Source organism: Streptomyces sp. NBC_01454 (genome assembly GCF_036227565.1).
In the GTDB taxonomy this organism is placed as follows: domain Bacteria; phylum Actinomycetota; class Actinomycetes; order Streptomycetales; family Streptomycetaceae; genus Streptomyces.
The window spans coordinates 1419215-1476338 of record NZ_CP109460.1 but is presented as its reverse complement, the minus strand read 5'-3'; the positions used below and the strand labels follow the sequence as shown (position 1 = coordinate 1476338).

Here is a 57124-nt window from a genome sequence, read left to right as displayed (position 1 = left end):
TGCCCTACGGCCACGGCATCGTGGCTCTCGCGCCCCGCCCCGACCACATCGACTGCCGGCTGTCCCTCACCGACCTGCGGGATCTGGCCGGCGCCATCGCCCGCTGCCGCCGGATGCTCGACCTCGACGCGGACCCGGAGGCCGTCGACGGGCTGCTGCACGAGGACCCGCGACTGGCTCCGCTCGTCGACAAGGCGCCCGGCCGCCGGGTCCCGCGCACCGTCGACGCCGACGAGTTCGCTCTCCGCGCCGTCCTGGGCCAGCAGGTCTCCACCGCGGCGGCCCGCACCCATGCCGGACGGCTGGTCCGTGCGCACGGCGAGCGCGTCGACGACCCGGGCGGCGGTCTCAGCCACCTCTTCCCGTTGCCCGCCGCGCTCGCCGCACTGGACCCGGAGTCACTGGCGATGCCCCGCACCCGCCGGGCCACCCTCACCGGCGTCATCGCCGCCCTCGGCTCCGGCACGCTGCAACTGGGCGTCGGCAGCGACCGTGACGCGGCCCGCGCACAGCTCGCGGCGCTCCCGGGCATCGGCCCCTGGACCGTCGAATGCATCGCCATGCGTGCGCTCGGCGACCCCGACGCCTTCACCCCCACCGACCTCGGACTGCGCCGCGCGGCCGCCGGCCTCGGCCTGCCGGCCACCCCCGCCGCCCTCGTCCGGCACGCCGCGCTCTGGCGTCCCTGGCGCGCCTACGCCGTCCAGTACCTCTGGGCGACCGACGACCACCCCATCAACCGCCTCCCGACGAACTGAGTCCCCCGCCATGACCGTGCACACCGCCGAACCCGGCGCCCCGCTCACCCACACCGTCCTGGACGACACCCCGGTGGGGCCGCTCACCCTGGTCGCCGCCGGGACCGCCCTCACCGGCCTCTACATGACCGAGCAGCGCCACCGCCCGCCTCAGGAGAGCTTCGGCGCCCCGGCGGACCCCGGCGCACCGCCGTTCGCCGTGGCCATCGCGCAGCTCCGGGCCTATTTCCGTGGCGAGTTGACCACCTTCGACCTGCCGCTCGCGCTGCGCGGCACCCCCTTCCAGCGCCGCGTCTGGGCGGCGCTGTGCGGCATCCCGTACGGTGAGACCCGCTCGTACGGGCAGCTCGCCGAGGCGCTCGGTGTCCCCACCGCGGCCCGCGCGGTCGGCCTGGCCAACGGGCGCAACCCGGTCGGCATCATCGTCCCCTGCCATCGCGTCGTCGGCGCCGACGGCAGCCTCACCGGCTACGGCGGCGGCCTGGACCGCAAGCGCCGCCTGCTCGCCTTCGAGCGGACGGACGAGGCCCTCTTCCCGGCCACGCTCTAGGGGCCGCCCGAACGGCTACCCGCCCGAGTGGCTACCCGTCCGATCCGGCGGCCGGCTGCTCGGCGGGCCCCTCCGCCCCCACGACCTCCCGCACCTCGTCCACCAGTCGCTCCGCCTCCCGCAGGGAGTGCGCCAACTCCTCCTGTGTGCCGCCGAGTCGGGCGAGCAGGCCGGTGGCGCGAGGGCCGAAACCGGGCGGCGTCCGCGGGAGCGCCGCGGCCGCCGCGAGGGCGCCCTTCTCGCTGAGACACCAGACGCCGTGGTGGGCGTGCAGGGCCTGGACGAGGCCGCCGACGGCGCGGGAGAGGCACAGCGAGGCGTGCAGCACGTCCCGGGCCGGGTACGACTTGGCCGCCATCGCCGCCGAGAACCCCGCGTCCCAGACCGCGGCGCCGGTCAGCGCCGTGCGCAGGGCGTCCGGGTACTGCCGGGTCTCCTGTCGCAGACGGGCCAGTTCCCCGTCGGTGTCGGCGAGCACCCGGCCCAGCGCCGCCTCGCCCGGATAGGCGGGGGACCAGAAGCCGAGCGGATGACCGGCCTGGACGCCGATCTCGAAGCGGCCCGCGCGGCACTCCTCCCACACCCGCCACACCCGGTCGGTGTCCCGCAGGATCCAGTCCACGTGGCTGCCGTCGGGCAGCACCAGCCAGGCCCCGCCGTTGACCCACGCACCCCAGGCACCGGGCGGATACACCTCGACGGGGCCGCCGGTCAGCTCCGCGGCCAGCGTCGCCAGCGCGGTCAGATCCGGCTCGCCGCGGTAGTAGACCCCCAGATCCCAGTCGGAGTCCGGCCGCTGGGTCCCGCGGGCCCGGCTTCCCCCGAGCATCACCCCGACGACCCCTGGCACCTGCGCGAGCCTGGCGGCGATCTCTTCCATGGCGGCACGGTACGGGCGCCACGGGCCCGACTTCACCTCAATTCTTCGGTCCGCCGGCCACGGCCGGCGGCACCCCGTCCTCCAGCTCCGCCGGGCCGCGGCCGTCCGCGAGGGCCTTCAGGGCGGCGCCGATGCGCAGTGCCAGCTCCCGGTTCACCAGCGTCTGGGCCTCGTCCCAGTGCACCAGGCGCCAGGACAGCAGCTCCTCGTGCTGCAGCCGGATCGCCGCGAACCGGCCGGCGTCCAGCACCCCGCCGTCGTAGAGGTACGACACCAGCGGCGGCCGGCCCGTGCCGCGTACCCAGTCGACGGCGAGCAGCGGGCCCGGCTCGATGTCCAGACCGATCTCCTCGGCGGTCTCGCGGCGGGCGGCCTGGCGGGGCGATTCGCCCCGGTCCGACTCGACGGTGCCGCCCGGCAGGATCCAGGTGTCGCGGTAGTTGGGCTCCACCAGCAGGAGGCGGCCCTCCGCGTCACGGAAGATGACGCCCGCGCCCGCGAGGACACGGGGCAGGCCGGCGATGTAGGAGGCGTAGTCCATGGTCGTCACGGCGTGAGCCTACGGCCTGACCGGCGGTACCTCGAGACCGCGGGCCGGGCGCCCGCGCGGCACCGCGACCGGCGTGCCCTGTTCGCCGGGCGGCCCGGCGGATAAGGTCACAGCGGCGCGACTGCCAGCTCGAAAGCAAGGGGAAACACGGTGGCGGACGCAGCAAGGACAGCATCGGCATATGTGCTGATCGCCGCGGACAAGTTCAAGGGCTCGCTCACGGCCGTCGAGGTCGCCGAGCACGTCACGGCCGGTCTCCGGCGCGTGATCCCCGACCTGGACGTGGTCGCCGTCCCGGTCGCGGACGGTGGCGACGGCACGGTGGCGGCCGCCCTCGCGGCCGGCTTCACCCGTCACGAGGCCCGGGTCACCGGCCCGACCGGCAGCCCGGTGACGGCCACCTTCGCGCTGCGCGACGACGGCACGGCCGTGGTGGAGATGGCGGAGGCCTCCGGGCTCCAGCACCTCCCCGCCGGCGTCTTCGCGCCCCTGACGGCGAGCACGTACGGCACCGGCGAGCTGCTGCGCGCCGCACTCGACGCGGGCGCGACCTCGCTCGTCTTCGGCGTCGGCGGCAGCGCCACGACCGATGGCGGCGCGGGGATGCTCACGGCGCTGGGCGCCCGCCTCCTGGACGCGGACGGCGAGCCGGTCGCCCCCGGCGGCGGCCCGCTGCGCGAGCTGGCCACCGCCGATCTGTCCGGCCTGGACCCCCGGCTGGCCGCGACCCGGATCGTGCTGGCCAGCGACGTCGACAACCCGCTCACCGGCCCGAAGGGCGCCCCGGCGGTCTACGGCCCGCAGAAGGGGGCGAGCGAGGCGGACGTGGCCACCCTGGACGCCGCTCTGGCGCACTACGCCGAGGTGCTGGCGCGGGCGGCCGGCCCGCGAGCCGCGGAAGCGGCCCTGGCACCGGGCGCGGGCGCCGCGGGCGGGATCGGCTACGGCGCGCTGGTCGGTCTGGACGCCGAGTTCCGGCCGGGCATCGACGTGATGCTCGACGTCCTGGGCTTCGCCCCGGCGCTGGCCGGAGCCGGTTTCGTGATCACGGGTGAGGGCTCGCTCGACGCCCAGACGCTGCACGGCAAGGCGCCGGCCGGGGTCGCCGCGGCGGCCCGCGCGGCCGGTCTGGACGTGGCCGCGGTCTGCGGCCGGCTCCAGCTGCCGCCCGAGGCCCTGCGGGCGGCCGGCATCCGGCGTGCCTACGCGCTGACGGATCTGGAGCCCGATCCGGCCCGCTGCATGGCCCAGGCGGGGCCGCTGCTGGAGCGGGCGGCCGAGCGCCTGGCGCGCGACTTCCTGGTCTGAGACAGCCGCCGCACCACGACGGGAGCCCCGGGCGAATCATTCGCCCGGGGCTCCCGTGTGTCCTTCGGTGCTCCGTTACGGGAGCTGTGCGGCGCGCGACTCGGCGCGCGATTCGCGGCGGTTGTCGCGGAAGGTGTTCACCCTCCGGGCCGTCGCGAACAGCGGGATCATCGCGCCCATGACCACCTGCAGGGCGCAGCCGGTCTGCAGCAGCAGCTGACCGCCGGGGGCGTCCAGCGCCCAGGCCGCGAGCATGCCCATGCTGAGCACGATCCAGCTGAGCATCGCCACCGCGAGCCGCCCCCGCGGCTTCGGGTACTCGACCCGGCTCACCATCAGCCAGGCCACCCCGATGATCGCCAGCAGCGTCGGCACGAACGGCAGCTCCAGCAGCACGATGGCGACGACGGTCAGGGCGCCGAACGGGCTCGGCATGCCCTGGAAGATGCCGTCACGCAGTGTGACGCAGGAGAACCGTGCAAGCCGGAGCACCACCGCCAGCAGCACCACGACCGCGGCCACCACCGACACCCGCTGGTGCGCGTCCTGGGCGACCATGCCCCAGGTCACGACGAAGTACGCGGGCGCCAGCCCGAAGCTGATCAGGTCGGAGAGGTTGTCGAGCTCGGCCCCCATCGCCGAGGCCCGCAGCTTGCGCGCCACCAGTCCGTCGAAGAGGTCGAAGACCGAGGCGAACAGCATCAGGATCACGGCCATCGCCGCGCTGTGACGGGCCATCCCGCCGTCCTCGGTGCCCGTCAGATGCGGGATGAGGACGCCGGTGGTGGTGAAGTACACGGCCATGAAGCCGCAGATGGCGTTGCCGAGGGTGAGGGTGTCCGCTATTGACAGCCGCGTGGACAGCGGCATGTCGTCGTCCTCGTCGGTCTCGGGCGCCCAGCCTGCCTGTGTCTCGGGATCAATCACGGTCAAGGCGAGTCACCCCCGCGGTGGTGGCCTGGCCGACCTCGACCGCGGCCTCGACGCCTTCCGGGAGGTAGACATCGACGCGCGAGCCGAAGCGGATCAGGCCGATCCGCTCACCCTGCTCGACCTTGGTGCGCTCGGGCACGTAGGGGACGATTCGGCGGGCCACCGCGCCGGCGATCTGCACCATCTCGATGTCGCCGAGCTCGGTGTCGAAGTGCCAGACGACCCGCTCGTTGTTCTCGCTCTCCTTGTTGAACGCCGGGACGAACCCGCCGGGGATGTGCTCCACGGACGTCACCGTGCCGGCCAGCGGCGCGCGGTTGACGTGGACGTTCAGCGGGCTCATGAAGATCGCGACACGGGTGCGCCCGTCCTTCCACGGCATGATGCTCTGCACCACGCCGTCGGCCGGGGAGATGACACGGCCCTGAGCGATCTCCCGCTCGGGGTCGCGGAAGAACCACAGCATGCCCGCCGCCAGTGCGGTGGTGGGCACGGCAACAGCGGCCCAGCGACCCGACCGGCGGGACCGGGCGAGGCTGACCGCCGCGGTGGCAACGGTCGGCAGGAGCCACGGCGACGCTCCGCGCGCGAGGCGGACGCGACCGCGTGGTGCAGAGGATTGGCTGTGGGGCATGGATGACCTTCGTAGCGGAGGATGCCGCGTATGGATACGGGGGACGGCGGCTTTCCGGGGATGCTATCGGTTACGAGCGGCAACTGGCCAAGAGCCAGAGCCAATCCGTGGCCGAAGAACGATGACGGGGTGTGATCTTCGTCTAGACCAAAGCACTCCAAACGGGACGTTCACCCCTGGATCCGGTACTCCTCGAGTAGCCGTCGGCCGATGATCATTTTCTGGATCTCGGCGGTACCTTCACCGATCAGGAGCATCGGGGCCTCGCGGTAGAGGCGCTCGATCTCGTACTCCTTCGAGAAGCCGTAGCCGCCGTGGATACGGAACGCGTCTTCCACCACCTCCTTGCAGTACTCGGAGGCCAGGTACTTCGCCATGCCCGCCTCGAGGTCGTTTCGCTGCCCCGAGTCCTTTTTGCGAGCGGCATTCACCATCATTGCATGGGCCGCTTCGACCTTTGTTGCCATTTCCGCCAGTTTGAACTGAATGGCCTGGTGCTGGGCGATCGGCTTGCCGAAGGTGTGTCGCTGCTGGGCGTAGGAGACACCCAGTTCGAACGCGCGCTGGGCGACGCCGCATCCGCGCGCGGCCACATTGACCCGGCCGACCTCGACGCCGTCCATCATGTGATAGAAGCCACGTCCGCTTTCGCCGCCGAGCACCCGATCGGCCGGGATCCGCAGCCCGTCCATGATCAGTTCGGTGGTGTCGACGCCCTTGTAGCCCATCTTGTCGATCTTGCCCGGGATGGTCAGGCCCGGCCGCACCTCGCCGAAGCCGGCCTCCTTCTCCACGAGGAAGGTCGTCATCGACTTGTGCGGGGCGGTGCCCTCCGGGTGGCCCTCGTCCGTCCGGCACAGCACCGCGACCAGCGTCGAGGTGCCGCCGTTGGTGAGCCACATCTTCTGGCCGTTGAGGACGTACTCGTCGCCCTCCCGCACGCCCTTGGAGGAGATCGCCGACACGTCCGAGCCGAGCGCCGGCTCCGACATCGAGAAGGCGCCCCGGATTTCACCGGCCGCCATCTTCGGCAGGAAGTAGTCCTTCTGCTCCTGCGTACCGTGCTGCTTGAGCATGTACGCCACGATGAAGTGCGTGTTGATGATGCCCGAGACGCTCATCCAGCCGCGGGCGATTTCCTCGACGGTCAGCGCGTAGGTGAGCAGGGACTCACCCAGCCCGCCGTACTCCTCGGGAATCATCAGGCCGAACACGCCGAGTTCCTTCAGGCCCTCGACGATCTGCGACGGGTATTCGTCGCGGTGCTCCAGCTCCGTGGCGACCGGCAGGATCTCCTTGTCCACGAAGTCGCGGACGGTGGAGAGGATTTCCCGCTGGATGTCGGTCAGGCCCTCGGTCTGCGCGAGACGGGTCATGGCTACTTCTCCTTCTTGGCCGTCGGGGCCTGCAGCTCCGGGCGGCCGGGCTGCTCGCCGCCGCGCTCCTTGATGTAGGTGGCGGTGGGGACCATGACCTTGCGCCGGAAGACGCAGACCAGGGTGCCGTCCTGCTTGTAGCCCTTGGTCTCGACGTACACGATGCCGCGGTCGGACTTGGACTTCGACGGTGTCTTGTCGAGCACGGTCGTCTCGCCGTAGAGCGTGTCGCCGTGGAAGGTGGGTGCCACATGCTTCAGCGACTCGATCTCCAGATTGGCGATGGCCTTTCCGGAGACATCGGGCACCGACATGCCCAGCAGCAGGGAGTAGATGTAATTGCCGACGACGACGTTCTTGCCGAAGTCGGTGGTCTGCTCCGCATAGTTGCTGTCCATGTGCAGCGGGTGGTGATTCATGGTGAGCAGACAGAAGAGGTGGTCGTCGTATTCGGTGACGGTTTTTCCGGGCCAGTGCTTGTACACATCGCCGACGGTGAACTCTTCATAGGTACGGCCGAACTGCATGGTGCTTATGCCTCCGGGGCCTCGAACTTGGACGTGCGGATCATGCCGGCGGCCCGGCCCTTGCCGGCGACGACCAGCGCCATCTTCCGGCTCGCCTCGTCGATCATCTCGTCGCCGAGCATCGCGGAACCCTTGGCCCCGCCCGCCTCCGAGGTGTGCCACTCGTAGGCGTCCAGGATCAGCTCGGCGTGGTCGTAGTCCTCCTGCGACGGGGAGAACACCTCATTGGCGGCCTCGACCTGACCGGGGTGCAGCACCCACTTGCCGTCGAACCCGAGGGCGGCGGCCCGGCCGGCGACCTCGCGATAACCGTCAACGTTCTTGATCTGAAGGTACGGCCCGTCGATCGCCTGCAGATCGTAGGTGCGGGCCGCCATCAGAATGCGCATCAGAATGTAGTGATAGGCGTCCGCCCCATAGCCGGGCGGCTGCTCGCCGACCACCAGCGACTTCATGTTGATCGACGCCATGAAGTCGGCCGGGCCGAAGATGATGGTCTCCAGCCGGGGCGAGGCGCCGGCGATGGCGTCGACGTTCACCAGACCCTTGGCGTTCTCGATCTGGGCCTCGATGCCGATCCGGCCGGCCTCGAAGCCCATGGTCTTCTCGATCTGCGTCAGCAGCAGGTCCAGCGCCACGATCTGCTGGGCGTCCTGGACCTTCGGGAGCATGATGCAGTCGAGATTCTGGCCCGCGCCCTCGACGACCGTGATGACGTCCCGGTACGTCCAGTGCGTGGTCCAGTCGTTGACCCGTACGACCCGTGTCTTGCCGGTCCAGTCGCCCTCGTTCAGCGCCTCGACGATGTGGTGCCGGGCGCCTTCCTTGGCGAGCGGCGCGCAGGCGTCCTCCAGGTCCAGGAAGACCTGGTCGGCCGGGAGCCCCTGAGCCTTCTCCAGGAAGCGCGGGTTGCTGCCGGGGACCGCGAGGCAGGAGCGGCGCGGCCGGCCGCCGGACGGGCGGTTCGCCTGGGTCATGCGGGGACCTCCAGTGGGTCGAGCCGGTTCGCTTTCCGGATCTCGTCGACGATACGGCCGATGATCTCCGTAATACCGAAGTCCTTGGGGGTGAAGACCGCCGCCACTCCGGCCTCCCGCAGCGCGGTTGCGTCGGCGGAGGGAATGATGCCGCCGACGATGACCGGCATGTCGTCGACGCCGGTGCGGCGCAGCCGGGCCAGCACGTCCGGCACCAGCTCGGCGTGCGAGCCGGAGAGGATCGACAGTCCGACGCAGTGCACGTCCTCGGCGACCGCGGCCGAGACGATCTGCTCGGGGGTGAGCCGGATGCCCTGGTAGATCACCTCGAAGCCGGCGTCCCGGGCCCGTACGGCGATCTGCTCGGCGCCGTTGCTGTGCCCGTCCAGGCCGGGCTTGCCGACCAGCAGCCGCAGCTTGCCGCTGCCGAGCTCGGCGGCGGTCTTGGCGACCTTCTCGCGGACCGCGGCGAGCGGACTGCCGTCCTCGGCGGCGACCGCCAGCGGGGCGCTGGAGACGCCGGTGGGGGCCCGGAACTCGCCGAAGACGTCCCGCAGCGCCCAGGCCCACTCACCGGTCGTCACCCCGGCACGGGCGCACTCCACGGTGGCCGCGAAGAGGTTGCCGTCACCGGCCGCGGTTTTCTTCAGGACCGACAGCGACTCCTGGGCGCGCCCCTCGTCGCGGTTGTCCCGCCAGTCGTGCAGCGCCCGGACGACCCGCGCCTCGTTGGCCGGGTCGACGGTCATGATGGCCGTGTCGAGATCGGCGGTGAGCGGGTTGGGCTCGGTGCCCTCGTAGCAGTTGACGCCGACGATCTTCTCCTCGCCGGCCTCTATCCGGGCCCGCCGCTCGGCGTGCGCGGAGACCAGCTGCGACTTGAGGTAGCCGGACTCCACGGCGGCCATCGCGCCGCCCATCTCCTGGATCCGCTCGATCTCGGCGAGGCACTCGGTGACCAGGGCGTCCACCTTGGCCTCGATGACGTGCGAGCCGGCGAAGATGTCCTCGTACTCCAGCAGATCGCTCTCGTGCGCCAGCACCTGCTGGATGCGCAGCGACCACTGCTGGTCCCAGGGCCGCGGCAGCCCCAGCGCCTCGTTCCAGGCCGGGAGCTGGACGGCCCGGGCGCGGGCGTCCTTGGAGAGCGTGACGGCCAGCATCTCCAGCACGATCCGCTGGACGTTGTTCTCCGGCTGCGCCTCGGTCAGGCCGAGCGAGTTGACCTGGACGCCGTAGCGGAACCGGCGCTGCTTCTCGTTCTCGATGCCGTAGCGCTCACGGGTGATCTTGTCCCAGATGCGGCCGAAGGCGCGCATCTTGCACATCTCCTCGACGAACCGGACACCGGCGTTCACGAAGAACGAGATACGGGCCACGACATCGCCGAACCGCTCCGGCGGCACCTGCCCGGAGTCGCGCACCGCGTCCAGCACCGCGATGGCGGTGGACATCGCGTAGGCGATCTCCTGGACCGGCGTGGCGCCCGCTTCCTGCAGGTGGTAGCTGCAGATGTTGATCGGGTTCCACTTGGGGAGGTGCGCCACCGTGTACGTGATCATGTCGGTGGTCAGCCGCAGGGAGGGTCCCGGCGGGAAGACGTGCGTCCCGCGCGAGAGGTACTCCTTGACGATGTCGTTCTGCGTCGTCCCCGACAGCTTGGCGATGTCGGCGCCCTGCTCCTCGGCGACCACTTCGTACAGCGCCAGCAGCCACATGGCCGTGGCGTTGATGGTCATCGAGGTGTTCATCCGGTCCAGGGGGATGTCCTGGAACAGACGGCGCATGTCACCGAGGTGGGAGACCGGGACCCCGACCCGGCCGACCTCGCCGCGGGCGAGGACGTGGTCGGGGTCGTATCCGGTCTGCGTCGGGAGGTCGAACGCGACCGACAGGCCGGTCTGGCCCTTGGCGAGGTTGCGCCGGTACAGCTCGTTGGACGCCTCGGCGGTGGAGTGGCCGGCGTAGGTCCGCATCAGCCACGGACGATCCTTCTGACGCTCAGTCATATCAGACCCGTATCCTCGTGGTTCCGAATATCCGAGGGGTCTCAGACGTTCCGGAAGCGGTTGATGGCGTCGAGGTGCTTGGCGCGCATTTCCTCGTCCCGCACGCCCATGCCCTCCTCGGGGGCCAGCGCCAGCACGCCGACCTTGCCCTGGTGGAGGTTGCGGTGCACGTCGTACGCCGCCTGGCCGGTCTCTTCGAGGGTGTACGTCTTCGACAGGGTCGGGTGGATCTTGCCCTTGGCGATCAGGCGGTTGGCCTCCCACGCCTCGCGGTAGTTGGCGAAGTGCGAGCCGACGATCCGCTTCAGCGACATCCACAGGTAGCGGTTGTCGTACTCGTGGTTGTAGCCGGAGGTCGAGGCGCAGGTGACGATGGTGCCGCCCTTGCGCGTCACGTAGACGGAGGCGCCGAAGGTCTCGCGGCCGGGGTGCTCGAAGACGATGTCCACGTCCTCGCCGCCGGTCAGCTCGCGGATGCGCTTGCCGAAGCGCTTCCACTCCTTGGGGTCCTGGGTGTGCTCGTCCTTCCAGAACCGGTAGTCCTCGGCGTTGCGGTCGATGATCGCCTCGGCGCCCATGGCGCGGCAGATCTCGGCCTTCTTGTCGCTGGAGACCACGCAGATCGGGTTGGCGCCGCCGGCCAGCGCGAACTGCGTCGCGTACGAGCCGAGTCCGCCGCTGGCGCCCCAGATCAGGACGTTGTCGCCCTGCTTCATGCCGGCGCCGTTCTGCGAGACCAGCTGGCGGTAGGCGGTCGAGTTGACCAGACCGGGCGCCGCCGCCTCCTCCCAGCTCAGGTGCTTCGGCTTGGGCATCAGCTGGTTGGACTTGACCAGCGCGATCTCGGCCAGACCGCCGAAGTTGGTCTCGAAGCCCCAGATGCGCTGCTCGGGGTCGAGCATCGTGTCGTTGTGGCCGTCGGAGGACTCCAGCTCCACGGACAGGCAGTGCGCGACGACCTCGTCACCGGGGCCCCAGGCGTTGACGCCGGGCCCGGTGCGCAGGACCACACCGGCCAGGTCCGAGCCGATGACGTGGTACGGCAGGTCGTGCCGCTTGGTGAGCGGGGAGAGCTTGCCGTAGCGCTCCAGGAACCCGAACGTCGACATCGGCTCGAAGATCGAGGTCCACACGGAGTTGTAGTTCACGGAGGAGGCCATCACGGCCACCAGCGCCTCGCCGGGGCCCAGTTCGGGCACCGCCACGTCCTCGAGGTGCAGTGACTTACGGGGGTCCTTCTCCTTGGTGGTCAGGCCGGCGAACATCTCGACCTCGTCCTTGTGCACGGTCACCGCGCGGTAGGACTCGGGGATGCTCAGCGCGGCGAAGTCGGCGCTGGTGGTGTCAGGCGCGAGGATTGCGTCCAGGATTTCGTTCACGGGGTGCCTCCGGCGGTTGGGCCTCCCCTGCTCGACCGGAGTGGAGAGCCTGGGGAACCGTTGAGGGAACGGTTTGGGGGAACGTCGGGGTGATGCGGAGGTGGTGCCGTCGGTTCGGCCGGGTCGGCGCCGTTCCGCCGCCTCTGCTGAGTCGCAGAGCCGTCGGGCGCGGTGCCTGGCAGCGCTGTGGTGAGCGCGGTTCCCAGCAGCTGCTGGGGGGTGCCTGTGACGCAGGCGTCCGGGCGGGCAGCCACGTAGGGCTGGTGGGACAGCCGGCGTGCGTGGGTTCGCTGCACGCCGGCCGCCCGGACAACTTCAACGTATGACACCGCGTGCCAGTCGACAAGACACTGAGTGCCAAGAATTTCTCTCAGATGTCATCTGGACGGCACGCATGAGCGAAAGAGGGCCGATGGGAGGCCTGGAAGTGACACAAGGGAAGCAGAAAACTGCGCAGAGTGCGCAGGGGAGGGGTTAGGCCATCCGTGTCGCGGCCCGGCCCGGCCGGGCCGGGACTGCTGCCGGGCCGCGATCCCGCCCGATGCGGGCGGAGGACCGTTACTTCTGCTACTTCCGCTCGGTGAGCGCCTTGCGGATGGTGCGCATGACCTCGTCCAGCGGGGCGTCCGTACGCGCCACCGCCACCAGCACCTCGCCCTCCCGCGAGACGGCCGCCGGGGACTGCTCCCCGCCGGTGCGCCCGGCGCCGATGCCGGCGCCGAAGGTCTCCCGGACGATCGCGAAGGCATGGTCCAGCTGGGCCTCGACATCGCCCTGGGCATCGGCCCGCAGCCAGCGCCGCAGTACGTGGTTGTGCGCGGTGACCACGGCGGACGCGGCGACCTCGGCGAGCAGCGGGTCGTCGTCGCCCTCGCGGTGGGCGCCCTCGTCGAAGTGGCCCAGCAGATAGCGGGTGAACAGCCGCTCGTAGCGGGCCACCGACGCGATCTCCGCCTCCCGGAGGGTGGGTACCTCGCGGGTCAGGTGGTAGCGGGCCACGGACACGGCCGGGGAGGCCGCGTACATCCGCATGACCTCCTTGATGCCACGGCAGACCGTGTCGAGGGGGTTCTCGTGCGGGGGAGCGGCGTCCAGGACGGCCTCCGCGCGGACGAGGGTGTCGTCGTGGTCGGGGAAGATCGCCTCTTCCTTGGAACGGAAGTGGCGGAAGAAGGTGCGCCGGGCGACGCCCGCGGCGGCCGCGATCTCGTCGACCGTCGTCGCCTCGTAGCCCTTGGTCGCGAACAGCTCCATCGCCGCCGCCGACAATTCACGGCGCATTTTGAGCCGTTGTGCCGCCGCGCGGCGGGTGCCGGGAGTGACGGTCTCGGACGTGTCGGACGGCTGCGGGCGAGCGGGCTGGGACATGTGGGGACGGTACTGCATATTTACGCGGCCTGCGGCATGAGGTGGTGCCTTCGCCCCGGTGAGCGGGGGTGAACCGCCGTCCGGTTCCAGCAGTCCACCCCACCCTCCCCCGGCGTCGCCGGGGTGCCGCCAGGCGTCAGCGCCGGGCGTACTCACGAAAGCCGCGGCCGGTCTTGCGGCCGAGGCAGCCGGCCGCGACGAGGTGCTCCAGCAGCGCCGACGGGGCCAGCCCGGGGTCGCGGAACTCGGCGTGCAGCACCTTCTCGATGGCCAGGGACACGTCCAGGCCGACCACGTCGAGGAGTTCGAACGGGCCCATCGGGTAGCCGCCGCCGAGCTTCATGGCGGCGTCGATGTCGTCCAGCGACGCGTAGTGCTCCTCGACCATCTTGATCGCGTTGTTCAGGTACGGGAACAGCAGCGCGTTCACGATGAATCCGGCCCGGTCGCCGCAGTCCACGGGGTGCTTGCGGACCTTGGCGCAGACCGCCCGCACGGTGGCGTGGACGTCGTCGGCCGTCAGGACCGTACGGACCACCTCCACCAGCTTCATGGCGGGCGCCGGGTTGAAGAAGTGCATCCCGATGACGTCCTCGGGGCGCGAGGTGGCACGGGCGCAGGCCACGACCGGCAGCGAGGAGGTGGTGGTCGCCAGGACGGCACCCGGCTTGCAGACCTTGTCCAGCGTCCGGAACAGCTCCTGCTTGACCGCCAGGTCCTCGGCCACCGCCTCGACCGCCAGATCGACGTCCGCGAACGCATCGAGCGCCCCGGCCGGGGTGATCGACGCCAGGGTGGTGTCCCGGGCCTCGGCGCTCATCCGGCCCTTGTCCACGGAACGGGCCAAGGACTTGGCGATCCTGGCCTTCGCCGTCTCCGCCTTCTCCAGGCTGCGGGCGGCCAGCACGACCTTGTAGCCCGCCTTGGCGAAGACCTCGGCGATACCGCTGGCCATCGTCCCGGAACCGGCCACGCCGACGCTGCTGACCGTGCGCCCGGCGGAGAGTTCGTCGGCGGACGCCGGGCTCTCCGCGTCCGGCACGACCGTGGCTCCCCCAGCTACCGCTGGGAGGTGCCCCCAGCCCGGGGCCTCGTACGTGTAGAAGCCACGGCCCGCCTTGCGGCCGGTCAGCCCCGCCTCGGTCAGCTGGCCCAGGATCGGTGCCGGGGCGTGCAGCCGGTCCTGGGAATCGGCGTACATCGCCTCCAGGACCGTCCGGGCGGTGTCCACGCCGATCAGGTCGAGCAGGGCCAGCGGGCCCATGGGCAGGCCGCAGCCGAGCCGCATCGCGGCGTCGATGTCCTCGCGGGTGGCGTATTTGGCCTCGTACATCGCCGCGGCCTGGTTCAGGTAGCCGAACAGCAGGCCGTCGGCGACGAAGCCGGGGCGGTCACCCACCGCGATCGGGTCCTTGCCCAGGTCACGGGCGAGTTCGGTGACGGCCGTGACCGCGGTCGGCGCGGTGAGGACGGAGGAGACCACCTCGACCAGCTTCATGGCCGGTGCGGGGTTGAAGAAGTGCACACCGAGCACCCGCTCGGGGCGCTGGGAGTCGGCGGCCAGCCGGGTCACCGAGAGCGCGTTGGTGCCGGTGGCCAGGATGGTGTCGGCCCGCACCACGGCGTCCAGCCCGGCGAAGACCTGCCGCTTGAGCTCGTAGTCCTCGGGCACGACCTCGATGACGAGATCGGCGTCCGCGGCGGCCTGCAGATCGGTGAAGGTGCGGAACCGGGCCAGGATGTCCTGGCGCTCCCGCTCCGTGATCCGCTCACGCGCCACCGCACGGGCGGTGGCACCTTCGAGGGCGGCGACGGCCTGCCGCGCGGCGGCTTCGTCGGTGTCGATCCCGATGACCTCGCGGCCGGCACGGGCCAGGACCTCGGCGATGCCGGTGCCCATGGTGCCCAGGCCGACGACGGCGACGGTCGAAAGGGGCAGGGAGGAGGCGGGGGTTGAGAGATCAGGGGTGGACTGAGGGTCCATCGCGAGACTCCTGAGGGTGTTCCCCTGAGCGCAGGGGAGAAGTGACGACTGAGGGGTATCCGCGCGGCCCCGCTGCCTGGCGGCGCGCAGCGGCAGAAGGCGGCGGGGAGCCGCGAGGAGCCGCAGCGCTGCGGGCAGCGCCGGCGGTGGGGGAGAGGCGGCGGGCCCTGTCCCGGGGCCGTGCCGTGCTTCTCCGTGCTGTTGTCGTGCTGTGCCGAACCGACTTCACTCTGTGGCGGCTGCGTCACCAGGCCGCCCGAGCAGGGGTGCTGCTCGTTCCAGCAGGTTAACCCGTGAGTAACCAGAGCGCCAGGGGTGGCGTGGGTCATTAGTCTGTGGTGCAGGTCACGCCGCGAGAACCGGGGCGGACCGGCGGGAGGGGAGCGGCAAATGGAAGACGAATTCCACGAGTTGACGGACCGGGTGCGGGCCGAGCTCCGCTCCCCGCAGGATCTGGTCGCCTATGAACGGCTGCTGGGGCTGGCCCGCAAGAACACTCCGGCCGGCCGCGAGGAACTGGCCCGGATGCTGGTCGCCGTCGAACGTCCGCTGTGGGCCAGGGAGATCGCCGCCTTCATCCTGGGCTGCGCCGGCGACAAGCGGGCCTTCGAGACGCTCGTGCTGTTACTGAACTACCGCGACCCGGTGCGCTGCGCCACCGCCGCTCACGCCCTGGCCCGGCTCGGCGATCCCCGTACCGCCCGCGCCGCGGCCGCGCTGGCCACCAACCCGCTGCGCACCGCCTACGCCCTGCACCCGGTCCGGCTGCTCGCCGAGCTCCGTGCGCCGCAGTCCGTCCCGGCGCTGATCGCGACCCTGGAGCGGCTGCTGACCCCGCACACCCCCTACTGGCGGGTGGCGCTCGCCTGCGTCGAGGGCCTGGGCGCGCTGGGCGACCGGCGCGCCGTCCCCGCCCTCACCGCCGCCGTCGCCCATCCGCGGCTGGCGGCCGCCGCCGCGGCGTCACTGGCGCGGCTGGGGGTGCACGAGGAGGCGGCGGCACCAGCCGGGCCGGACGGCAGGAGTGGGGGCCGCGCGGACGGCGGGCCGGGCCGGGGTCAGGATCCGGAGCAGGGGGCCGGGCCGGGCGCCGGGCGGGCGGACTCCGGCGGCGCGGACTCCGGCGTGAGCCGGCGCCGGTAGCGCAGCTCCGGGACGCTGCGGCCGCCCACCTCGTGGGACTCCTCCGCGCCGTCCGGCATGAAGCCGGCCCGCTCGTAGAAGCGGCGGGCGAGGGTGTTGCCGCGCACCACCCACAGATACAGCGTGTCAAACCCCTTCGCCCGTGCGTCGGCCGTGCCGGCGGCCAGCAGGGCGCGCCCGACGCCGGTGCCGATCAGGTCCGGCGCCACATAGAGCGCGAGCAGCTCGCCCGCGGTCGGCCGGGGTGCGGGCAACTCCTCGGCGCCCGGGGCGATATCGGGGTCGCGGGCCGGTCCGACCGAGGCCCAGCCGATGACCTCGCCGTCGCGTTCGGCCACCAGATCCGACACCTCCGTCGTCCGGCGGCCGAACCACGCCCGCCGCCGCCCGGCATCCGCCGCCACGCTCATCGCGTCCAGATACGCCTGGGGCATCAGCCCCCGATACGCGTGCTGCCAGCCGCGGACCCGCACCGCCGAGACCGCGTCGACGTCGGCCGCGGTCATCTCCCTTATCCGTACGGCGTGCCGGAGCGGGTCCGCCGTCCGTCCACAAGACCTGTCCATGTCCGAGAGGCTAGGAGTCCCGTCAAGGACTTTTCCGGCCCACCGGCGGCCCTGCGTCGAGCCGCTGCGCCGCCCGGCCGCTCAGAGCAGCGTCAGCTGGGTCGGCTCCGGCGGGGTGCCGGCGGCCGGTGCCGGGCCGGGATCCGGCGGTGGCGGGAGCCGGCGGGTCCGGCCGGGGCCGATGCCGTACTCCGTGGCGAGTTCGTGGACCTGACGGGTGATCCGGCGCTGGTACCACGTCGGGGCGTAGGCGCCGTCGGCGTACATCGTCTCGTAGCGCCGCACGAGGTGCGGGTGGTGGTGCCCCAGCCAGGCCATGAACCACTCGCGGGCGCCGGGCCGCAGATGCAGTACGAGGGGGGTCACGGAGCCGGCGCCGGCCTCCGCGACGGCGCGCACCGTGGCCCGCAGCTGCTCCGGCGCGTCCCCGAGGAACGGGATCACCGGCGCCATCAGCACCCCGCAGCCGATGCCGTGCGCGGTGAGGGTCCGCACCACCTCCAGGCGGCGTTCCGGGGCGGGGGTGCCGGGCTCGACCGTGCGCCACAGCTCGCGGTCGAGGAAGCCGACGGAGACGGAGATGCCGATGTCGGTGACCGCGGCGGCCTGCTGGAGCAGCGTCAGGTCGCGGAGGATGAGGGTGCCCTTGGTGAGGATCGAGAAGGGGTTGGCGTGGTCGCGCAGCGCCTCGAGGATGCCGGGCATCAGGGCGTAGCGGCCCTCCGCGCGCTGATAACAGTCGACGTTGGTGCCCATCGCTATGTGCTCGCCGCGCCAGCGGCGGGCGGCCAGCTCACGCCGCAGCAGCGCGGGCGCGTTGACCTTCACCACGATCTGGGAGTCGAAGCCCTGCCCGGTGTCCAGGTCGAGATAGCTGTGCGTCTTGCGCGCGAAGCAGTACACACAGGCGTGGCTGCAGCCGCGGTAGGGATTCACGGTCCATTCGAACGGCATCCGGGAGGCGCCCGGGACCCGGTTCACGAGCGAGCGGGCGTGTACCTCATGGAAGGTGATCCCGCGGAATTCGGGGGTGTCGACGGTCCGGCTCACGACCTCCGTACCGAACAGTGCGGACGGGCTGTCGCCGAGATTGTCCCAGCGCATCGGGCCTCCTTCTGGATCCTGCCGAGCCCCCCGTGGCAATAATAGAACAAACGTTCCCATGCTGTGGGTCAACCCTGGATTTGGGCGGGTCACCCGGGGGTGGTTGGCTTGGCGGTGCACCGCAGGGCGGGCAGCCGACTACCGGAGGGAAACGCACATGGGGCAGGTCGAGGCCACGACGCAGCGCGAGATCGCGGCGGACCCGGAGGACGTGTTCGACGCGCTCGCCGACTACAGCGGTACGCGCCAGAAGCTGCTGCCCGAGCACTTCAGCGAGTACGAGGTCCGCGAGGGCGGCGACGGCAAGGGCACCCTCGTCCACTGGAAGCTCCAGGCCACGAGCAAGCGGGTGCGGGACTGCCTGCTGGAGGTCGACGAGCCGACCGAGGGCCAGCTCGTGGAGAAGGACCGCAATTCGTCGATGGTGACCACCTGGGTCGTCACCCCGGCGGGCGAGAAGCGCACCAAGGTTGTCGTCACCACCACCTGGACGGGCGCCGGCGGCGTCGGCGGCTTCTTCGAGAAGACCTTCGCCCCCAAGGGGCTCGGCCGGATCTACGACGCGCTCCTCGACAACCTCGCCCGCGAGACGGAGAAGTGAGCGGTCCGGCCCTTCCGTCACCCCGCACGCCCGCCGTCACACTCACCGGTTCGGGTGGTTTCCGGTGAGCCGAAGTGTGCGGCCCGCCGGCTCGCCTCCTTGCGGAAAGCCCTGATGGGAGCCCAAGAGGCGCGCTGCGCACCGTACTTGACGTCCGTTCCCGCCCCGCACGCCCCCATTCGCCGCGCTTGATCGGTGTTGTCGCCCAATGCGAGAAATTGGGCGGCAACAGGCGTGACGAGGGGAGCAGCACGTGGGCGGGACCACCCTGGGTGAACGGGTCGAGCGGACCGGTCCGCCCGCAGCGGGCACCCCGGCACCTCCGGCGCGGCCGGCCGTGCACCACCGGCCCGGCGGCGCGGGCCCCGGCCCCGCCGCGATGGCGCCGCCCGGCCCCCGCCGCGTGCGCCTGGTCTTCGCCGGGCTGATGGCGGCGCTGCTGCTCGCCGCCCTCGACCAGACCATCGTGGCCACCGCGCTCCCGAAGATCGTCGGCGAACTGCACGGCCTGGACACGATGTCCTGGGCGGTGACGTCCTACCTCCTGGCCGCCACCATCGGACTGCCGCTCTACGGCAAGCTCGGTGATCTCTTCGGCCGCAAGCCCGTCTTCCTCTTCGCCCTCCTCGTCTTCACCGCCGGCTCGGCGCTGGCGGGCTGGTCGCGGAGCATGGACGAACTCGTCGCCTTCCGCGCGGTCCAGGGCGCCGGCGGCGGCGGGCTCATGATCGGCGTCCAGGCGATCATCGCCGATCTCGTCCCGCCCCGGGCCCGCGGCCGCTACATGGGCCTGATCGGTGCGGCCTTCGGGCTCGCCTCGGTGGCCGGGCCGCTGATCGGCGGCTTCTGCACCGACCACGCCTCCTGGCGCTGGTGCTTCTACCTCAACGTCCCGCTCGGCGTGCTGACGCTGCTGCTCATCGCCTTCGTGCTGAAACTGCCCCGGCCGGCCCGCCGCGCCGGGCTGGACCTGCCCGGCGCCCTGCTGCTCGCCGCCTTCTCCACCTGCGTGGTCCTGCTGACCAGTTGGGGCGGCACCACGTACGCCTGGGACTCACGGGTCGTGCTCGGCCTCGGCGCCGGCGCGCTCGGCACCGCCCTGCTGTTCGTCGCCGTCGAGCACTTCGCCGCCGAACCCCTGATCCCGCTGCGGCTGTTCCGCGACTCGGTCTTCCGCGTCACCGGGCTGATCGGCGCCGTCATCGGCATCGCGCTCTTCGGGGCCGCCAGCTATCTGCCGACCTTCCTGCAGATGGTCGACGGCGCCACCGCCACCACGTCCGGGCTGCTGATGCTGCCGATGATGGGCGGCATCGTCCTCGCCTCCCTCGTCTCCGGCCGCCTCATCAGCCGCACCGGGCACTACCGCGTCTTCCCCCTCCTGGGCTGTGCGGTGGCCGCGGTGGGGATGTGGCTGCTGTCGCGGTGGCAGGAGGACACCCCGCGCGAGGTCTACAGCGTCTGGATGGGTGTCCTCGGCCTCGGCATCGGTCTCGTCCTGCCGGTGCTGGTGCTCGCCGTGCAGAACTCCGTACGCCCCGCCGACCTCGGCACGGCCACCAGCGCCACCCACTACTTCCGGCAGATCGGCGGCAGCGCCGGTGCGGCCCTCTTCGGCACCCTCTTCGCCGACCGGCTGGCCCGCCGGCTCGGCGACCGGCTGCCGCGGTCGGCGCAGCTGCCCGATCCGGAGTCGATCACCCCGCAACTGGTGCGGGCGCTGCCCGCCCCGCTGCGCGACAGCTATGTCGCCGCGTATGCGCACGCCATGCCGGGGATCTTCTGCTACCTCGTGCCGGTGCTCGTCCTGGGCTTCCTGCTCGCCTTCTTCCTGAAAGAGAAACCCCTGGTGTCCCACGCCCCGCATGCTCCGCAGGCCTCCACCACCCCGCAGGCGCCGTACGGCGAACCGGCCGACCCCGCAGCCGTCCCGCAGGCCCGTACCGCCACGGCCGCCGACGCCGTCAACTCCCGTGATTCCGGGCCTGCTTACCCCCGTGCGCACCGGCACCCCGGCGGACCGCACACGGCCCCGGCCGGCGTCCCGGTGTGCGGCACCGTCCAGCACCACGACGGCAGCATCGTGCCGCGCGCGGCACTGACCCTGATCGACGTCGCCGGCCGGCAGATCGGCCGCGGCGCCACCGGCGAGGACGGCCGGTACGCGCTGAGCACGCCGGGCGCCGGCTCCTATGTGCTGATCGCATCGGCGGGCGGGCACCAGCCGCAGGCGGTCACCGTCACCGTCGGCGAGCGGCCGGTCGATCTGGACGTCGTGCTCGGCGGCGCGGGGCGTCTCGCCGGCACCGTCACCACCGCCGACGGCACCCCCGTACGCGATGCCATGGTCACCCTCACCGATGTCCGCGGTGAGGTGGTCGCCACCACCCGCAGCGGGCGCGAAGGCGGCTATGTCATCGGGGACTTGGTGGCCGGCGAGTACACCCTCGCCTCCAGCGCCCCGGCGTTCCGGCCCGCCGCCCTGCCGGTGAGCGTCCAGGCATCCCGGGAGACCCGCCAGGACATCGAGCTCGCCGGTGGCGCGGTGCTGCGCGGGACCGTACGGGCCGGTGGCGGCCGGACCGTCGAGGACGCCCGGGTCACGCTGCTGGATGCCGCCGGCAATGTCGTCGACACCGCGATCACCGGTTCCGACGGGCTGTTCCGCTTCGTGGACCTGTCGGCCGGTGAATACACCGTCATCGCCGCCGGGTACCCGCCGGTGGCCACCGTCCTGCAGGTGGCGGGCGGCGGCCGCACCGAACGCGATCTCCAGCTGGGGCACGAGGACTGAGCCGGTCGCGGCGGGTGGCTCGGGCGGTGCGCGGGCCCGCCCGCCGCGGCGCCTGCCGCCCGCCGTGCCGGGCCCGCACGCCGGCGGCTCTCAGCCGGACCGCCGGGACTGGCCCGGTACGGGGGCGGGCGCCGGGTCGAAGCGCAGCCGGGTGAGCAGCGGGCAGTCGTTGCGCACCAGCGGCACGGCCGTGAGCCGGGGCGCGAGACGGCCGAGGAGGCCGCGGCCCGCCGGGAGCGCAAGGGCCGCCACCTCACCGATGGCCGGATGGGCCTCGCGCAGCAGCGGCCGCTCGGCGGCGTCCATGCCCCAGGGCATCGGGGGCAGACGATGGCCGACGAGCCCCTTCGCGCCGCGGCGGGTGCGGGCGCTGAACCGCCGCGAGACGGTGTCGAAGACCATGGTGCCGCCGGGGAACGCCTCGGCGCAGACGCCGATCAGCCGGGTCGCCTGTGCCGGCTCCAGATACATCAGCAGGCCCTGAGCCGTCACCAGCACGCCGCGTGCCGCGTCGATCCCGGCCGTCCAGCGGCCGTCGCGCGCGTCGCAGGCGAGGAGGTGCTGCCGGGCGCCGTGCGGCAGCACCTGTCCACGCAGCGCCAGCGGTTCGGGGAGGTCGACGGTGACCCAGCGGACCCGGCCGTTGTCCACCCGCCAGAACTGTGTCTCCAGGCCCTCGCCGAGCGCGACCACGGTGCCGTCCGGGTGGGCGGTGAGAAACGCGCGCACCACCCCGTCGAAGGCGAGGGCGCGCAGGGCGATGGCCTGCGCCAGCCAGGGCCGGACGGCGCCCAGCCGCTCCGGGAAGTCGAGCTCGGCCCGCAGCCGGACGGCGCGGGGATCGGGCAGCACCGTGTCCGGGCGGGCGGCCTCGGCGGCGCGGTGCCGGAGCGTCCACAGCGCCGTTTCGGGCACTCCCCTCAGATCCGCCGTGACGCGCCGTGGCGCGGGGCTCCCCCCGGCGGGGGCCGCGGGGCGGGGGACGGACGGAGCGGACGGTTCGTGGCCCGTGGTGCGCGCTGCCTCGATCATGTGGCGTTGATATCGCCGGGCGTGCCTCCGCCGGGGCCGATCGGGGGGCCGGTCACCCGGGGGAGTGCAAAGTCGTACCGCACGGGCCGCCGCGCGCCGGGCGGAGCGCACCGGGGCCCGGGCAGCGGCGCTGCCCGGGCTCTTCACGGCCTGAACTGCGGTCGGCAGCGGGCGCGTTCACCCGCGCCCGGCCCGGGTCGGTGAGTCAGCGCGCCAGATCGCGGTGGACGACCCGGGCGGCGTTCTCGATGGTGTCGACGCCGTAGTCCATGGTGTGGCTGCCGGTGGACAGGACGGCCATGCCGTAGTCGTGGCCGCTGCCGGTGAAGGCGCCGACGCTGTGCACCCGCCAGCCGCCCTTGTCGCGCGGCAGCCAGCCGTTCTTGACGTGCACGGCCGCGCCGGCCGGGGCACCGGCGGGCGCCCCCCACCGCTGGTCGGGGGCGACCCGGTGCATCAGGTCGAGCGCATAGCCCCGGGAGTGCGCGGTGAGCACCGGGGTGTCCGTGGTGAGCAGCCGCAGCAGCGTCAGCTGGTCGTGGGCGGTGATCTGGGTCAGGCCCCAGTCCCCGTCCTTGCCGGGGACGGTGTCCCGCATGGCGGCCAGCGACAGGAAGTGCTGGACGCCGGCGGGGCGGACGCGTTGCCAGAGCGCGGTGGTGGCGTCGTTGTCCGACTTGGTGATCATGTCGGTGGTCAGATCGACCTCGTGCGGCGTCAGCTTGCGGTGCGCCTCCTCGGCCTGCCGCAGCAGGGCGCCGAGCACGGTGACCTTCACCACGCTCGCCGAGTCGAAGTGGGTGCCGCCCTTGAATTCGCAGCTGGTCGAGGTGGACCGGTCGTAGACCGCCAGTGCGGAGGCGCCCCGGCGTCCGCCGAGGGCGCCGGCGAGGTCCCGGGACAGCGCCGGCGCCAGGCCCGGCTTCTTCGACGTGCAGACGACCTTGGAGCCGCCCACCGGGGCGTCGGCGGTGCCGGCCGCGGCCGGGGTCGCCGCGCTGAGCACCGTGAGCAGCGATCCGGCGGCCACGACCGCGGCCAGCCCGCGCCGTGTGCAGGTCGATATGCGTGATCCGTGCATGGAGGTGATGTTCTGCTCCCGCTGTGTATCGAAGGCCCCGCTCTCGGGCGTCCGGCCTCGCACGTCCGGCTCCGCTGCGGGTCGGTGCAGCCGTGCGCCGGCCGGCCTCCCGGTCATGGGTCACGGTGACGATACGTGGCGGGCGTCCGGCCACCTCAGGGGATTGGGGTGGATTGTCCGTATTCGGCGTGGGTGCCGGGGTGTGACGTTCGCCAAATCATGGGGGGTGGATGGGGGGTACTCCTAGGGGCGTGGCAGCGGGGTGCGGGGCCTGGCGACGGCGCGGGGGCGGCGACGGCTGACGGCCGCGCGGCGGCGGCGGGCCCCGGCGATCAGCTGGCGGCTGCGCAGGGCCAGCTCGATCTCGAAGCGGGTGTGCGGGTCGCGGAGGCGGGCGCCGAACAGCTTCTCCAGCTGGCGCATCCGGTAGCGCACCGTCTGCGGGTGGATGCTGAGCGCCTTGGCCACCTCCGGGGCCCCCATGCCGCTGAGCCAGGCCAGCAGGGTCGCCTCCAGCCGCTCGCACCGCTCCGGCGTCAGCCCGGCGAGCGGGCTGAGGCGGCGGGCGATCAGCGTGTGGGCCAAGGACTCGTCCTGGAGCAGCAGCAGGGAGGAGAGGTGGTCGTCGACGAACACCACGCCGGCCTCCGGGCCGTCGTACGCGCAGGCCAGATCCAGCAGCCGGGACGCGGCGCGCACGGAGGCGGTGGCCTCCCGCGGCGTCACCGCATGACCGACGACGGCCGCGCGATGGCGCAGCACGCCCTTCAGTCGGGCCCGGCCTTCCTTGCCGTCGGCGAGCGCGGCGGGTATCAGCAGACCCGGCGCCTCACCCGGCGCGCTGACGAGGCAGTCGCCGAGCGCGGACGCCACGAGGTGGATGTCCGTGTCGCTGCGCAGCATGACCGCGCGCACCTTGTCGGGCAACGGGTTGCCGTTCCGGAGCACGTTCTCGATCAGTCGGGTGACCTGCTGGTGACCGCCGCGTTCCAGGACTTCCTTGAAGCCAGGATTGCGATCGCAAAGGGATTGTGCGATCAGTTCGGTCAGGATCGCGAGTTGGTCGTCTTCGCTGTCGGCCCGTCCGTCACCGCATTGCGGTAACCGGACGCCGTTCAGTACTTCGCTCACCGTTCTGCCTCTGTCTCGTCGCCTGGGAAGCTGGTTCGGCCTTTTTCTACCCCACCTGGCACGTGCCGTCGGCAGTTGACAGGACTCGTTCAGAAGTCCTTTCGGATTCCGTTCGAAGTCCTTGCACTTTGCGACAGAAACTGTTTGAGATGCGGCGCGACACGAGCGTACCGCCCCATCCGCCCCGCAGGAATCCCTTCTTCCGCTACGCGGGCATCACGCTGAGTGGCCAACGGGCCGCCTCCGGAGGGAACCGGACGGGGCGTCAGCGCCCAACGGCCCTGGCCGCACTGGCAAATCCGTCCGGCGGCTTCGACACTGTGGGGGATCGTGCGTGCCGACTCGTGGCTGCGATAGGACTGGTGACTGTGAAGATCCTCATCTCCGCGGACATGGAGGGCGCCACCGGCGTGACCTGGCCCGCCGATGTGCTGCCCGGAACGCCCCAGTGGGAGCGCTGCCGCCATATGTTCACCTCCGACGTCAACGCGGCGATCGCCGGCTTCTTCGACGGCGGGGCCGACCAGGTGCTCGTCAACGAGGCGCACTGGACGATGCGCAACCTGCTGCTGGAACAGCTCGACGAACGCGCCGAGATGCTCACCGGCCGGCACAAGTCGCTGAGCATGGTCGAAGGGGTGCAGCACGGCGATGTCGACGGGATCGCCTTCGTCGGCTACCACACCGGTGCCGGCACCGAAGGCGTCCTCGCGCACACCTACCTCGCCAACACCCTCACCGGGGTCTGGGTCGACGGCGTCCGGGCCAGTGAGGGGTATCTCAACTCCCTCGTGGTCGCCGAGTACGGCGTACCGGTGGTGCTGGTCACCGGCGACGACCGCACCTGTCAGGACGCCCTGGGGTACGCGGCCCAGGCACCCGCGGTGGCGGTCAAGGACTATGTGTCGCGCTATGCGGCGGTCTGCCGGCCGCCGGCCCGTACCGCGGCCGACATCCGGGCCGCGGCCGCCAAGGGCGCCTCACTGGCGGTACGTCATGAATGCGCCCACAACGGGCCGTTCCGCTTCGAGCTGGAATTCGACGCCGAGCATCTGGTGGGCGCGGCCACCTGTGTGCCCGGGGTGGAGCGCGCCGGGGAGCGCCGGGTCGCGTACACCGGGCAGGACATGTATGAGGCCATCCGGTGCTTCAAGGCGGTCACCACCGTCGTGTCGTCCGCAGTGGAGGAACAATATGGCTGAGCGGCACGGGACGGGGCAGCCGGCGGCCGGCCAGGCCTCCGGCGTGGACTTGCGGGCGCTCGACGAGGTCGTCGAGTTCACCTCCGAGCTGATCCGGATCGACACCAGCAACGCCGGGGACGGCAGCTGCCGGGAGCGGCCGGCCGCCGAGTACGCCGCCGAGCGGCTGGCCGGGGCCGGGCTGACGCCGACCCTGCTGGAGCGCAGCCCGGGCCGGACGAATGTGGTCGCCCGGATCGAGGGCACCGACCCCGCGGCCGACGCCCTGCTGGTGCACGGCCATCTGGACGTGGTGCCCGCCGAGCCCGCCGACTGGCAGGTGCACCCCTTCTCCGGGGAGGTCCGCGACGGGGTGGTCTGGGGCCGCGGCGCCATCGACATGAAGAACATGAACGCGATGACGCTGGCCGTGGTCCGCCGGTGGGCCCGCAGCGGAGTGCGGCCGCGGCGGGACATCGTGCTGGCCTTCACCGCCGACGAGGAGGCCAGCGCCGAGGACGGCTCGGGCTTCCTCGCCGACCGGCACCCCGCGCTCTTCGAGGGCTGCACCGAGGGCATCAGCGAGTCCGGGGCCTTCACCTTCCACGCGGGCGGCGGCATCCAGCTCTATCCGGTCGCGGCGGGGGAGCGCGGCACGGCCTGGCTGAAACTGACCGCGCACGGCCGGGCGGGACACGGCTCGAAGGTCAACCGCGAGAACGCCGTCAGCCGGCTGGCCGCGGCCGTGACCCGCATCGGCGCGCACGAGTGGCCCCTCCGGCTCACCCCGACCGTACGTGCCGCGCTGCGCGAACTCGCCGCGCTCCACGGCGTCGACACCGACACCGAGGCGGCCGGCCTGGACGTCGACGCGCTGCTGGCCGCGCTCGGTCCGGCCGCCGGGCTGATCGAGCCGACCGTCCGCAACAGCGCCAACCCGACGATGCTGGCGGCCGGTTACAAGGTCAATGTGATCCCGGGATCCGCCGTCGCCCATGTCGACGGCCGGGTGGTTCCCGGCGGCGAGGCGGAGTTCGAGGCCACCCTGGACGAGCTGACCGGGCCCGACGTCGACTGGGAGTACCACCACCGCGAGGTCGCGCTGCAGGCCCCCGCCGACTCCCCGACCTTCGCCGCGATGCGGGCCGCGATCGAGCGCTTCGACCCCGACGGCCATGTCGTGCCGTACTGCATGTCCGGCGGCACGGACGCCAAGCAGTTCTCCCGGCTGGGCATCACCGGCTATGGCTTCTCGCCGCTGAAACTGCCCGAGGGCTTCGACTACCAGGCGCTCTTCCACGGTGTGGACGAGCGGGTGCCGGTCGAGGGGCTGCACTTCGGCGTCCGGGTGCTCGATCATTTCCTGCGCACGGTCTGACCGGCCGCGCGCTGCCCGACGGTGGAGAGGAACAACAGCATGGTGACGACGGCTCCGTACGGCTCCTGGACGTCCCCGGTGGACGCCCGGACGGTCGCCGCGCACGACGGCCGGCCGGCCTTCGTCGGCGTGGTCGGCGACGAGGTGTGGTGGACGGAGCCGCGGCCCGCCGAGGGCGGCCGGCGGACGCTGGTGCGCCGACGGCCGGGGGGCGAGGAGGAATCGGTGCTGCCCGCGCCCTGGAACGTCCGCAGCCGGGTGCTGGAGTACGGCGGCCAGCCCTGGGCCGGTACGGACACCGCGGGCGGCCCGCTGATCGTCTTCAGCAACTTCGACGACCAGCGGCTCTACGCCTGCACCCCGGACGGCGACGCCGCCCCGCGCCCGCTCACCCCGCGCTCCGCGGTCGGCGGCGGACTGCGCTGGGTCGACCCGGTGCTGCGCCCCGGACTCGGCGAGGTGTGGTGCGTCCTGGAGGAGTTCACCGGCGACCGGCCGACCGAGGTGCGCCGGGTGCTCGCCGCGGTGCCGCTCGACGGCTCGGCGGCCGAGGACCGCTCCCGGGTACGGGAGTTGAGCGAGGACCGGCACCGTTTCGTGACCGGTCCGCGGCTCTCCCCCGACGGCCGGCGGGCCGCCTGGATCGCGTGGGACCACCCCCGTATGCCCTGGGACGGCACCCTGGTCATGGTGGCCACGGTCAGCGACGAGGGCACGTTCACCGACGTCCGGCCGGTCGCCGGTGACCTCGGATCCGTCGGACCCGGGGGCGGTGGGGACGGGGAATCCGTCGCGCAGATCGAGTGGGCGCCCGACGGCTCGCTGCTGATCGTCTCGGACCCCGGCGGCTGGTGGGAACTCCAGCGCCTCGACCCCGACGCGGCGCCCGGCGATCCGGTGGCGCGCCGGGCGCTGTGCCCCGCCCGGCAGGAGGAGTTCGGCGGCCCGCTGTGGACCGTGGGACAGCGCTGGTTCCTGCCCCTGGACAACGGCACGCTCGCGGTGGTCCACGGCCGCGGCGCCACCGCCCTGGGCATCCTCGACCCGGTGACCGGTGAACTCGTCGACGCGGCCGGCCCGTGGACGGAATGGGCGCCCACCCTCGCGGTGCACGGCAGCCGCGTCCTGGGGATCGCCGCCGGCCCGCACAGCTCGTACGAGCTCGTCGAGCTGGACACCTGCACCGGCCGCGCCCGGGTCCTGGCCTGCCCGCACGTCGATGTGCTGGACCCCGCCTACCACCCCCGGCCGCGGAGCCGTACGTTCACCGGACCCGGCGGCCGGGACATCCACGCGCACATCCATCCGCCGCACAACCCCGACCACGTCGCCCCGGACGGCGAACTGCCGCCCTTCGTGGTGTGGGCGCACGGCGGCCCCACCGGCCGTGCCCCGCTGGTGCTCGACCTGGAGATCGCCTACTTCACCTCCCGGGGCATCGGTGTCGCCGAGGTCAACTACGGCGGCTCGACCGGCTACGGCCGGGAGTACCGCGAGCGGCTGCGCGGCCGCTGGGGTGTGGTCGATGTCGAGGACTGCGCGGCCGTCGCCCGTGCCCTGGCCGACGAGGGCAGCGCCGACCGCGCCCGGCTGGCCATCCGCGGCGGCAGCGCCGGCGGCTGGACCGCCGCCGCCTCGCTGACCAGCACCGACCTCTACGCCTGCGGCACCATCAGCTATCCGATCCTGGACCTGGCCGGCTGGGCGACCGGCGAGACCCATGACTTCGAGTCGCAGTATCTGGAGTCGCTGGTCGGGCCGTTCGCCGAGGTGCCCGACCGCTACCGCGAGCGCTCGCCGCTGCACCGCGCGGACCGGATCGCCGCGCCGTTCCTGCTGCTCCAGGGCCTGGACGATGTGATCTGCCCGCCGGCGCAGTGCGAGCGGTTCCTCGCCGAGGTCGCCGGGCGCGGGGTGCCGCACGCCTATCTGCCGTTCGCCGGGGAGGGACACGGCTTCCGCCGCGCCGAGACCATCGTGCGCGCCGTGGAGGCCGAACTCGCCCTCTACGTACGGACCTTCGGCCTCGCCCGCAGCGACGTCCCGGCGCTGGAGCTGCGCGGATGACGGGGGTATCGCTCCTCCGCCCGCCGCGGCTGCGGCCCGGCGACCGGGTGGCCGTGGTGGCGCCCAGCGGCCCGCTCTCGCCGGAGCGGCTGGACCGCGGGCTGGATGTGCTCCGTGGCTGGGATCTCGACCCGGTGCCCGCACCCCACGTCCGCGGCACCCACGCCACCCTGGGCTACCTCGCCGCGACCGACGAGGAGCGGGCCCACGACCTCCAGGCGGCATGGTGCGACCCGTCGGTCAAGGCGGTGTTCGCGGCGCGCGGCGGCTACGGCGCCCAGCGGATGGTCGACCTGCTGGACTGGGACGCCGTCCGGGCCGCCGCCCCCAAGCCGCTGATCGGTTTCAGCGATGTGACGGTGCTGCACGAGGCGTTCGCGGTGCGCGCCGGGGTGTCCACGCTGCACGGACCGGCCGTGGCCGGAGAGGTCTTCCTGAAGGACGAGGCCACCCGCGCGTACCTGTGGCGCACGCTCTTCGCGCCGGAGACCGTCCGCACCCTGGCCGCGCCGTCCGCCCGGCCGCTGGTGCCCGGGCGGGCCCGCGGGGTCACCCTCGGCGGCTGCCTGACCATGCTCGCCACCGAGTTGGGCGCGCCACGGGCCAGGCCGGGCGCGGCGGGCGGGCTGTTGCTGCTGGAGGACGTGGGGGAGCCGCCGTACCGCATCGACCGGGCGCTCACCCAACTCCTGCGGGCCGGCTGGCTGGAGGGGGTGGCCGGGATCGCCCTCGGCTCCTGGGCCCGCTGCGGCCCCTACGACCGGGTGCGGGAGGTGCTGGCGGACCGGCTGGGCGGGCTCGGGGTGCCGGTGGCCGAGGAGTGCGGCTTCGGGCACGGCGATACGGCGCTGACCGTGCCGCTGGGCGTGCCCGCCGTACTGGACGCGACGGCCGGCACGCTCGTCCTGGACGCCCCGGCGACGGTGTGACCTACCGGGGTCCGGTGCCTCGTCGGCGCCTGCGGGGCCAGGGCCGGCCGCGCGGCGTCGGTCCGCACGGGCCGTGGGAAGGGGCTGAACTGACGTCCTATCGGCAACGCGGGCCGGGTGCCTTGCATCGCCCACGGCCGTGCCCCAGCATGAGCGCGCCCGCCGCCGACCGGTCGGCGGAGGTGTGTGGAGGTCGTCGTGCCCAGCGTGTCCCGAGCGGTGTTCCGCCCCGTGCGCCGCATGTCCCTCACCCTGCTGGCCGGCTGTGCGCTCCTCGCGCCGTTCACGCTGTCCCCGCCCGCCCCCGTGGCCGCCGCCGGCCCGTACACCGTCACCGCGCTCAAGGTCACCGTCCGGGCCGGCGACCGCAACTGCACCCTGGACACCGACCTCTACCGCCCGGCCGGTGCCGACGCCGCCCATCCGGCGCCCGCCGTGCTGACCACCAACGGCTTCGGCGGCAGCAAGACCGACAGTTCGACCGCCGGCCTGGCGAAGGCCCTCGCGGCCCGCGGCTATGTGACGCTGGCCTACTCCGGCCTCGGCTTCGGCCGGTCCGGCTGCCCGATCTCCCTCGACGACCCCGCGCTCGACGGCCGGGCGGCGAGCGGATTGGTGGACCTGCTGGCCGGCACCCGTACGGCCGACAACGGGACCCGGCTCGACTACGTCACCCGGGACGGTGCCGGCGATCCGCGGGTCGGCATGATCGGCGCGTCCTACGGCGGGGCGGTCCAGCTCGCCACCGCGGCCGTCGACCGCCGCGTCGACGCGCTGGTCCCGCTCATCACCTGGAACGACCTCTCCTACTCCCTCGCCCCCAACGCCGCCGGCCGCGGGCAGGGGCGCGCCGGCGCGCTGCCCGGTGCGTACAAGTGGCAGTGGACGAACGGGTTCTTCCTGATCGGCGAGGCGCAGGGGCTGCTCCATCCGGACCTCGACCCGTCGCGGACCGGCGGCGCCGGCTGTCTGCACTTCGCCGCCCGGGCCTGTGACACCAAGCGGCTGCTGGATTCCGGCAGTTACCCGGCCGGGCGGACCCGGGCCGTGCTCCGCTACGTCCGCAGCGTCTCCCCGGTCTCGTACCTGGCGGCGGTCAAGGCGCCGACGCTGCTGGTCCAGGGCCAGGCCGACACCCTGTTCAACCTCAACGAGGCCGCCGCCACCTACCGGACGCTGCACGCCCGGGGCACTCCGGCCCGGATGATCTGGCAGGCCTGGGGGCACAGCGGCGGGATGCGGAAGCCGGCGGACGGGGAACTCGACCTCGCCCGCGGCAATCTGGACACCAGCTATGTCGGGCGGCGGATCCTGGCGTGGTTCGACCGCTATCTGCACCGCCGTACGGCGGCCGCCACCGGCCCGGCGTTCGCGTACTACCGGGACTGGGCGGGCGACGGGCCCGCGTACGGCACCGCACGCTCCTTCCCGGCCGGCGCCGTCCGGCGGCTGTACCTCTCCGGGGACGGCCGGCTCGTCGGCCGCCGCGGCGAGGTGGTGCGCGGCAGCCGGGAGTACCGCAACCTGCGCGGCCCCACCAGCCATTCGGAGAGCTCGCTGGCCGGGCTGCTCGGTCTGCCGGACGTACCGCCCTACGACGCCCGCGGCACCTTCGCGGACTGGACGTCGCCGCCGGTGACGGGCGCTCCGCTGGAGGTGGTGGGCGCGCCCGCGGTGACGCTGCGGGCCGTCGCGCCGGCGGCCGCGCGGCAGCAGGGCTCCCCGGACGCGGCGGACCGGCTGGTGCTGTTCGCCAAGCTCTACGATGTCGCGCCGGACGGCGGGAAGACGCTGGTGCACCGGTTGGTGGCCCCGGCCCGGGTGGCCGATGTGACCCGGCGGTTCACCGTGGAACTGCCGGGCATCGTGCACCGTTTCGAGCCGGGGCACCGACTGCGCCTGGTCATCGCCGCGAGCGACGATGCCTATACGGGCAATCGCGGGGTGAAGCCGGTGACGGTCGGTGCCGCGCCCGGGGACACCGGGGTCCTCGAACTGCCCGTCGTCCGAGGGGTGTTGCCGTAGTGGACGGGTCGATGTCGTAGGGACAAGGGGGAGGGCGGAGCGTGTCGGGTGCGCCGCGGGGCCCGGACGGCAGGGGCCGCGCGCGTCAGCCGACGCGTCCGCGAAGGCGCCGGCTCAGTCGTCCGCGACCGTGATGGCCTGCACGGGGCAGGCGCGGACGGCCTCCCGCAGCAGCGGGTCGCCCGCGCCGTCCTCGCGGCCGGGCAGCAGCTCGCTGAAACCGTCGTCGTCCTGGGTGAACACCCCGGGCGCGGTCAGCGCGCACTGGCCGGCGCCGACACAGACGTCGGTGTCGATGGTGATCCGCATTCCAAATCCCCTTCGTTCGGCCGCGTGCACCGCGGCTACCAGGCCAGCGGCAGTTCGATCATTCCTTGCAGAGTGTCCCCCGCCTTGAAGGGGATCTCGGCAGCCGGCACGGCGAGTCGCAGATCCGGGATCCTGGCGAACAGCGAGCGCAGCGCGACCTCCATTTCCGCCCGGGCGAGGTTCTGCCCCAGGCACTGGTGGATGCCGAACCCGAACGCCACGTGGTGGCGGGCGGACCGGCCGAGGTCCAGCTCGTCCGGTGCCGGGTAGGCGCCGTCGTCCCGGTTGATCAGCGAGGTGGGGAACAGCACGCCGTCGTCGGCACGGATGACCTGCCCGCCGATCTCGATGTCCGCCGCCGCCACCCGCAGCAGTCCGTCCGCGATGGACAGGAACCGCAGCAGCTCCTCGACGGCGGCCGGCAGCAGCCCCTCCTCGGCCTTCAGCCGGGCCAGCTGTCCGGGGTGCTCCAGCAGGGTGAAGGTGCCGAGCGAGATCATGTTGGCGGTGGTCTCGTGGCCGGCCACCAGAAGGATCATGGCGAGCCGGGCCAGATCCCCGCGGTCCAGGGCGCCGGTGCGCAGCTCGTCGTGGACCAGCTCGTCCAGCAGGCCCTCGCCCGGGGTCTTCTCCTTGTGGGCGATCAGTTCGTCGAAGTAGTCCTCCAGTCCGACCCGGGCGGCCTCCGCCTCCTCGGCCGTACGGCTGCGCAGGAGCCGGCGGGACGCCTCCTCGAAGAACTCGTGGTCGGAGTAGGGGACGCCGAGCAGCGAGCAGATCACCATCGAGGGGACCGGCAGCGCGAACGCGGAGACCAGCTCGGCGGGCGGCCCCTGCGCCAGCATCCGGTCGAGCAGAGCGTCGACGATCTGCTGGATCTGCGGCCGCAGCGCCGCGATCCGCTTGACGCTGAAGCTGGGGATCAGCATCCGGCGCTGCGTGTTGTGCTCGGGGTCGTCCACTCCGATCAGCGGCGACCTGACCTGCTGGAGCGCCGCGAAGCGTGCGAACGGGGCCGGGAAGGCCGGGTTCTGCCGGTCGGAGGACAGCCGCGGGTCGCTCAGCAGCGCCCGCGCCTCGGTGTGGCGGGTCACCGCCCACACCCTGCGGCCGTCGTAGAGGGCGACATGGGCCAGCGGGCCGGCCTCGCGCAGGGGCTGGTAGCCGGCCGGCGGGTGGTAGGGGCAGGTGCGGTCCTGGAAATACGCAATGGCTTCGGTCACAAGTTCCTCCCGTACGAGCGGCTCGGTCCGCTCGCCTGTGAGATGTCCATGCGGAAGCGCGCCGCAGGGGCCGCGCTGATCTCACCTCATGCCTCGGATGGCGGGCACGTCTATGGGCAGACCGGCCAACTTGGTGTGCCGTTGTGCGCCGGAGACACCCCGTCAGGGTCCTTACGATGCTGCGCCGTACCGCCGTCGTGCGGCACTCGCCGCGCCGAGCGGGGGAGAGGAGGAGCGGCCGCGGGGGTGACGCGGGGCGCCTGCCACACTGCCCGCATGGAGCAACGGGGCAGCGGCGGACAGCACAGCGGCACGGACCACGCCTGGGCGGCGCTCGGCGGCGACCCGGCACTGACGGAGTGGATCACCCGCAGCGGGCCGCCCGGCCCGCCCGGTCTGCTGCCGTCCCGGCTCCCGGTGCTGTCCCTGGCCCGCGCCACGGTCGCGGTCTGCGCGCTGGCCGCCGCCGAGCTCACCGCGCGGCGCAACGGCGGGCCGCTGCCGGCCGTACGGGTCGACGACGGCGCGGTGGCCACCGCCTTCCTCAGCGAACGCCATCTGCGCGTCGACGGCCGCGCCCCCTCGTCCTTCGCCCCGCTCTCCCGCTTCTGGCCCACCGCCGACGGCTGGGTACGCACCCACGCCAACTACCCGCACCACCGCGCCCGGTTGCTGCGCGCGCTGAACCTTCCCGAGAACGCCGGGGTGCCCGAGACCGGGGCCGAACTCGCCGGCCGGAGCGCGGCGGAGACCGAGGAGACGGTGTACGCCGCGGGCGGGCTGGCCGTCGCCGTCCGCACCCCCGCACAGTGGGCCGCCCACCCGCAGGGCGCGGCGGTGGCCACCCGGCCGGCGCTGCCGGCCGCCGGGCTGCGGGTGCTCGATCTGACCCGGGTGATCGCCGGCCCGGTCGCCACCCGCACCCTGGCACTGCTCGGCGCGGACGTCCTGCGCCTCGACGCCCCGCAGCTGCCGGAGAGTCAGGACGCGCACAGCGACACCGGCTTCGGCAAGCGGTCCGCCGCACTCGACCTCGGCGCGCCCGCCGGCCGGGCGGCCTTCGAAGAGCTGCTGGCCGGCGCCGACGTCGTGGTGACCGGCTACCGTCCCGGCGCGCTCGACCGCTTCGGACTGACCCCCGAGGCGCTGGCCGAACGCCGCCCGGGGCTGGTGATCGCCCGGCTCTCCGCCTGGGGGGACGACGGCCCGTGGCGCGGCCGGCGCGGCTTCGACAGTCTGGTGCAGGCGGCCACCGGGATCGCCGCCCTCGAAACCGACCCGGGCTCCGCATCCCAGGACTCGACAGCGAGCGGAGGCGGGGCGAAGGGCGACGGTACGCCCGGAGCGCTGCCCGCGCAGGCGCTGGACCACGGCACGGGCTATCTGCTGGCCGCCGCGGTGTTCCGCGCGCTGACCGAACAGACCCGCACCGGCGGCACCTGCCTGGCCACCTTCTCCCTCGCCCGTACCGCGCACTGGCTGCTGCACGGCCCCGGGGACGACGGCGCGCCCGCGGGCCCCCGGCAGGAACCGGCGGCGTCCGGCGGCGCCCCCGACCCCGGGCATCACCTCCGGGAGACCGACAGCCCCGTCGGCCGGCTGCGCCACGCCCTCCCGCCGGTCTCCTTCGGCGGGGCACCGGCCACCTGGGCGACCCCGCCCGGCCGCTGCGGCGCGGACGCTCCGGTGTGGCGCTGAGGCCCGCGCCGCGCGCCGCATTCGCTGGCCCGCCGCCGCCACGCCTTCGTACGATTTGCCGATGACGACGAACGACCGCTATCTCGCGCGCGCCCGGCGGGTGGGCATCCGGCACTTCTCCGCCGCCGACCGGGACGAGTTCACCGCGCAGGCGCGGGAGAGCGCGGAGCTGCACCACCCGTGGCTCGCCCCGCCGGCCACGGACCCCGCCTACGACGCCTATCTGCTGCGGCTGCAGGAGCCGCTGCGCGAGGGCTTCTTGATCTGCGAACTCACCAGTGGCCGGATCGCCGGCTACCTCACGATCAACAACATCGTGCACGGGGCGTTCCGCAGCGGGGCGATCGGCTACGGCGCCTTCGCGCACGCCGCCGGGCGCGGGCTGATGAGCGAGGGGCTGCGGCTCGTGCTGCACCACGCCTTCGGGACGATGGGGCTGCACCGCCTGGAGGCCAACGTCCAGCCGGCCAACCACCTCTCGATCGGCCTGGTCCGACGCGCCGGCTTCCGGCTGGAGGGCTTCTCGCCGGATTTCCTGTTCCTCGACGGCGCCTGGCGTGACCACGAGCGTTGGGCGATCACTGCCGAGATGGTGACGGAGGAGCCGGTGTGATGTCCTGCCGGGCATGGACATCCGCTTCCACCGCACCGTCCCGGTCTTCCGGATCTTCGACGTCGCCAAGGCCCATGAGTTCTACCTCGGCTACCTCGGCTGCACCGTCGACTGGGAGCACCGCTTCGAGCCCGGTATGCCGCTCTACACCCAGGTCTCCCGCGGTGACCTGGTCCTGCATCTGTCCGAGCACCACGGCGACGCGACGCCCGGCTCCACCGTGTACACCGAGCTGAGCGGGGTGCACGCGCTGCACGCCGAGCTGGCCGGCAAGGGCTATCCGTATCTGCGGCCCGGTCTGGAGCGGGACGGGAGGGGGACCACGCTCACGCTGACCGATCCCTTCGGCAACCGGCTGCGGCTGGCCGAGCCGGGTGGCCCCGACCGGGCGGGCGGGGAGGCGCCGGCCGGGTGAGCAGCGGCCGGGGAGACGGCGGGCCGGCCGCGGCCACAGGCCCCGTCGGCCCGTTCACCCTGGGCCCGAAGTCCCTGTCCCTGCAAGGGAGTTCGCGGGGTTCGCCCCAACCCCGCCCGGCCTGTGGAACGATCACGTCATGCGCCGTACCGTACTGATCGATGCACCCTCCAACCTGGGGCTGCGGCCGCCCGCGCCCGGCGTGGTCCCCGGCTGTTACAAGCTGGCCGGCGCGCTGCGCGACCAGGGGCTGCTGCGGCGGCTCGGTGCCCTGGAGGGTGGCGTGGTGGTGCCGCCGCGCTACGACCTGGGCGAGTGGAAGGAGGGTGACGGCGACTTCCACGCCGCGCCCCTCGCCGCCTACACCCGCACGCTCGCGGCCCGCATCGAGGGACACGTCCGCGGGGGCGACTTCCCGGTGGTGCTGGGCGGCGACTGCAGCATCCTGCTCGGGGCGGTGCTCGCACTGCGGCGGCTGGGGCGGTACGGCGTCGTCCACCTCGACGGGCACGGCGACTTCCGGCACCCGGGCAACGCGGAGGTCTCCGGTCCGGTCGGTGCCGCCGCCGGAGAGGGCCTGGCGCAGATCACCGGGCGCGGACAGCCCGACCTCACGGACCTCGACGGCCTGGGGCCCTACGTCCGCGACGAGGACCTGAGCGTGCTGGGCCTGCGCGACGCGGACGAGGACCAGGCGGAGCTGACCGGCCTGGGCATCGCCCACACCCCGGTCGGCGGGATCCGGCGGCGCGGCCCGGAGCGGGTGGCACGCGAGGTCCTCGCCCGCTTCCACCGCTCCCCGCTCGACGGCTTCTGGATCCACCTCGACGCGGATGTCCTCGACCCGTCCGTGATGCCGGCCGTCGACAGCCCCGACCCCGATGGCCTGCTCCCCGACGAACTCCGGGCGCTGCTCGGCCCGCTGGCCGCCTCGCCCCGCTGTGCCGGGGTCAACGTCACCAGCTACGACCCGGACCGCGACCCCGAGGGGGCCGGTGCGGTGCTGCTCGCCGACCTCCTTGAGGACGTCTTTGCGCAACCCTGACCTCCCCCGGCCGCAAGAAGCCCTGTGCACACCGACGAGGACGCGGTTCCATGGTCAACCGGAGGCCGCCGCAGCCGAGGTGGCCCGGTCCAGCATTGCGAGGCAGCCGTGGCCACGAGTGTGCGACACACCACCCTGACCCTTCCCGCCGCCCCCCTCGGCCCGGACAACCCCCTCCCTGCCCTGCACGCCACCGACGACCCGCACCGCCTCGCACTCGCGCCGGACACCCGCCTGCCCGACGGCATGGCGCGCCGGATCGACTACGAGCCACTGCGCTCGATCCTGCCGACCCGGATGCGGGACGGCTACGGACGCGTCCGCCGCAGCACCGACATCGAGGCGCTGGTCCTGGAGAACGACCGGCTGCGCGCCACCGTCCTGCCCGGCCTCGGCGGCCGGGTGTACTCCCTGCACCACAAGCCCACCGGTCGTGAACTGCTCTACCGCAACCCGGTGTGGCAGCCCGCGGCCTTCGCCCTCAACGGCGCCTGGTTCTCCGGCGGCATCGAATGGAACATCGGCGCCACCGGACACACCACCCTCTCCTGCGCCCCGCTGCACGCCGCCCGCGTCCCGGCGCCCGACGGCGGGGAGATGCTGCGGCTGTGGGAGTGGGAACGGCTGCGCGACCTGCCCTTCCAGGTGGACCTGTGGCTGCCCGACGGCTCCGACTTCCTGCACGTCGGCGTGCGGATCCGCAATCCGCACCCGCGCACCGTGCCGGTCTACTGGTGGTCCAACACCGCCGTTCCCGAGGACGAGGGCACCCGCGTCCTGGCCCCCGCGGACGAGGCCTGGCACCTCGGCTACGCACGGACCCTGCGCCGCGTCCCGGTGCCCGACTCCGAGGGCGCCGACCGCAGTTATCCGCTGCGCAGCGAGTATCCCGCCGACTACTTCTACGAGGTGCCCGACGGCGCCCGCGGCTGGATCACCTCCCTCGGCGCGGACGGCCGCGGCCTGGTGCAGACCTCCACCGGCGCGCTGCGCGGCCGCAAGCTCTTCGTGTGGGGCGCGGGCCGGGCCGGGCGCCGCTGGCAGCAGTGGCTCACCGCACCGGGCACCGGCGGCTACGCCGAGATCCAGGCGGGCCTGGCCCGCACCCAGCTGGAGCACGTACCGCTGGAAGCGGGCGGCGAGTTCGCCTGGCTGGAGGCGTACGGACCGCTGGCGACCGACGCCGCGACGGTGCACGGCGCGGACTGGGCCGCGGCCCGTACCGAGGTGGAGACCCGGCTGGAGGCCGCCCTTCCGCGGGCGGACGTCGACGCCGCCTACGCCGCCTGGCGTCCGTACGCGGACCACGAGCCGAAGGAGTCGCTGGCCACCGGCTCCGGCTGGGGCGCGCTGGAGGTGGCCCGCGCCGGCCTCGATCTGCCGGGGACACCGTTCGAGGCGGACACGCTGGGCGCGGAGCAGGAGCCCTGGCTGACCCTGCTGACCACCGGTGACCTGCCGGCCGCCGGCCCCGTGCCCGGACCGGCGCTGGTCGCGCCGGCCTGGCGCGAGCTGCTGGAGTCCGCGGCGCCGGGGCCGGCCACCGACTACCACCTGGGTCTCGCCCAGTGGCATGCCGGCGACCGGGCCCAGGCCGTCCGCAGCTGGGAGCGGGCGCTCGCACAGGGGGCCGGCTGTCTGCCGCTGTACTGCCTGGCCGTTGCCGAGTCCGTGGCGGGCGAGCCGGCCCGCGCCGCCGACCGGTACGCGCAGGCCTGCGAGGAGGCGGCACGGGCGGCCTCGGAGGAGGGGCCCCTGGCCCGTGCCTGGCAGGCGGTGCTGCCCGCGCTCGCCCGGGAGGCGGTGCCCGCGCTGCTCGCGGCCGGCCGGACGGAGGCGGCCGCGCAGCTGCTGGCGGGTCTGCGGCGGACCGTTCCGGCCGACGGCCGCCTCGAGCTGCTGACCGCCCAGGTGCTGCTGGCCCAGGGGCAGCCGGCCGCGGCCCGGGAGATCTTCGACGCCGGATTCGAGATCGCCGGTCTGCGGGAGGGCGACGAGACGCTCGGCGACACCTGGTACGCCATCGCCGAGCTGCTGGTCGCGGCCGGCGGACCGGTCACCGAGGACGTTCGCGCCACGGCCCGCGCCACCCATCCGCTCCCGGAGCGGTACGACTACCGGATGCGGCCGTAGGCCAGGCCGTACGCCATCGCGGTGACCCCGCCCGGCCGTGGAATGATCCCGCGCTTTCGGGTGTTGTGGCGGATCATGAAGGCAATCAGCACGCCGAGCTATGGCGACCCCGAGGTCCTCGCATACTCCGACCTGCCCGACCCCAAGGTGGCCCCGGACTCGGTCCTGGTCCGGGTCAAGGCGGCCGGGGTCAATCCGGTGGACTGGAAGATCCTCGCCGGCTATCTCGACCCGATCATGGACGTGCACTTCCCGCTCATCCCCGGATGGGACGTGGCGGGTGTGGTGGAAGCCGTCGGCGCGGACGCCACCGAGTACGCGATCGGTGACGAGGTCATCGGCTATGTCCGCAAGGACGCCGTCCAGCAGGGCACCTACGCCGAGCTGGTCGCCGCGCCGGTGCGGACCCTGGCGCGCAAGCCCGCCTCGCTCAGCTGGCAGCAGGCCGCCGGGCTGCCGCTGGCCGGCCTGACGGCCTATCAGTCGCTGGCGCGGGTGGACGCGAAGAAGGGCGAGACGGTCCTGGTGCATGCCGCCGCGGGCGGTGTCGGCTCGCTCGCCGTCCAGATCGCGGTGGCCCGGGGTGCCCGGGTCATCGGCACGGCAAGTGAGGGCAACCACGCCTTCCTGCGGTCCCTGGGAGCCGAGCCGGTCACTTACGGCGACGGACTCGCCGACCGGGTGCGGGCCCTGGCACCCGAGGGCATCGACGCGGCCGTGGACTTCGTCGGCGGGGGCGTCGTGGAGGTCTCGCAGGAGCTGCTCAAGGACCGCAGCCGGGTGGCCTCCGTCGCCGACGGCGAGGTCACGGGCAAGGGCGGCCACATGGTGTGGGTGCGCCCGGACTCCGCCGATCTGACCGCGCTCGGCGCGCTCGCGGACGCCGGGAAGCTGACCGTGCCGGTCGCCGCCGTCTTCCCGTTGTCCCGGGCCGCCGAGGCGCTGCGGCAGAGCATGGCCGGGCGGACCCGCGGCAAGATCGTCCTTGAGGTGTCCTGACGGCGGACCGTCGTCGCCTCGGCGGGCAGGGGGCCGGGGCCGCTCAGGCGCCGGCGTCCTGCTTCCGGTCGACGTACTCGAAGATCGAACCGTCCGGGTGGCGGGCGACCAGATTGCGCCCGATCGGCGTCGGCAGCGGACCGGCGATGATGTCCGCGCCGACCGCCGTGAGGTCCGCGACCGCCTCGTCCACATCCTTGACGGCGAGAGTCGCGGTGATCTTGCGCAGCACCGACAACTCCGCCTCGGGGCCGCTCATCAGGAAGAAGCACCCGACGGCGGCGACCGCCACCCCGCCGCGCTGGAAGCGGATCGCCTCGGCGCCGGTCAGCCGTTCGTAGACGCCGATCGAGGCATTGAGATCGCTGACGCACACCCGCAATGAGGTCCCCAGAATGTCCATACGGGCAACCCTAGTTGGGACCCCGCCGGGACGCGATCACTGCGCCATGATCAGACCGTTCCGGGCGGCGCCCCGTGACAGCACGATCGTCCGTATGGCGTCCCGGGCCCGGAGGTAGTCGCCGCGCCCGGGCTGCCGGGCGAGCGCCGCATTGAGGTTCACCACCCGGAACCCGTCGGAGATGTCGGTGAGTTGGGGGAGGAACTCCGCCTTGCGGACCGTCCAGCGCCCGCCGGGTGCGGACGGCCCGGCGAAGGTGAAGCGGGCCATCGAGCTCTGGTTGCCGCGGCCGTCCGGCTGATCGCTGTGGTTGAACATCCGGCCCGCCAGCTGGTCACCCATCCCGTAGACGACCCAGGTGCCGTTGACCTTCTCGTAGGCCTGCGGGACATGCGCATGGGTGCCCAGGATCAGATCGACGTCGGGCCGCCCCGCGGTGCGTGCGGCGGTCAGCGTGCGGGCCAGGGTGCGCTGTTGCTCATCCGGCTCCGGCTGCCATTCGGTGCCCCAGTGGACGCTGACGACCACCACGTCCGCGCCCGCCCGCCGGGCCGCGCGGGCATCGGCAATGATCTTCTTGGCGTCAATGAGATTGACCGTCCAGGGCGCCTTGCCGGGCAGCGGGATGCCGTTGGTGCCGTAGGTGTACGAGAGCTGGGCGACCTTCGCGGGGCCGGCCCTCAGCAGCGCGGGCCGGCCGGCCTCGGCGGCGGAGCGGGCCGAGCCGGTGTGGCGCAGGCCCACCGCGTCCATGGCCCCCAGGGTGCGGCGCACGCCGTCGGCGCCGTCGTCGAGGGTGTGGTTGGAGGCCGTGGAGCAGGAGTCGTAACCGGCGTCCTTCAGGGCGGCGGCGACCTCGGGCGGGGACTTGAAGCTGGGGTAGCCGGTGAACGGTCCGCCGTCCCTGCCGTAGATGGTCTCCATGTGGCAGATCGCCAGGTCCGCGCCGGAGACCACCGGCTTCACCCCGGCGAACATGGTGCGGAAGTCGTGGCCGTGGCCGCGGGCGTTGCCGCCGGACTGCTCGATGATCTCGTGGTGCGGCAGGACGTCGCCGGTGGCCAGCAGGGTGAAGCCGGCGGAGGCCCGGGCGGCGCCCGGCGTGGCGGGCGCCGGGGGGCGTGCGGGGCCGGCGGAGTGCGGGGTGCCGCAGCCCGCCGCGAGGAGCGCGAGCGTGGCGAGGGCGGCCAGGCGCTGTATTCGGGTCACGCTCCCCATCCCTACCGGCACCGGGAGGATTTCTCCGCCGGGGGAGGGGTGCGGCTGGGCCGTCAGGGGCAATCACGGGGCCATCCGCGTCAGCGGGGGGGCGGCCGCCCGCCCGTCGTCTCAGCGCCGGGTGGGCCCGGCCCGGCGGCGGGCGGCCGCCGGCGCCGCCGTGGTCAGACGCGGCACAGCAGCTCGCCGTGCAGGACGGCGAACCAGCCGTCCTCCTCGGCGCCCCAGGCCCGCCAGGCCCGGGCGATCCGGTCCAGCTCCGCCGCCATGGCGTGCCCGCCGTCCACCGCGGTCCGCGCGAACGAGGAGCTGACCGTGCGCTCCGCCCACAGCTCGCTCCACCAGGACCGCTCCTGCGGGGTGCGGTAGCACCAGGTGCCGGCGGTGGCGGTGATCGCGTCCGGGGTGAAACCGGCCTGCCGTGCCCAGGCGTGCAGCCGGCGTCCGGCGTCCGGTTCGCCGCCGTTGGCGCGGGCCACCCGCTGGTAGAGCCGCAGCCAGTCGGTCATCCCGTCGGTCTGCGGGTACCAGGCCATGGCCGCGAAGTCCGCATCGCGGACGGCGACGATTCCGCCGGGCGCGGTGACCCGGCGCATCTCGCGCAGTGCCTGGACGGGGTCGCCCACGTGCTGGAGGACCTGATGGGCGTGCACGACGTCGAAGGTGTCGTCGGGGAAGTCCAGTGCGTGGACATCGCCGACCGTGAAGCGGACGTTGGTCAGGCCCCGTCCGGAGGCCGTGGCGCGTGCCCGGTCCAGCACCTCCGGGGCCCGCTCCAGGCCGGTGACATGGCCGTCCGGCACCAGGGCGGCCAGATCGGCGGTGATGGTGCCGGGGCCGCAGCCGATGTCGAGGATCCGCAGGTGCGGCCGCAACGCCTCCAGCAGGTATCCGGCCGAGTTGGCGGCGGTGCGCCAGGTGTGGGAGCGCAACACGGACTCGTGGTGGCCGTGGGTGTAGACGGCGGATTCCTGCGGCATGGTCGACTCCTTACGCGGGCGGGGTGGGTGACCGCCGGCGCGCGGGCACCGCCGGTCACCGCCCGGGCGGTGCGCACCACGGCGCGGCCGCCCTGTGGCGTGGTGCACTCACCGTACGCCCCAATCTCGCATCCTGAGAGTGGAGTCTCATCATTCGGGCAGCAGGCGGTAGACCCGCAGCGCCTCGTTCTGCTTCTCCAGCGTCAACTCACGTGCCGCGGACGCCACTTCACCGTCGAACGCCAGCTGGGTGTCCTGTGGGATCTCACTGATCTGCAGCCGCGACAGACGCGCCTCACCGAGCACCGGAGAGCTGCGCGGGGTGCCCATCAGCGCCGCGACGAGCAGCCGGGTACGGGCCAGCCGGCCGCCGTGCACCACCCGGACGTCGAGCACGCCGTCCGCCAGATCGTGCCGCCGCACCGGCGCGAATCCCAGCCCCCGGTACTGGCAGTTGCCGACGAACAGCAGCCATACCGCCCGCCGCTCACCATTGATCCGCAGGGACAGCGGCTCGGCCGTGCGCAGCACCTCCCACGCCGCCAGGATCCCGGCCGGCCAGGCACCGATCCGGCCCGCCCACCGCTCGCGGATCCGCACCAGCTCCGGATAGGCGCCGATCGAGAAGGTGTTGAGGAACTGGTGCCCCTCCAGATGCGGCCCGGCCCGGAAGTGCGCCACGTCCACCGCCACGGCCTCCCCGCTCTCCACCGCGCGCGCCGCCTCCGCATAGGTCTCGATCCCCAGGTCGTAGGCGAAGTGGTTCAGGGTGCCGCCGGGCAGCACCGCGAGCGGCAGCCCGTGCCGCGCCGCGACCGCCGCGGCCGCGTTGACGGTGCCGTCGCCGCCGACCACCCCCAGCGCCCCGCCGAGCGCGAGGGCCCGCTCGGCGGCGTCTTCCAGGGCCTTGTCCAGCGGCTCCCCGTCCTCCCCGCCGCACACCGTCACCTCGGCCTCCGGCAGCACCCCGTGCACCTCCGCGGTGCGGTCCGGTACCGGACCGCCGCGCTGTCCCGAACTCCGGTTCGCCACCACGACCAGTCCGCGGCCGGCCGGCAGCGCCGGAGCCTCCACGCGCGGTCTGGCCGGCGGCGCCAGCTGGGCGCGGGTCGGTGCGAAGCCGCGGACCGCGAACGCCGCCCCCGCCCCCAGCGCGGCACCCGCCAGCACATCACCCGGATAGTGCACCCCCGTATAGACGCGGGAGAACGCCACCGAGGCGGCGACCGGCGCCAGCGCCAGCCCCCACCACTTGTTCTCGAAGGCGACACCGGTCGCGAAGGCCACCGCCGAGGCCGCGTGCCCCGACGGGAAGGAGGAGGTGACCGGCTGACGCTGCAACTGCCGTATGACCGGCACCGCGTCCAGCACCGGGCGCGGCCGCCGTACGGAGCCCTTGCCGAGCGTGTTGACCGTCGCCGACGCCACCGCCAGCGAGGCCACGCCGCGCAGCGCGGCCCGGCGCACCGGCCGGCCGCCCAGTGCGGCCGCGCCCGCCGCCAGTCCCAGCCACAGCAGCCCGTGGTTGGCGCTGCGGGTCAGCCGGGGCAGCACCCGCTGGGCGCCCGGCCAGTCGCGCGTGGCAATCAGGTCGAAGGTCCGCCGGTCAAGATGGCTCAGTAGCGATCGCATGGGCCACCTTGTACCCCAGAGCGGCCGGAACAGGCAGGAACCCGGGGCATGTGCCCGCCGGGGCGTCACGGCGGGCCCGGGGGGCTTCCCGGCCTGCGCGGACCGTGCTTCCATGCCCGGATGATCAGGAGACGGCACGACACCGACCTCGACGCCTGTGCGGCCGTGCTGGCCGCCGTGCACACCCACAGCGGCTACCCGCACCACTGGCCGGACGACCCCGTGAGCTGGCTGACCCCCGACGGGCTGAGTGCCGCCTGGGTCGCCGAGGCGGACGGCACGGTCGCCGGCCATGCCGCGCTGTGCGGGCGGGAGATCAGCCGGCTCTATGTCGCCCCCGCCGCCCGTGGCGCGGGTCTCGGCCGGCGCCTGCTGCGCACCGCCGAGGCGGCGGCGACGGCCCGCGGACTGCGCCCCGTACTGGAGGTGAAGACCACCGACACCGCGGCCATCGCCCTCTACGAGCGGCTGGGCTGGCTCCGCGGCGGCACCGAGCGGCAGGAATGGGGACCGGGCGAGGTGGTGTGGGTGCACCGCTACGCGGCCCCGGCACGGGACGCGCCCCCCTCCTGAACGCCGGTCCCCCTCCCCGCTGCCGTGTCGCCCCGTCGCCACCCCCGTGATCTGCCAAGGTGGACGGGCCGCCCGTCGGGTGACGGGCCCACGATCGACCCGCCGTCGCGGAGTGGAGGCACGGATGCAGCGGACCGCCCCGGATCCGCGGCGGGAACCGGACCCGGACCCGCCGGTGGGCCTGCCCGTCCTCCCGGACCTCGTCGCCCACCTCTCCGCGGCCGCCGACCGCACCGAGGCCGACCCCCCGGGCGGCGCCGCACCACTGCGCGCCGCCGCCTGCGGCTACTGGGAACGCCGCGGCCTGCCCACCGCCCCCGACCGGGTCCTCGCCGCGCCCGGGGCGCCGGCCCTGCTGCTCGCGCTGTTCGCCGCGGCCGACGGCGCGGTGGTGCTGCCGCGGCCCTGCGCCGAGTGGTACGCGCCGCCCGCCCGGCTGCTCGGGCGGCCCGTGCACCTCGCGCCCGTACCGGCCGAATCGGGCGGCGTGCCCGACCCGTTCGCGCTGTTGGAGACCGTCCGCCGGGCCCGGATGCACGGCGACTCCCCGCGGGTGCTGGTGCTGTCCGTCGCCGACGACCCGACCGGCACCTGCCCCGCCCCCGAACAGCTCCACGAGGTCTGTGAGGCGGCGGCGGAGGAGGGCCTGTGGATCATCAGCGACGAGACCCGCCGCGATCTGCTGCACGATCCGCACGACACCGTGCTGCTCAGCCCCGCCGAGATGCTGCCCGACTCGGTCGTCGTCCTCACCGACCTGCGCGCCACGCTGGTGCCCGCCTCCTGGCCCGCCGCGCTCGCCCGCTTCCCCGACACCGACCGGGGCACCGTCCTGCGGGCCGCCGCGCTGGACGCGCTCACCGCGGTCGGCGCCCCGCTTCCGGGGCCGGTCGGCTGCGCCGTCACCCATGCCCTCGGCGAACCGGACGCGCTGCGCGCCAGGACGGCCACCGTCGCCCGGGTGTACGGCGTCCTCGCCGCGGCGCTCCATCACACCCTCACCGAGGCCGGTGCGGTCTGCCGACCGCCGCACTCCGGCAGCCATCTCTACGCCGACCTCGAACCCCTGCGCCGCCCGCTGGCCGCCCGCGGCATCGTGGAATCGCACGCGCTGGAGCGGAAATTGGCGCCGTGGCAGGCACGCGGCGGACACCGGTTCGGCGATGCCCCGGGCGCCCTGCGGGTGCGCCTGGGCGCCGAGGCCCTGCTCGGCGACGACCGGGACCTGCGGCAACGCACCCTGGACGCGCCCGATCCGCTGGAACTCGCGCACATCACCGAGGCGTTGACGGCACTGTCCCGCGCGCTGGCCGGACTCACCTCCGCGACGGACGGCTGACGGCCGCCGCCCGGCCCCTATCCAACGGGACAACGGGACAACGGGACAGGTCAGCCGGCGGGTGCGGCCGGCGCCCCCGCACACCCCTGTTAGCGGGGTGTTAGCGGAGCGGCAGCTTCACGATAGTGGCCCCGAGCAGAGTGGGTGACGTACCGAGGAACCACGACACCGACTGACCCCGGGGGACCCGAGATGAACTCCACCAGCACCGTCCGCACCGTTCGTAGCCGCACCCTGCGCGTGGCCGCCGCGACCCTGACCGCGGCCGCAGCCCTGGCCCTGACCGCCTGCTCCGGCGCGGACGCCGCCGGCGCGAAGTCGGCGGGCCACACGAGCACGAACTCGGCCGCCGCCGAGTCCACCGCCTCGGGCTGGTCCGGGCTGCAGAGCTCCGACGCCAAGGCGGACGTCACGGGCAAGCAGTCGGGCAGCGCGCACGCCGCCGCGGCCAGGGCGGCGTCGCCGGTCCGTACCCAGCGTCTGGCGGACGGCGTGAGCAAGGCCGAGATCTACAAGCTCGGTGACCAGCACTACCGTGCCAAGATCGTCGCCCGTGGTGCGGTCCTGGCCACGCTGGAGACGAAGGGGCACGACGACGGGCTCGACGCCAACGACATGTTCGTCACGCTCACACTGGACGGCCAGGTGCACTCCTGGATGGGCGGCGGACACCAGGGACCGGGCACCTTCACGCTCGCGGGCGGCTGGACCGCCAAGGTCACCAAGCTCGGTGAGCTGCGCTACCGCGCACAGATCATCGGCCACGACGGCGTCGCCGCCACGCTGGAGACCCACCAGCACGACGTCGGCCTCGACGCCAACGGCAGCTACCTCGTGCTCAGCAACGGCGGCATCATCAGCGCCCACGCGTAACAGCCCACCCGACCGCGGCGGTGGAGCTGTCTCCGGCGGGACGGCTCCACCGCCGCAGTGCCCGAAGCGTCCGAGTGTCCCTGGAGACCTCAGCGACGGGCCCCGCCGTCCCTCCCGCCCCGTCCGAGGCGCCGTCGGAGCGCCGGCGCCGCGCTGATCAGCAGGGTCAGGCCGATGGCCAACAGCACGCCCTGCCACGGCTCGCCGAACAGCGAGCCGCTCAGCAGCCCGATGAGCTGGTACGCCGCCGCCCAGGCCAGACAGGCCGCGATATCGCCGCGGACGAACCGCCGCAGCGGCATCGCCGAGAGCAGACACGCCAGCATGACCGGGATCCGCCCGGCCGGCACCAGCCGCGACAGCACCAGCACCAGGACTCCGTGCTCGCGCAGCCCGGCCTGCGCCCGCTCCAGGCGCTCCGGCGCGGCACGGGCCCGCAGCCGCGCCAGCCAGCGCGAGCCGCCCGGGGAGGTGGTGCCGCGCCGCCCGAGCGAGTACAGGCCGACATCGCCGAGGAACGCGGCCAGCGAGGCCACCGCGAACACCAGCAGCAGGGCGAACGGCGAGGTGTGGTGGAAGGCCACCACCGCCGCCGAGCTGACCAGAGCCCCCGTCGGCACCACGGGCACCAGGGACCCGAGCACCACCAGCAGGAACAGCGAGGGGTACCCGACCGCCTGCTGCGTCGACTCCGGCGGCACGCTCCGCACCAGCTCACCCAGCAGGGTCATCGCACGACCCGCGGACGTACCGACTCGCCGTGCCCCAGCCGGTGCACGGTGACCCCGGGCGCCACCGTCGCCATCTGCCGTGCGAACTCGTGGCCCGGCGCATGGAATTCGTGCGGCCGTACGGCGTCCATGCCGATCGGCCAGTACGTGCCGTAGTGCACCGGGACCGCGCTGCACGGGGCCAGCCGCGCCGCCGCCTGCGCCGCCCGCCGTGCGTCGAGATGCCCGTGCCCGAGGAAGGGACCCCAGCCGCCCACCGGCAGCAGCGCCACCTCGCAGGGGCCGACCGCGTCCGCCATCTCCTCGAACAGCCCGGTGTCGCCGGCGAAGTAGGTGCGTGCCGCGCCCTGCACGACATAGCCGAGCGCCGGCACCCGGCGCGGCCCGCAGGGCAGCCGCCGCCCGTCGTGCGCCGCCGGCACCGCCCGCACCGTCACCGCGCCCGCCCGGCACTCCTCGCCCGCCCGCAGCTCGGTGATCCGCAGCGTCCGGACCGCCGCCACCCGGCGCAGCCCCGGCACCGCGGCCGTCGCCCCGCGCGGCACCACCAGCCGGGTCCCCGGCGCGAGGCGGGCCAGCGAGGCGGGGTGCAGATGGTCGGCGTGCAGATGGGAGACCAGGACGAGATCGGCCCGCGCGGCCTCCGGCGGCGGCAGCGCGCCCCGCCGGCGCCGCAGATGCGCCAGCCGGCGCACGAACAGCGGATCCGTCAGCACCCGCACCCCGGAGTCCTCGACCGTCACGGTGGCATGCCCCCACCAGGTGACCTTCACCGACACCGCGCACCTCCCGTCCCGACACGCCGCACCGCCCGCCCTCGGGTGCGCCGCTTCCGATCGTCCATCATCCGGCCGGAAAGCGGGTGCCGGGGACGGGACCGGCGGGGGCGGGACCGGGCGCGGCCGGGTGTGCCAGGCTGGTCAGCACGTCCGCGCGGCCGGTGCGGGCCACAGCGTGAGGCGGGACGGCGTGCGGATTCCACGGTGGAAATCCCTCAGCGGCGCCCTCTTCCGGGTGCTCGCGGTCTGGCTGGTCTCCAGTCTCACCCTGCTCGTCCTCGCCGCCCTGCTGCCCGACTTCCGGCTGCAGTCCGCGAACGGCGAAAGCCTCACCCGCACCGCCGTCACCGCGGCCCTGGGCTCCGGTGTGTTCGGGCTGCTCGGCGCCGTGGTGTGGCCGCTGCTCGTCCGCGCCCTGCTGCTGGTGCCGGCGCTCGTCCTGGGTCTGCTGGTCTTCTTCCTCAACGGCTCCCTGCTGCTGCTCGCCCTCGATCTGATCCCCGCGGGCCGCGGACAGGCCGCACCCCAGACGGCGGTGATCGTCGCGGCCGTGATGTCCGCGGCTTCCTCGGCGACCTCCGCCTTCCTCGCGGTCCGCAACGACGAGGCCTATCACCGCAGACTCGTCCGGCTCGCCGGGCGCCGCCACCGCCGCGCCGCCCGTCGCCCGGCCACCCCCGGCACCGTCTTCCTCCAGCTCGACGGGCTCGGCCACGACCTGCTGTGCGAGGCCACCGGCGGCGAGCGGCCGCTGATGGAGACCGTCGCCCGCTGGCGGGACGGCAGCCACCGCCTCACCCCCTGGCGCACCGACTGGTCCAGCCAGACCGGCGCCAGCCAGCTCGCCCTCCTGCACGGCAGCAACGAGGACGTACCGGCCTTCCGCTGGTACGAGAAGGACACCCGCACCCTCGTCGTCAGCAACCGGCCCAGCAGCGCCGCCGCCCTCCAGCGCCGCGCCATCGAGCGCACCGGCGACGGCGGACTGCTCGCCTACGACGGTGCCAGCCGCGGCAACCTCTTCAGCGGCGGCGCCGACCAGGTGGCCCTGGTGATGTCGGTGGCGGCCCGCCGCGGCCGCTACAACCGCTCCCGCGCCGGCTACTTCGCCTACTTCTCCGACCCGGCCAACGCCACCCGTACCGCCGTCTCCTTCGTCGCCGAGGTCGTCCGGGAGATCGTCCAGTCGCTGCGCACCCGCTTCCGCCGGGAGCTGCCGCGGGTCGGGCGGGGCGGCCTCTACCCCGTCCTGAGGGCCTTCGCCACCGTCGTCGAACGCGATGTGGTGGTCGCCGCGGTCATCGGCGACATGATCGCCGGCCGAACCGCCGTCTACGCCGACCTCGTCGCCTACGACGAAGTGGCCCACCACTCCGGGCCCGCCCACCGCGATGCCCTCCAGGTGCTGCGCAGCCTCGACCGGTCCCTGGCACTGATCGCCCGGGCCGCCCGGCACGCGCCCCGTCCGTACCGCATCGTGCTGCTCTCCGACCACGGCCAGAGCCACGGCCCGACGTTCCTGGAGCGCTACGGGCTGAGCCTGCAGAACCTGGTGCGTGCCGGGTGCGGGCTGCCGGTGCCGCGGCGCGCGGGGCGCAGCCCGAGCGGTGCCGAGGCCAGGGAAGCGGCGCGGGCCGCGCTGCACCGCCCCGAGGAGCCGGACGGGCCGCGCCCCGGGGAACGTCCGGAGCCGGGCTCCTCCCACCCGGTCGTGCTGGCGTCGGGAAACCTCGGCCTGGTGTCGTTCCCCGACGTGCCCGGCCGGATCACCCGCGAGGAACTCGACCGTCGCCACCCCGCCCTGCTGGCCACCCTCGCCAACCACCCCGGCATCGGCTTCGTCCTGGTCCGCTCCGCCGCACACGGCCCCGTGGTGCTCGGACCGGCCGGCGCCGAGCACCACCTCGCCACCGGGCACCTCATCGGGGCCGACCCCCTCGCCCCGTTCGGTGACGGCGCCGCCGAGGCCGTACGCCGCACCGACCGCTTCCCGCACACCGCCGACCTCATGATCAACTCCGCCTGTGACCCGGCGACCGGCACGGTGCACGCCTTCGAGGAACAGATCGGCTCCCACGGAGGGCTGGGCGGCGCCCAGAGCCACCCCTTCCTCCTGTGGCCCGCCGAGCTGACCCCGCCGGTCCCCGATGGCGCGCCGCTGACCGGCGCGGAACAGGTCCACCGGGTGCTGCGCCGCTGGCTGGCGGAGGCCGACGGCCCGCAGCTGCCTCTGGGATCCACCGTGGACGAACTGCGGCGCGAGGCGCCCGCACCCGAAGATTTTTCACCGCCGGGACCTCCCCCGCGGGACAAAGACCGCTGATTTTGGCGGGCGCCACCGATCGCGGACGATGAACCCCGCCCGGTAACCCCGGGTGCACAGCGCACGACGAGAGGCCCGCCACGACATGAACGACCGGCACACCCGCCGCTTCGGTCTGGGAACCGCCACCTGCCTGGTGATGGGCAACATCATCGGCGGTGGCATCTTTCTGCTGCCGGCGTCGGTGGCTCCGTTCGGCACCGTCAGCCTGGTCGCCTTCGGCGTCCTGACCGTCGGTGCCGTAGCCCTCGCCCTGGTCTTCGGCCGGCTCGCCGAGCGCCACCCGGACACCGGCGGCCCCTACGTCTACGCGCGCGAGGCGTTCGGTGACTTCGCCGGCTTCCTCTCCGCCTGGTCGTACTGGACCATGACCTGGGTCAGCAACGCGGCGCTCGCGGTCGCCGCCGTCGGCTACGTCCACGTCCTGCTGCCCGGCCACCCCTCGAAGGGCACCGACCTCGCGGTCGCGCTGATCGCCCTGTGGCTGCCGGCCGTCGCCAACTTCGCCGGCACCCGCTACGTCGGCCTGGTCCAGATGGTCTCCACGGTCCTCAAGTTCGTCCCGCTGCTCTTCATCGCCGTCGTCGGCCTGTTCTTCTTCGACCCGCACAACCTCGGCGCGTTCCACGAGGGCGGCGGCAGTGCGCTCGGCGGGATGTCCGCGGCCGCCGCGATCCTCCTCTACTCCTACGTGGGGGTGGAGTCCGCCGCGATGAGCGCGGGCGAGGTCCGCGACCCGGAGCGGAACGTCGGCCGGGCCACCGTCCTCGGCACCGTCGGCTCCGCCGTCGTCTACCTCCTGGGTACCGTCGCCGTCTTCGGCACCGTCGCCCACGACAAGCTGGTGAAGTCCAAGGCGCCGTTCTCCGACGCGGTGAACGCGATGTTCGGCGGCCACTGGGGTGGCACCGTCGTCGCCCTCGCCGCCGTCGTCTCGATCCTCGGCGCCCTCAACGGCTGGACCCTGATGAGCGCCCAGTCCCCGTACGCCGCCGCCAAGGACGGGCTGTTCCCCGCCCCGTTCCTGACCAAGCGGCGCGGTGTGCCGACCTTCGGCGTCCTGGCCGCCGCGGTGCTCGCCAGCGCCCTGACGGTGCTCAACTACCTGACCGGCTCCGGTGGCGTCTTCGAGATCCTGGTCCTGATCACCACCTTCTCGGCGACCGTGCCCTACCTTCTCGCCGCCGGCGCCCAGGTCTACTTCCTGCTCACCGGCCGCCGCGACAAGGTCCGCCCCGCCCGCTTCGCCCGCGACCTCACCCTCGCCCTGACCGCCTTCGGTTTCACCTTCTGGCTCGTCGCCGGGGCCGGCTACGCCGCGATCTACCAGGGCGTGCTGTTCCTCTTCGCCGGCATCCTCGTCTACGCCGTCATGGCCGCCCGTCGTACGGCCCGCCAGGAGGAGGACCGGGCCGCGGCATCCGGCGCTACTCCCGGGCGGCCCGCAGCGGTTCCCCCACCCGCCGCAGATGACGCAGCGCTTCCGCGTACGACCTGAGCAGTCCGGTCTCGTGATACGGGACCCCGATCTCGGCGCAGTACGCCCGCACGATGACCTGCGCCCGGCGCAGATGCGGGGTCGGCATGCCCGGGAAGAGATGGTGCTCGATCTGGTAGTTGAGCCCACCGAGCAGCACATCGGTCAGCGGCCCGCCCCGGACATTGCGTGAGGTGAGCACCTGCCGCCGCAGAAAGTCCGGCCGGGCGTCCCCCGTCAGCGTCGGCATCCCCTTGTGGTTCGGCGCGAACGTACAGCCCAAATACACGCCGAAGGCGGCCTGGTGGACGAGGAGGAAGGCCAGCGCCTTGCCGGGGGACAGCACCAGGAACAGCGCGCTCAGGTAGAGCACCACATGTGCCAGCAACAGTGCCGCCTCGCTTCCCCAGTGCTTCATCGTGGGGGACCGCAGCGCCCGGAAGCTCGCCACCCGCAGATTGAACCCCTCCAGCGTGAGCAGCGGGAAGAACAACTGCGCCTGATAGCGGCCGAGGAAGCGGGGCAGCCCCGTGGCGGCCCGCGCCTGGTCCCGGGACCACAGCAGGATGTCCGGCGCCACATCCGGATCCAGCGCCTCATGATTGGGGTTCGCGTGATGCCGGGTGTGCTTGTGCATCCACCAGCCGTACGACATCCCCACCCCGAGGTTGCCGAACAGCCGCCCACCGACCCCGCTCGCCCGGCGCCCGCGGAACACCTGCAGATGCGCCACATCATGCGTGACCAGCGCCACCTGCCCGAACACCAGGGCCAGGAACAGCGCCACCGCCAGCTGCCACCAACTGTCCCCGACCACGAAGAACGCCCCCCACCCCCCGACGACCCCCGCACCCACCACCAAGAGCCGCACCGCGTAATACCCCGGCCGCCGCTTCAACAGCCCCGCCGCCACCACCCGCCGCGCCAGCCGCGCAAAGTCACTGCCGGCATCCTCCGCCGACCCACCCGGCAGCGGAACGTTCTCATCTCTCTCAAGACCCTCAAGTCGCGTCGTCGTCATACGCCCGAGTCTGGTAACCCGCCCCGCCCCACGACATCCGGTGGGCACCCGGGGGAGACGGGGGGTTAGCGGTAGGGGGTGGGGGTGGTGGCTTCACCCCGTCGCACCGCGGTCAGCCCCAGAAACCCATGCCCGGCTCCCGACGGTGAGCACCGACTCAGCCCGCGCCCTTCGCCACCGCAACAGGCGGCGTAGTCAGGCGAGTTGCTGCCTGGGGGTCACGTCTATCACCGACTGATGCCTCCGTAACTGAGGGACTTCCGGAGCGAGATGCCGCACTCACGAGATGCCGCAATCCGCGGAGATCTCACACTCCGCCGTGCCACGATGACCTTCTGCGTACGGACCTCTGATTCCGGCGCGGGAAGACGTCCAGTCAGTCATCGGGAGGGCCCATGACTCTGAAGATACCGGCCGCTCTATGGGACCGGCAGTACGCCGCGGGCCTGCTGCAACGCTACTGGGCCACCCGCGCCGACGGGGCGCCCGTATACACCGGCTCACGCTTCGAACGCCTCGGAGGCGGAGGTGACCGCCGAGAGGTGAGGAACTGCTTCACCGCCGAGGACTTCGTCGCCGTAGCCACGGTCGGCGCCGGCAAACTGCTGGCCCGCAAGCGCCCCCGCCTCCTGCCCGTCTATGACGCGGTGGTCAAGAAGGTCTTCGAGCGTCCTGTGTCAGACCTGACCTTCTGGTCCGACATGCGCACTGAACTCCGCAGCGACGAAGGGGCACTCGTGTCCCATCTCGAGCAGATCCGAGACCTGGCGGGGATCGGGAGGGACATCGGCGTGCTGCGGGTCCTCGACGTGGCAGCGTGGATGCATGGCAAGGGATCTGGTCACTAAGAAGCCGCGCAGATAGGCGACGGGTGGAGGCCAGCTGACAGGCGGGACAGGCCCAGGTTCTGTGATCATGGAGTTGCGACGCTCTGTGATCAGGGGAGACCTGTGCCTGCGCTGCCATCGTGGCTGACCTAACCGCGTGGGACCAGTTTGCTGCCCTGTTGCCGCAGCGGCCCGAGTTCGATCCGGCCCACCCGTTGGGCTGCCACCGGCGCCGGATCAGCGACAGGATCGTGTTCGACAAGCTCCTGCAAGCCCTTCGCTTCGGCTGCTCCTACGAGGCGATCGCGGACTGCACCTGCTCAGCCACCACGATCCGTAACCGCCGGGACGAGTGGATACGCCTGGGGCTGTTCGCCCGGCTGAAGCAGATCGCGCTCGACGCCTATGACCGCATCGTCGGTCTCATCCTCGATCAGATCGCCGTGGACGGAGCCATCACCAAGGCCCCCGGCGGCGGGGAAGTGGCCGGACGCTCACCGGTCGACCGGGGCAAGCAGGGCATGAAGCGTTCAGGCATGACTGACGGCTACGGCATCCCCCTTGGCTGCGTCCTCGTCGGCGCCAACCGTCACGACTCGCCGCTCCTGGCACCAACTCTCGATTTGCTAACTGAACTTGGGCCACTGCCCGACGAGATCACCGTGCACCTCGACGCCGGTTATGACTCGGCCGCGTCGCGTGCTGTGCTCGGCGAGCGGGGCTGTATGGCCGGATCGCCCATAAAGGGGCTAAGGCACCGGTCCAGGCCACCCGGCGATGGCACGTGGAACGCTCCCACGCCTGGCAGAACGCCTTTCACCGACTCGCACGCTGCTACGAACGTCGGGGCAGTGTCATCGAAGCCTTCTTCGACCTCACCGACACAATCATCACCGTCCGTAGCCTAATCCGTCGAGCCTGGACCACCCACCGTTGGGATACACGCCCGAGACGCCGACCATGACCTGCTGCCGCTGTGGGGACTCCTTGGACAGACGGTGGGTGGGCGTCGGACCTGGTTGACTCTCCCACCGTGGGAGAGTTCAGGGTGGGGTGCATGCACGTCGGCGACGCGGGTTTGCGGGGCATTGGGGAGATTGCGCGGAAGACCGGGCTGTCGGTGAAGCTCATCCGGCACTGGTCCGACGTCGGGGTGGTACCGCCGGCCGGGCGTACCCCCGCCGGGTACCGCGTCTACAACTCCGAGTCCCAGGCCCGTCTGGAGCTGGCACGGACCCTTCGGGACCTGGGTTTGGGATTGTCGCAAATCCGCGATGTCCTCAACCGCGAGCACACGCTCACAGAGGTGGCTACCGCCCATGTCGACGCGCTGGAGGTGCAGATCCGCGCGCTGCGCACGCAGCAGGCGGTGCTGCGCTCCGTCACCCGCCGTTCCACCACCGCCGAAGGACTTGCCTTCATGACTCGAACCGCCCGCCTGTCAGCCTCCGAACGACGCATGCTCATCCAGGAGTTTGTGACCGAGGCCCTCGCGGACCTGGACGTCCCGGCCTACCGCCGCGGGCTGCTGGCCGCTACCCCGGATCTTCCCGACAATCCCACCGACGAGCAGGTCGACGCCTGGATCGAACTGAGCGAACTGGTATCGGACCCTGCCCTGTGCACTGGAGTACGGCGCATTGCCCAATACGCCGCCGAGCATGCGCCCGGCGACCATGACGACCGCACACTGCAAGAAGCCCGGCAGCTCACCGACGACTGGACGCAGCGGGTAAACACGGCCATACACGCCGGGATCGCCCCGGACTCACCCGCAGCCGACCAGGTGGTGGCCGCCGTCGTCACCGCCTGGATCCCCACACAGACGCACACCCGCAACGCCGTGCACACCGACGGAGCACCGGCCCGTCGCGTACTGCTGGACCAGCTTGAGATCGTCTGCGACACCAAGGTCGAGCGGTACTGGCAACTGATGTGCATCATCAACGGCTGGCCTCTACGGCCCAGCATGGCAGCGGCCGGGAACTGGCTGAAGACCGCACTGCGCACCAACCCTGCTCCCGGCGCCCGCGCCGAGGAACTCGGCACCCTGTACGACACGGAGGTCGACGCTTGGCAGCCCGCAGGAGTGCTCGACGGCTGCGCCAGGATTCTGGCCGCCGTGAACGATCTCGTCCGCGCCGTCGGCCCGGACCAGTTCAGCCTGCCGACCCCCTGCGCACAGTGGGATGTGCGCACCCTGCTGGACCACTTGGTCTGGGAAAACCTGCTGTGGGCCGGCCTGGCC

The 57124-nt window shown here is 73.0% G+C and carries 49 protein-coding genes and 1 pseudogene (2 of these 50 cut by a window edge); 25 read left to right on the top strand and 25 right to left on the bottom strand.

The features are described from left to right. Together OIU81_RS06295 and OIU81_RS06290 are read left to right on the top strand one after the other, a co-directional pair. Positions 1-758: the 3' portion of an AlkA N-terminal domain-containing protein gene (locus OIU81_RS06295; protein WP_329154930.1), read on the top strand. The gene continues 715 nt to the left of window position 1, outside the view; the window shows 758 of its 1473 coding nt (coding positions 716-1473); its start codon lies off the left edge, out of view; it ends in the stop codon at positions 756-758. 10 nt (positions 759-768) lie between these two features. Further along, entirely contained in the window at positions 769-1308 is a 540-nt protein-coding gene (locus OIU81_RS06290; RefSeq protein WP_329144691.1) for a methylated-DNA--[protein]-cysteine S-methyltransferase, read from the top strand. A gap of 31 nt (positions 1309-1339) precedes the next feature. On the opposite strand, the gene OIU81_RS06285 is transcribed toward OIU81_RS06290, so the two are convergent. Both OIU81_RS06285 and OIU81_RS06280 read right to left on the bottom strand, forming a co-directional pair. Continuing rightward, complete coding sequence (locus tag OIU81_RS06285; RefSeq protein WP_329144689.1) at positions 1340-2188, bottom strand: nucleotidyltransferase domain-containing protein; 849 nt, start codon at positions 2186-2188, stop codon at positions 1340-1342. A 37-nt stretch (positions 2189-2225) separates the two neighbouring features. Next, a complete protein-coding gene (locus OIU81_RS06280; protein ID WP_329154928.1) occupies positions 2226-2729 on the bottom strand; it encodes an NUDIX hydrolase in 504 nt (167 codons plus the stop codon). Positions 2730-2921: 192 nt separating this feature from the next. On the opposite strand from OIU81_RS06280, the gene OIU81_RS06275 reads away from it, so the two are divergent. Next, positions 2922-4046: a glycerate kinase gene (locus OIU81_RS06275; RefSeq protein ID WP_329154926.1), complete on the top strand. Its 1125-nt coding sequence runs from the start codon at positions 2922-2924 to the stop codon at positions 4044-4046. A 75-nt stretch (positions 4047-4121) separates the two neighbouring features. On the opposite strand, the gene pssA is transcribed toward OIU81_RS06275, so the two are convergent. From pssA to OIU81_RS06230, 9 genes are all read right to left on the bottom strand, one after another. Then, positions 4122-4979 carry a CDP-diacylglycerol--serine O-phosphatidyltransferase gene (gene pssA, locus OIU81_RS06270; RefSeq protein WP_329144687.1) on the bottom strand — a complete coding sequence of 286 codons (858 nt, stop codon included), beginning with the start codon at positions 4977-4979 and terminating at the stop codon, positions 4122-4124. Next, entirely contained in the window at positions 4966-5613 is a 648-nt protein-coding gene (locus OIU81_RS06265; protein WP_329144685.1) for a phosphatidylserine decarboxylase, read from the bottom strand. Before OIU81_RS06265 ends, pssA begins: the two co-directional genes overlap by 14 nt. Before the next feature lie 170 nt (positions 5614-5783). Further along, complete coding sequence (locus OIU81_RS06260) at positions 5784-6989, bottom strand: acyl-CoA dehydrogenase family protein (RefSeq protein ID WP_329144683.1); 1206 nt, start codon at positions 6987-6989, stop codon at positions 5784-5786. 2 nt (positions 6990-6991) lie between these two features. Further along, on the bottom strand, positions 6992-7516 hold the full coding sequence (locus tag OIU81_RS06255) for a MaoC family dehydratase (protein WP_129293244.1): 525 nt from the start codon (positions 7514-7516) through the stop codon (positions 6992-6994). 5 nt (positions 7517-7521) lie between these two features. Then, positions 7522-8493: an HpcH/HpaI aldolase/citrate lyase family protein gene (locus OIU81_RS06250; RefSeq protein ID WP_329144677.1), complete on the bottom strand. Its 972-nt coding sequence runs from the start codon at positions 8491-8493 to the stop codon at positions 7522-7524. After that, complete coding sequence (locus OIU81_RS06245; protein ID WP_329144674.1) at positions 8490-10502, bottom strand: protein meaA; 2013 nt, start codon at positions 10500-10502, stop codon at positions 8490-8492. The genes OIU81_RS06250 and OIU81_RS06245 overlap by 4 nt, the downstream gene beginning before the upstream one ends. Positions 10503-10543: 41 nt before the next feature. After that, positions 10544-11881, bottom strand: a complete 1338-nt coding sequence (gene ccrA, locus OIU81_RS06240; RefSeq protein WP_329144672.1) for a crotonyl-CoA carboxylase/reductase — start codon at positions 11879-11881, stop codon at positions 10544-10546. Between the two features lie 567 nt (positions 11882-12448). Further along, the gene (locus OIU81_RS06235; protein ID WP_329144670.1) at positions 12449-13249 is read right to left on the bottom strand and encodes a TetR family transcriptional regulator; all 801 of its coding nucleotides are present in this window, start codon (positions 13247-13249) and stop codon (positions 12449-12451) included. Positions 13250-13385: 136 nt separating this feature from the next. Continuing rightward, entirely contained in the window at positions 13386-15233 is a 1848-nt protein-coding gene (locus tag OIU81_RS06230) for a 3-hydroxyacyl-CoA dehydrogenase family protein (RefSeq protein ID WP_329144668.1), read from the bottom strand. Between the two features lie 390 nt (positions 15234-15623). Between OIU81_RS06230 and OIU81_RS06225 the strand changes: the two genes are divergently transcribed. Further along, positions 15624-16376 (top strand): HEAT repeat domain-containing protein, encoded by a 753-nt coding sequence (locus OIU81_RS06225; protein WP_329144665.1) that lies wholly within the window; start codon positions 15624-15626, stop codon positions 16374-16376. Here the strand turns inward: OIU81_RS06225 and OIU81_RS06220 are convergent. Next, positions 16292-16882: a GNAT family N-acetyltransferase gene (locus OIU81_RS06220; RefSeq protein ID WP_329154924.1), complete on the bottom strand. Its 591-nt coding sequence runs from the start codon at positions 16880-16882 to the stop codon at positions 16292-16294. The genes OIU81_RS06225 and OIU81_RS06220 overlap by 85 nt on opposite strands. Positions 16883-17023: 141 nt before the next feature. Next, positions 17024-18046, bottom strand: a complete 1023-nt coding sequence (locus tag OIU81_RS06215; RefSeq protein ID WP_329144663.1) for an Rv2578c family radical SAM protein — start codon at positions 18044-18046, stop codon at positions 17024-17026. Between the two features lie 157 nt (positions 18047-18203). On the opposite strand from OIU81_RS06215, the gene OIU81_RS06210 reads away from it, so the two are divergent. Further along, complete coding sequence (locus OIU81_RS06210) at positions 18204-18647, top strand: SRPBCC family protein (protein WP_329144661.1); 444 nt, start codon at positions 18204-18206, stop codon at positions 18645-18647. A gap of 253 nt (positions 18648-18900) precedes the next feature. After that, positions 18901-21441: an MFS transporter gene (locus OIU81_RS06205; RefSeq protein WP_443073933.1), complete on the top strand. Its 2541-nt coding sequence runs from the start codon at positions 18901-18903 to the stop codon at positions 21439-21441. Between the two features lie 90 nt (positions 21442-21531). On the opposite strand, the gene OIU81_RS06200 is transcribed toward OIU81_RS06205, so the two are convergent. From OIU81_RS06200 to OIU81_RS06190, 3 genes are all read right to left on the bottom strand, one after another. Next, on the bottom strand, positions 21532-22473 hold the full coding sequence (locus OIU81_RS06200) for a class I SAM-dependent methyltransferase (protein WP_329144659.1): 942 nt from the start codon (positions 22471-22473) through the stop codon (positions 21532-21534). Between the two features lie 205 nt (positions 22474-22678). Then, the gene (locus OIU81_RS06195) at positions 22679-23554 is read right to left on the bottom strand and encodes a serine hydrolase (RefSeq protein ID WP_329154921.1); all 876 of its coding nucleotides are present in this window, start codon (positions 23552-23554) and stop codon (positions 22679-22681) included. Between the two features lie 243 nt (positions 23555-23797). Further along, positions 23798-24685 (bottom strand): helix-turn-helix domain-containing protein, encoded by an 888-nt coding sequence (locus OIU81_RS06190; RefSeq protein ID WP_329144657.1) that lies wholly within the window; start codon positions 24683-24685, stop codon positions 23798-23800. Between the two features lie 368 nt (positions 24686-25053). Between OIU81_RS06190 and OIU81_RS06185 the strand changes: the two genes are divergently transcribed. From OIU81_RS06185 to OIU81_RS06165, 5 genes are all read left to right on the top strand, one after another. After that, positions 25054-25887 carry a M55 family metallopeptidase gene (locus tag OIU81_RS06185; protein ID WP_329154919.1) on the top strand — a complete coding sequence of 278 codons (834 nt, stop codon included), beginning with the start codon at positions 25054-25056 and terminating at the stop codon, positions 25885-25887. Beyond that, positions 25880-27244 (top strand): M20/M25/M40 family metallo-hydrolase, encoded by a 1365-nt coding sequence (locus OIU81_RS06180; protein ID WP_329144655.1) that lies wholly within the window; start codon positions 25880-25882, stop codon positions 27242-27244. Before OIU81_RS06185 ends, OIU81_RS06180 begins: the two co-directional genes overlap by 8 nt. Positions 27245-27283: 39 nt before the next feature. Continuing rightward, on the top strand, positions 27284-29311 hold the full coding sequence (locus OIU81_RS06175) for a S9 family peptidase (RefSeq protein WP_329144653.1): 2028 nt from the start codon (positions 27284-27286) through the stop codon (positions 29309-29311). Further along, complete coding sequence (locus tag OIU81_RS06170; protein WP_329144650.1) at positions 29308-30240, top strand: S66 peptidase family protein; 933 nt, start codon at positions 29308-29310, stop codon at positions 30238-30240. Before OIU81_RS06175 ends, OIU81_RS06170 begins: the two co-directional genes overlap by 4 nt. Before the next feature lie 240 nt (positions 30241-30480). Further along, a complete protein-coding gene (locus OIU81_RS06165; protein WP_329154917.1) occupies positions 30481-32265 on the top strand; it encodes an alpha/beta fold hydrolase in 1785 nt (594 codons plus the stop codon). A gap of 114 nt (positions 32266-32379) precedes the next feature. Here OIU81_RS06165 and OIU81_RS06160 read toward each other — a convergent pair whose 3' ends face one another. Both OIU81_RS06160 and OIU81_RS06155 read right to left on the bottom strand, forming a co-directional pair. Then, positions 32380-32574, bottom strand: a complete 195-nt coding sequence (locus tag OIU81_RS06160) for a ferredoxin (protein ID WP_329144648.1) — start codon at positions 32572-32574, stop codon at positions 32380-32382. 35 nt (positions 32575-32609) lie between these two features. Then, positions 32610-33797 (bottom strand): cytochrome P450, encoded by a 1188-nt coding sequence (locus tag OIU81_RS06155; protein ID WP_329144646.1) that lies wholly within the window; start codon positions 33795-33797, stop codon positions 32610-32612. 276 nt (positions 33798-34073) lie between these two features. Between OIU81_RS06155 and OIU81_RS06150 the strand changes: the two genes are divergently transcribed. From OIU81_RS06150 to OIU81_RS06125, 6 genes are all read left to right on the top strand, one after another. Next, a complete protein-coding gene (locus OIU81_RS06150; RefSeq protein WP_329144644.1) occupies positions 34074-35495 on the top strand; it encodes a CoA transferase in 1422 nt (473 codons plus the stop codon). Between the two features lie 61 nt (positions 35496-35556). After that, positions 35557-36108, top strand: a complete 552-nt coding sequence (locus OIU81_RS06145; RefSeq protein ID WP_329144642.1) for a GNAT family N-acetyltransferase — start codon at positions 35557-35559, stop codon at positions 36106-36108. Positions 36109-36121: 13 nt separating this feature from the next. Beyond that, on the top strand, positions 36122-36523 hold the full coding sequence (locus OIU81_RS06140; protein WP_329144640.1) for a glyoxalase superfamily protein: 402 nt from the start codon (positions 36122-36124) through the stop codon (positions 36521-36523). 139 nt (positions 36524-36662) lie between these two features. Next, positions 36663-37568 carry an arginase family protein gene (locus OIU81_RS06135; protein WP_329144638.1) on the top strand — a complete coding sequence of 302 codons (906 nt, stop codon included), beginning with the start codon at positions 36663-36665 and terminating at the stop codon, positions 37566-37568. 108 nt (positions 37569-37676) lie between these two features. Continuing rightward, complete coding sequence (locus OIU81_RS06130) at positions 37677-39701, top strand: DUF5107 domain-containing protein (protein WP_329144636.1); 2025 nt, start codon at positions 37677-37679, stop codon at positions 39699-39701. 75 nt (positions 39702-39776) lie between these two features. Next, positions 39777-40700 (top strand): NADP-dependent oxidoreductase, encoded by a 924-nt coding sequence (locus OIU81_RS06125; protein WP_329144635.1) that lies wholly within the window; start codon positions 39777-39779, stop codon positions 40698-40700. A 43-nt stretch (positions 40701-40743) separates the two neighbouring features. On the opposite strand, the gene OIU81_RS06120 is transcribed toward OIU81_RS06125, so the two are convergent. The 4 genes from OIU81_RS06120 to OIU81_RS06105 form a co-directional block, all read right to left on the bottom strand. Next, a complete protein-coding gene (locus tag OIU81_RS06120; RefSeq protein ID WP_249636690.1) occupies positions 40744-41103 on the bottom strand; it encodes a VOC family protein in 360 nt (119 codons plus the stop codon). A 36-nt stretch (positions 41104-41139) separates the two neighbouring features. After that, positions 41140-42321: a CapA family protein gene (locus OIU81_RS06115; protein ID WP_329144631.1), complete on the bottom strand. Its 1182-nt coding sequence runs from the start codon at positions 42319-42321 to the stop codon at positions 41140-41142. A 164-nt stretch (positions 42322-42485) separates the two neighbouring features. Beyond that, positions 42486-43301 (bottom strand): class I SAM-dependent methyltransferase, encoded by an 816-nt coding sequence (locus OIU81_RS06110; RefSeq protein ID WP_329144629.1) that lies wholly within the window; start codon positions 43299-43301, stop codon positions 42486-42488. 150 nt (positions 43302-43451) lie between these two features. Continuing rightward, positions 43452-44933 (bottom strand): bifunctional phosphatase PAP2/diacylglycerol kinase family protein, encoded by a 1482-nt coding sequence (locus OIU81_RS06105; protein WP_329144627.1) that lies wholly within the window; start codon positions 44931-44933, stop codon positions 43452-43454. 120 nt (positions 44934-45053) lie between these two features. Here OIU81_RS06105 and OIU81_RS06100 point away from each other — a divergent pair, with 120 nt between their 5' ends. The 3 genes from OIU81_RS06100 to OIU81_RS06090 all read left to right on the top strand — a co-directional run bounded on the left by OIU81_RS06100 (position 45054) and on the right by OIU81_RS06090 (position 47718). Beyond that, positions 45054-45506: a GNAT family N-acetyltransferase gene (locus tag OIU81_RS06100; RefSeq protein ID WP_329144625.1), complete on the top strand. Its 453-nt coding sequence runs from the start codon at positions 45054-45056 to the stop codon at positions 45504-45506. 124 nt (positions 45507-45630) lie between these two features. Beyond that, complete coding sequence (locus tag OIU81_RS06095; RefSeq protein WP_329144623.1) at positions 45631-46845, top strand: aminotransferase class I/II-fold pyridoxal phosphate-dependent enzyme; 1215 nt, start codon at positions 45631-45633, stop codon at positions 46843-46845. A gap of 192 nt (positions 46846-47037) precedes the next feature. Beyond that, positions 47038-47718: a hypothetical protein gene (locus OIU81_RS06090; RefSeq protein ID WP_329144621.1), complete on the top strand. Its 681-nt coding sequence runs from the start codon at positions 47038-47040 to the stop codon at positions 47716-47718. A gap of 89 nt (positions 47719-47807) precedes the next feature. Here the strand turns inward: OIU81_RS06090 and OIU81_RS06085 are convergent, their stop codons facing one another. Together OIU81_RS06085 and OIU81_RS06080 are read right to left on the bottom strand one after the other, a co-directional pair. After that, positions 47808-48449, bottom strand: a complete 642-nt coding sequence (locus tag OIU81_RS06085) for a DedA family protein (RefSeq protein ID WP_329144619.1) — start codon at positions 48447-48449, stop codon at positions 47808-47810. Next, positions 48446-49228, bottom strand: a complete 783-nt coding sequence (locus OIU81_RS06080) for an MBL fold metallo-hydrolase (protein ID WP_329144617.1) — start codon at positions 49226-49228, stop codon at positions 48446-48448. The genes OIU81_RS06085 and OIU81_RS06080 overlap by 4 nt, the downstream gene beginning before the upstream one ends. Positions 49229-49418: 190 nt before the next feature. On the opposite strand from OIU81_RS06080, the gene OIU81_RS06075 reads away from it, so the two are divergent. Together OIU81_RS06075 and OIU81_RS06070 are read left to right on the top strand one after the other, a co-directional pair. After that, positions 49419-51551, top strand: a complete 2133-nt coding sequence (locus OIU81_RS06075) for a phage holin family protein (protein WP_329144615.1) — start codon at positions 49419-49421, stop codon at positions 51549-51551. A gap of 85 nt (positions 51552-51636) precedes the next feature. Next, positions 51637-53049 carry an amino acid permease gene (locus tag OIU81_RS06070; RefSeq protein WP_329144613.1) on the top strand — a complete coding sequence of 471 codons (1413 nt, stop codon included), beginning with the start codon at positions 51637-51639 and terminating at the stop codon, positions 53047-53049. Here OIU81_RS06070 and OIU81_RS06065 read toward each other — a convergent pair. Continuing rightward, positions 52979-54049, bottom strand: a complete 1071-nt coding sequence (locus OIU81_RS06065; protein WP_329144611.1) for a fatty acid desaturase family protein — start codon at positions 54047-54049, stop codon at positions 52979-52981. The two genes, OIU81_RS06070 and OIU81_RS06065, sit on opposite strands and share 71 nt — an antisense overlap. 395 nt (positions 54050-54444) lie before the next feature. Between OIU81_RS06065 and OIU81_RS06060 the strand changes: the two genes are divergently transcribed. From OIU81_RS06060 to OIU81_RS06050, 3 genes and pseudogenes are all read left to right on the top strand, one after another. Beyond that, positions 54445-54897 (top strand): DUF6308 family protein, encoded by a 453-nt coding sequence (locus OIU81_RS06060; protein WP_329144609.1) that lies wholly within the window; start codon positions 54445-54447, stop codon positions 54895-54897. A 102-nt stretch (positions 54898-54999) separates the two neighbouring features. Continuing rightward, positions 55000-55840 (top strand): annotated as a pseudogene (locus tag OIU81_RS06055) (IS5 family transposase). A gap of 93 nt (positions 55841-55933) precedes the next feature. After that, positions 55934-57124, top strand: the 5' portion of a protein-coding gene (locus OIU81_RS06050; protein WP_329144607.1) for a TIGR03086 family metal-binding protein. The gene runs 384 nt beyond the window's last position; only the first 1191 of its 1575 coding nucleotides appear in the window; its start codon is at positions 55934-55936; its stop codon lies off the right edge, out of view.

Bases quoted from the DNA above. Each gene is read 5' to 3' on its own strand.
- OIU81_RS06290 (WP_329144691.1), top strand. From the start codon at position 769: ATGACCGTGCACACCGCCGAACCCGGCGCCCCGCTCACCCACACCGTC.
- OIU81_RS06285 (WP_329144689.1), bottom strand. From the start codon at position 2,188: ATGGAAGAGATCGCCGCCAGGCTCGCGCAGGTGCCAGGGGTCGTCGGG.
- OIU81_RS06280 (WP_329154928.1), bottom strand. From the start codon at position 2,729: ATGGACTACGCCTCCTACATCGCCGGCCTGCCCCGTGTCCTCGCGGGC.
- OIU81_RS06265 (WP_329144685.1), bottom strand. From the start codon at position 5,613: ATGCCCCACAGCCAATCCTCTGCACCACGCGGTCGCGTCCGCCTCGCG.
- OIU81_RS06260 (WP_329144683.1), bottom strand. From the start codon at position 6,989: ATGACCCGTCTCGCGCAGACCGAGGGCCTGACCGACATCCAGCGGGAA.
- OIU81_RS06255 (WP_129293244.1), bottom strand. From the start codon at position 7,516: ATGCAGTTCGGCCGTACCTATGAAGAGTTCACCGTCGGCGATGTGTAC.
- OIU81_RS06250 (WP_329144677.1), bottom strand. From the start codon at position 8,493: ATGACCCAGGCGAACCGCCCGTCCGGCGGCCGGCCGCGCCGCTCCTGC.
- OIU81_RS06245 (WP_329144674.1), bottom strand. From the start codon at position 10,502: ATGACTGAGCGTCAGAAGGATCGTCCGTGGCTGATGCGGACCTACGCC.
- OIU81_RS06235 (WP_329144670.1), bottom strand. From the start codon at position 13,249: ATGTCCCAGCCCGCTCGCCCGCAGCCGTCCGACACGTCCGAGACCGTC.
- OIU81_RS06230 (WP_329144668.1), bottom strand. From the start codon at position 15,233: ATGGACCCTCAGTCCACCCCTGATCTCTCAACCCCCGCCTCCTCCCTG.
- OIU81_RS06225 (WP_329144665.1), top strand. From the start codon at position 15,624: ATGGAAGACGAATTCCACGAGTTGACGGACCGGGTGCGGGCCGAGCTC.
- OIU81_RS06220 (WP_329154924.1), bottom strand. From the start codon at position 16,882: ATGACCGCGGCCGACGTCGACGCGGTCTCGGCGGTGCGGGTCCGCGGC.
- OIU81_RS06215 (WP_329144663.1), bottom strand. From the start codon at position 18,046: ATGCGCTGGGACAATCTCGGCGACAGCCCGTCCGCACTGTTCGGTACG.
- OIU81_RS06210 (WP_329144661.1), top strand. From the start codon at position 18,204: ATGGGGCAGGTCGAGGCCACGACGCAGCGCGAGATCGCGGCGGACCCG.
- OIU81_RS06200 (WP_329144659.1), bottom strand. From the start codon at position 22,473: ATGATCGAGGCAGCGCGCACCACGGGCCACGAACCGTCCGCTCCGTCC.
- OIU81_RS06195 (WP_329154921.1), bottom strand. From the start codon at position 23,554: ATGCACGGATCACGCATATCGACCTGCACACGGCGCGGGCTGGCCGCG.
- OIU81_RS06180 (WP_329144655.1), top strand. From the start codon at position 25,880: ATGGCTGAGCGGCACGGGACGGGGCAGCCGGCGGCCGGCCAGGCCTCC.
- OIU81_RS06175 (WP_329144653.1), top strand. From the start codon at position 27,284: ATGGTGACGACGGCTCCGTACGGCTCCTGGACGTCCCCGGTGGACGCC.
- OIU81_RS06170 (WP_329144650.1), top strand. From the start codon at position 29,308: ATGACGGGGGTATCGCTCCTCCGCCCGCCGCGGCTGCGGCCCGGCGAC.
- OIU81_RS06165 (WP_329154917.1), top strand. From the start codon at position 30,481: ATGTCCCTCACCCTGCTGGCCGGCTGTGCGCTCCTCGCGCCGTTCACG.
- OIU81_RS06160 (WP_329144648.1), bottom strand. From the start codon at position 32,574: ATGCGGATCACCATCGACACCGACGTCTGTGTCGGCGCCGGCCAGTGC.
- OIU81_RS06150 (WP_329144644.1), top strand. From the start codon at position 34,074: ATGGAGCAACGGGGCAGCGGCGGACAGCACAGCGGCACGGACCACGCC.
- OIU81_RS06145 (WP_329144642.1), top strand. From the start codon at position 35,557: ATGACGACGAACGACCGCTATCTCGCGCGCGCCCGGCGGGTGGGCATC.
- OIU81_RS06140 (WP_329144640.1), top strand. From the start codon at position 36,122: ATGGACATCCGCTTCCACCGCACCGTCCCGGTCTTCCGGATCTTCGAC.
- OIU81_RS06135 (WP_329144638.1), top strand. From the start codon at position 36,663: ATGCGCCGTACCGTACTGATCGATGCACCCTCCAACCTGGGGCTGCGG.
- OIU81_RS06125 (WP_329144635.1), top strand. From the start codon at position 39,777: ATGAAGGCAATCAGCACGCCGAGCTATGGCGACCCCGAGGTCCTCGCA.
- OIU81_RS06120 (WP_249636690.1), bottom strand. From the start codon at position 41,103: ATGGACATTCTGGGGACCTCATTGCGGGTGTGCGTCAGCGATCTCAAT.
- OIU81_RS06115 (WP_329144631.1), bottom strand. From the start codon at position 42,321: ATGGGGAGCGTGACCCGAATACAGCGCCTGGCCGCCCTCGCCACGCTC.
- OIU81_RS06110 (WP_329144629.1), bottom strand. From the start codon at position 43,301: ATGCCGCAGGAATCCGCCGTCTACACCCACGGCCACCACGAGTCCGTG.
- OIU81_RS06105 (WP_329144627.1), bottom strand. From the start codon at position 44,933: ATGCGATCGCTACTGAGCCATCTTGACCGGCGGACCTTCGACCTGATT.
- OIU81_RS06100 (WP_329144625.1), top strand. From the start codon at position 45,054: ATGATCAGGAGACGGCACGACACCGACCTCGACGCCTGTGCGGCCGTG.
- OIU81_RS06095 (WP_329144623.1), top strand. From the start codon at position 45,631: ATGCAGCGGACCGCCCCGGATCCGCGGCGGGAACCGGACCCGGACCCG.
- OIU81_RS06090 (WP_329144621.1), top strand. From the start codon at position 47,038: ATGAACTCCACCAGCACCGTCCGCACCGTTCGTAGCCGCACCCTGCGC.
- OIU81_RS06085 (WP_329144619.1), bottom strand. From the start codon at position 48,449: ATGACCCTGCTGGGTGAGCTGGTGCGGAGCGTGCCGCCGGAGTCGACG.
- OIU81_RS06070 (WP_329144613.1), top strand. From the start codon at position 51,637: ATGAACGACCGGCACACCCGCCGCTTCGGTCTGGGAACCGCCACCTGC.
- OIU81_RS06065 (WP_329144611.1), bottom strand. From the start codon at position 54,049: ATGACGACGACGCGACTTGAGGGTCTTGAGAGAGATGAGAACGTTCCG.
- OIU81_RS06060 (WP_329144609.1), top strand. From the start codon at position 54,445: ATGACTCTGAAGATACCGGCCGCTCTATGGGACCGGCAGTACGCCGCG.